This window comes from Neorhizobium sp. SHOUNA12A (assembly GCF_023006505.1).
Taxonomy (GTDB): domain Bacteria; phylum Pseudomonadota; class Alphaproteobacteria; order Rhizobiales; family Rhizobiaceae; genus Neorhizobium.
In genome coordinates this window covers 1-54,832 of sequence record NZ_JALBGV010000025.1, presented here as the reverse complement: position 1 = coordinate 54,832, position 54,832 = coordinate 1, and the positions used below count along the sequence as shown (strand labels likewise).

Sequence of the window (54,832 nt, the reverse complement as noted above, 5' to 3'; positions counted from 1 at the left end):
GGCGTTCCTCGGTGCCGCGCAGCAGCAGCGTCGGGCATTTGAGGCTGTGGCCGAAACAGACCGAGGAGCGCATGACGAATTCCTGCTGGTCGTTTTCGTCGAAACGGACTTCGCGCTCGAAGCGGCCGAAATAACGCCAGGAATTGACGCCGGCAGAGATCGGCGCCGAGGCGCGGAATTTTCGGGTCATCGAGGCGAGCAGCGCCAGCGTGCCGCCATTCGAATGGCCGGCGAGGAAGAAGCGGTTCTTGTCGATCCCCGGCAGGTCCTCCAGGTAGCTTGCGGCAGCGAGCGCATCCGATGTCTCGTCGTAGAAGCCCGAATAATTGCCGGCCTGGCCGTTTTCGCCGCGGAACGAGGGCAGCATGACGACGTAACCGGCTTCCCAATAGGCCTTCATCAGTTCCCAATGGCCGTCACCGGTGGCGTTGCCGCCGTGCAGGAAAAGAACCGCGGGCTTCAGCTTCGCGGAAGGCTCATAGGGCGAGATCCAGGCGATCAGTTCGATCGAACCGTCGGGGCCGCCGCGATACATCACCCTCCTGGCGCCTGCGGGCGTGCCGAGCGGGGCAGACTGTTCAGGAGAAGGCCCCTTCCTCAAGAGATTGGTATGGAACCGCTTGCGGGCTTCGCCATAGTCTTCCTTCTCAAGCGGAGGAACGTCCGGAATGGGGAATTCCGCGCGCGCCCCGGCCGGCAACATGGCAGCGGCCGAAACGCCGGCGGCGGCCGCCAAAAGCGTCCGGCGTGTGACGCCGTCGCGTATCGAGCGGGAATTCGGGGCAATGATGCGGTCTGATGCCATGTCTTTTGATGCCATGTCTGCGGAATCCATTTCTTCCGTTGCGCGCGATTCTGATTTCATCACTCGCCAAAGGCGCTGTCCATTCAACGATTCGGGAACGGCACCGCCTAATTCGCCTTGGCGTCCACCATTGCCGTCAGCGTCGACAGCCGGTCGGCGTCGCGCGGCAGCTTGTCCTGGCGCAGGCGGGCGATGCGTGGAAAGCGCATGGCGACGCCCGACTTGTGGCGGGTCGAGCGGTTGATGCCCTCAAAGGCGACTTCCAGCACGAAGCCGAAATCCGGGTCCGCGCGCACCGCCCGCACCGGCCCGAAGCGGTCGACCGTGTTGTCGCGCACGAACTTGTCGAGCACTTCGAGCTCCGCATCGGTAAAGCCGAAATAGGCCTTGCCGACCGGCACCAGCGCCTCGCCATCCGGCGTCTCGGCCCAGACGCCGAAGGTGAAGTCGGAATAATAGCTCGACCGCTTGCCGTGACCGCGCTGGGCATAAAGCATCACCGCGTCGATATTGTAGGGGTCGCGCTTCCACTTGAACCATGGCCCCTTGAGGCGGCCGGCCTGATAAGGGCTGTCCTTGCGCTTGATCATCACCCCTTCGATGACCGGATCAGGCGGCGCGACGCGGATGCGGTCGAGTTCGTCCCAGGTGGTGAACGGCACGAGTTCGGAAAGATCGAAACGGTCGTGCGGCGCCCGTTCGATCACGTCGGCGAGCCGCCTGCGACGTTCGAAAAATGTCTCGGCGCGGATATCGAGGTCGCTTTCGAACAGCAGGTCGTAGGCACGCACGAAGGCGGGGTAGTCGTCGAGCATCTTGGCTGTCACCGTCTTGCGGTTCAGCCGCTGCTGCAGATCGGAGAAGGTGCGCGTCGGACTGTTGGAGCGGGCGGTACCGCCGACCAGCAGTTCGCCGTCGATGACGCCCTCGAAATTGATCGACCCGACGACATCCGGAAAGGCGCCGGTGATGTCGTCGCCGGAGCGGGAATAGAGCTTCTTCGTGCCGCCGTAGCTCGACATCTGCACCCGAATGCCGTCCCATTTCCACTCGGCGGCGTAATCGGCGGGGTCCAGCTTTTCGAGATCGCCCGTCTCGACCGGATTGGCGAGCATGACCGAATGGAAGATCGCCGGCGTCGCCAGAACCGGTTTGTCAGCCCTGCCCTCCAGCCAGGCGAACAGCGGTTCATAAGGCGGGGTCAGCCCGTGCCAGAGGGTTTCGATTTCCGTGACGTCTTTTCCGCTCATATCCGACAGCGCCTGCTTGGCGAGGCGGGCGGAAACGCCGATGCGTAGCGCACCGGTGACGAGCTTCAGGAAGGCGAAGCGGCTCGACGTATCGAGCTTGTCGAGCAGGTCGCGGACGGCGGGGCGCACCTCGGTGCGGCCGAGCGAGTTCATTCTGGTGACGACCTCGCCGAGGCGCGGCTGGTGCTCGTCGTCGATTTCGTCCTTGCGGGTGCCGTCCCAGACCAGCGAGATGGTCTCGGCGAGATCGCCGACATAATCGTAGGAATACTGGAAGAGGACCGGATCCATTCGTTCCAACACGAGATCGCGCAGCATGGCCGGCTTGACGCTTTTCAGATCCAGGCCGCCTGCAAGTGCGGCGAGGCCGTAACCGCGGTCGGGATCGGGCGTATCGCGAAAATAGTCGGCGAGAAGGGTGAGCTTGCCGTTGCGGGACGGGGTGAGGACGAGGCGGTCGAGGAGGGTGGCGAAGGGTTTCACTTTTGCCCCCTCTTTGAGGGCGCGGCGTGTAGCTTACCCCCCTCTGCCTTGCCAGGCATCTCCCCCTCAAGGGGGGAGATCGAATCGCGGCAATGTTTAGCCACCAGCAAACGTCGAAGACTGGGCGACGCAGGCGCGTCTTGCCGATCTCCCCCCTTGAGGGGGAGATGCCCGGCAGGGCAGAGGGGGGTGTCGGCGGCACGAGCGGAAAAGTCCATCCCCATCAATCCCCCTCATCCTCATAGCCCACCAAATGCAGCGGCCGGGCGGGGATGTTCTTCAGCTCGCACCAGCGCACCAGCGCCTCCTCGCGGCCGTGTGTCACCCAGACTTCAGATGGGTCGATCTCCTCGATGGTCGACAGCAGTTCCGGCCAGTCGCAGTGATCGGAGATGACCAGCGGCAGTTCGACGCCGCCCTGTTTGGCGCGCTGGCGCACCATCATCCAGCCGGAGGCAAAGGCGATCAGCGGTTCGTTGAAGCGGCGCGCCCAGCGATCCTGAAAGGCCGAGGGCGGGCCGACGATGACCGCGCCCTTGAAGGCGTCGGGGCTGCTCTTCTCGACGGTCGCAGGCCTTATATCGCCGAGGTCGATGCCCTGGCCGACATAATAATCGCAGAGTCTTGCGAGCGCGCCATGGATGAAGATCGGCTCGTGATACCCGCAATCGCGGATCAGCCGGATGACCCGCTGCGCCTTGCCGAGCGCATAGGCGCCGACGAGATGGCTGCGTTCGGGAAACTGTTTCAGCGAGGTCAGCAGCTTGTCGATCTCGTCTTTCGGATCCGGGTGGTGAAAGACCGGCAGGCCGAAGGTCGCCTCGGTGATGAAGACGTCGCAGGCGACCGGCACGAAAGGTGCGCAGGTGGGATCGACGCCGCGCTTGTAGTCGCCCGAAACAACGATGCGCAGACCTTGCCTCTCGATGGCGATCTGGGCAGAACCGAGCACATGGCCGGCGGGGTGAAAACTCACCCGCACGCCTTCGACATCGATCTCCTCACCGAAGGCGGCCGCCTGCTCCTCGCCGCAGAAATCCTCGCCGTAACGAAGCCGCATGATGTCGAGCGTCTGGCGCGTCGCCAGAACCTTGGCGTGGCCGGCGCGGGCGTGGTCGGAATGGCCGTGGGTGATCAGTGCCCGCTCGACGGGACGGACCGGATCGACATGGAAACGGCCGATCGGGCAGAACAGCCCGGCCGGGGTGGGATGAAGCAGCGCCTCTGGTTTCATGCCCTTGAAGATAGGGCAAAAACGGTCGGACGCCAGATCACTCCGAGGCGGTGGCCGGCTTCTTATCGGCGATCACCGCCTGCGGCAGGCGGACCGGTTTCAGCATCAGGGCGGCGATGAGGCCGATCAGCGCCATGGCGCTGCCGGCCATGAACACCGGCATGAAGGCCTCCGTATAAAGCGTGTGGACCGCGATCTGCGACGGTTCGGGCAATGCGAGCATCATCAGCGGCGTCAGCGAGCCGATATCCTCGACGCCCGGAATGCTGGTGCCGACACCCCGGATGCCGGCGGCGACGATCGCGCCATAGACCGAGATGGCGATCGAGGCGCCGGCCATGCGCATCAGCGTCACCGCGCCGGTGGCAGCGCCGACATCCTCGCGGGGGGCTGAATTCTGTACGCCGATGACCGGCGCCTGCTGGCCGAAGCCGATCGCCAGGCCCTGCATCAGCATGAAGCCGAGGATGACATAGATCGGGGTTCCGACCGGAAGCTGCGAGAAGATGAGGAGGGCAACGATATTCAGCGACAGGCCGATCAGCGTGAACGGCTTATAGCGGCCGGTGATCGAGATCAGCCGGCCCGTCGACAGAGAGCCGATGACGATGCCGAGGGTCGTGGCGACAAAACAGAGGCTTGCGGTCGTCGGCGACAGACCGGTGGTCGTCTGCAGGAAGAGCGCGAAATAATTGGCCATGCCGATCGCCACCGCGCCGGTACAGAAGGAGACGATCAGGAACAGGGAAAAGGTCGAATCGCGGAACAGTTTCAGCGGCACGATCGGCTCCGGCACCTTCCCTTCGACGAAGACCCACAGCACGGCGCAGAGCGCGCCCGCCGCCACGACCACCATCGACTGCCAGGCGACCAGCGAACCGAACAGCGTGACGCTGTCGGCCCAGACGACGACGCTCGCGACGGTTCCCGCCAGCAGGACCGCGCCGAGATAATCGATCTTCGGCTTGCGGATCGGGCGGCGATAGGGAAGCAGAAGCGAAATGCCGGTGACGGCTATGATGCCGATCGGCAGGTTGATCAGGAAGATCGACCGCCAGCCGAACAGTTCGCTCATCGTGCCGCCGAGCAGAGGGCCGAGGCTGCCGGAGGCCATGATCACCAGGCTCGAATAGCTCTGGTATTTCGCCCGCTCGCGCGGCTCGAACAGGTCGGCATTGATCGAGAAGATCGACACCATGATGCCGCCGCCGCCGAACCCCTGCAGCACGCGTGAGGCGATCAGCGAATCCATCGACCAGGCAAGCCCGCAGGTGAGCGAACCGACGGTGAAGATGACGATCGCCGCCAGCATCACGTATTTGCGGCCGAACAGATCGCCGAGCTTGCCGTAGATCGGCATCGACGTGCTGCTGGCGAGGAGATAGGCCGAACCGATCCAGCCGAAACGCTCCAGTTCGCCGAACTCGCCGACAATCGTCGGCAGCGCCGTCGAGACGATCTGGTTGTCCAGCGTCGCCATGAACAGCGCCGTCAGCAAAAAGCAGAAGATCACCAACCGCTGGCGGTGGTTGGCGACGAGCGGCACATGGGCCGGACGGGTCATATCCATGGGTCAATCCAAAGTGTCAGAAATTTATGTGCCTTCAGCATATAATTGTCAACGGCACTTTGATGCGCAGGGCAAAGACCGGTTGGAAAGCCTCATCGGCTTTGATATGTTCGGCAACATGACGAGCAAGAGCCTTTTGAACCGGAAATCCGCTGCCGCCTCACCCTCCCCCGAGGACGTGGCCCGCGTGAGCGAAATGCTCGGGCGGATGCGAATTCTGATCGGCCGGCGGATCATCGGCCGCACCGCAATCGCCAATATCGCGCCAGGCCTGGAAATCTCGCATCTAGACGTGCTGGACGTGATGCGCCGCATCGAAGGCGAGGTGACGGTGGGCGCGATTGCCGAGGCGATGCGTATCGACCCCTCGCGCGGCAGCCGGCTGGTGGCCGATCTCGTCGCCCGCGGCATCCTGCGCCGCGACGCCTCCCAGGCGGACGGCCGCCGTTCGCTGGTCGTGCGCACCGAACTGGGCGACGGCCTGCTGGCCGAGATCCGTTCCGTCAAACGCTCCCTGCTGGCACGCGTCCTGGAGGACTGGCCGGAGGACGAACTTCACACGTTCTCGCTGCTGTTCGAAAAATTCGTGTCGAGCTACGAGGAGGTGTTCGTGACGCCGGAAAAATCCCCGGACGACGCGCTCTCCGAAGCGTCTCCGCCAATGGCGTAGATTGCGCATAAGTTTTACTCCAGTATAATTTTGGGTAGAAACTGGAGGCACGCGCATGAATGTTTCGATTGGTCCCCGCTGGGAAAAATTCATCGAGGAAGCTGTGCAGGACGGGCGCTACGGTTCGGCCAGCGACGTGGTGCGCGAAGGCCTGCGACTGGTGCAGGAGCGCGAGGCGAAGCTTTCGGCACTGAGGGAAACCCTGCGGCGGTCAATCGAGGCCGGCGGAGACGTCAGCGAGGAGGAACTCGATGTTTTTCTGGAAGCCGAATTCGAAAAGCTTGCCAAGGAAGGCTTTTGATTGCGCCAGCTTCGCCATCTCTGCAGCGCTCGCTTAGATTTCGCACAGATCCAAGCCTATATTACGCGAGAAAACGGCAACCCAGCCACGGGACGTGGCTTTGCGAGGCAAGTATGACGTTCCGCAAGCCCAGCCTCATCGAAATGATCGTCCAAGCATTTCTTTGTGCTTTCCTCCTGATGCTCATCGTCGACTACTTCGTAGCCTCGAAGGCGTCTGCATGCTGGCCAAACCCCGATAATACGCAGGGGTGCTATCCTTGGGGAGCGGAGGGTGACCTTTCCTGGGTCTATGCGAACAAGGAAATCTACCTGGGATCATTGTTGGTCTGGGGTGGTATCGCCGCAATGGCTATTTTGTCGCCCTTCGCTATGCCGGGTATTTGGACCGGACTGTTTGCCATCGCGATTATTCTTGCCGCAGGATTCTACAGCGCAGAATGGGTTACAGGGTTCTTGCTATAGCCACTCCTGGAAGATCAGAGCCGCACTCTTGAATGTCCGACACGGGGCCGTTTTTGGGCTTACGTTCTAAATGCCGAGGCCGTCGCCCGGCACATGCGAGACCCGCAGGCGGTCTCGGCCCAGATCCTTGGCTTCGTACATGGCGCGGTCGGCGCGGGCGAGCAGTTCTTCCGGCGTATCGCCATCCTGCGGGAAGAAGGCGACGCCCATGCTGCAGGTGGCGGTGACGCTCTGGTCGTCGATGACGATCGGCTTCGAGATCGCGGTTCGCAATTCCTGAAGTCGGCGCATCAATCCGAGTTCGTCGTGACTGACATTGCTGAAGACGATCGCGAACTCGTCGCCGCCAAGGCGAACCAGAAGATCGGTGACGCGGACGCAGTTGACCATGCGCCACGACAGCGTTTTCAACACCTCGTCGCCGGCCGCGTGACCCAGCGTATCGTTGATCTGCTTGAAATTGTCGAGGTCGAGATAGGCGACCGTGACCTTGCGTTTCTCGCGGCGGGCCTCATGCAGGGCGCGGCTGAACTGCGCCCAGAACAGCGTCCGGTTCGGCAGGCCGGTCAGCGGATCGTGATGGGCCATGTGGTGGATGCGCTCCTCCGAGCGGGCGCGCTCGATGGCGATGCCGGCAATATCAGTCGCCATCGCGGTCAGCTCGAGTTCGAGCTCGGTCGGTTCGCGCGGCGCATCGGAATAGAGCCCGAACGTGCCAAGCACCCGCCCGTCAGCGCCCATGATCGGCGTCGACCAGCAGGAGCGAAAGCCGAATCTCAGCGCCAGTTCGCGATAATTGTCCCAGAGCGGATCGGTCAGCACGTCCTTGACGAAGACAGGTTCGCGTCGCCAGGCGGCGGTGCCGCAGGAGCCGACCTTCGGGCCGATCTCGATGCCATCGATCAGTTTCACATAGGCCGGCGGAAGGCTGGACGCCGAGCCGTGACGCAGCCGGTCCGTACCTTCTTCGAGAAACAGGACCGAGGCCGTGACGTCGTCCAGCTCATCCTCCACCGTCTTGACCAGCGCATCTAGAACCGCCGTCAAAGGCTGGCCGCGAGCGATCATCTCGAGAAGACGCGCATGGCCGTGCCGGCGGTCGTCCTGGCGCTTGCGCTCGGTAATGTTGCGGGAAATGCCAACCAGGCCGACGATCTGGCCGTGAACATCACGCAGCGGCATTTTGGAGGTAGTAAGCCAGAGCACACGGCCGTCGCCCAGCTTGACGCGCTCCTCGCGACCGTCGATCGCCACGCCGGTCGACATGATCTCCTGTTCGACAAGAAACAATTCGCGCGCGGTTTCAGGATCGAGAATGTCGAAATCCGTCTTGCCGATCAGGTCGTTGCCTTCATGCAGCTTGCTGCTGCGGCCGGCTGCGGCATTGGCAAAGACGAAGCGGCCGCGACGGTCCTTTACGTAAATGAAGTCCGGGAGCTGATCGAGAAGGGTACGGGTTTCCAGTTCGAGCGTGACCAGGGCAACGTCGAGGTCGATATCGCTGTCGGTGGAAACGCGCAGGAGACGGCTGCAGAGCTCGTCGAGCGGATCGGGGGCAAACGTCAAGGGCATGCTATGCGACATGGGTCCCGCCATCCGAGTGCCTCCTTTTCATTTTCAACAGAAAATACGCGGGAACTCGCGCCAATTGCCCTATAGCATGACGGAGAATTCCTTATCGTTGCTTAAAATCATCGTGAAATTGCCATGATTGAAGCTTGGGCAGAAGTCTTTTTACTGAGCTGTCCAAGACTTTTAGCGTAATAACAATATAAAGGACTGGCATAGAAAATGCTTTATTGACGCCAGGAGGAGGCGCTGGATGATTTCGAGACGGGCGGCGTTGACGATGATCGCGGGTGCGGCGGCTGCCGGAACCTTGCCTCCCCGCGTTTTCTCCGCCCCACAAGGCTTTCCGTCGGTCGATCTGCGCGGCTCGATCGATGCCGGTGCGCATGGCGTCACCCCTGACGGTGGAGACAAGCAGAACCGCAAACTCGCAGAGATTATCGCCAAGGCGGCGCGCCAGAACATGCCGGTCTTCCTGCCGCCCGGAAACTACCCGGTGTCCAATCTCGACCTGCCCGAAGGTACGCGCATCACCGGCGTACCGGGCGCGTCGCGGCTCGTCTATTCCGGTGACCGACGGATGCTTACGGCCGACGGGGTGCGCCGCATCGAGCTTTCCAACATCGTCATCGACGGAGCGAACCGCCGGCTCGACGACCAGAGCCCGGCGCTCGTCCATATGCGTGGCATCGGTGAGATCGTCATCGACAATTGCGAGATCATCGGTGCCCGCAAGACCGCCGTGCAATTCGAGCGCTGTGGCGGGCGGATCGAGCGGAGCCGGATTTCCGGAGCCGCCGAATATGGCCTCTATGCGGTCGAGAGCAGCGGACTTTCGGTCACCGGCAATACGGTCTCCGACTGCGGCAATGGCGGCATCCTGATCTATCGGTGGACCAAGGGCGCCGACGGCACGATCGTTTCCGGCAATCGTATCTCCCGGATCGGCGCCACCAACGGCGGCACCGGCCAGTATGGGAACGCGATCAACCTGTTCCGGGCCGACAACGTGATGGTGACCGGCAACCAAATCTCGCAATCGGCCTTTTCGGCGATCCGCGCCAACAGCGCCTCGAATGCCCAGATCGCCAACAATACCTGCCTTGCCTCCGGCGAGACGGCGATCTACGTGGAATTTGCCTTCGAGGGTGCGATGGTCTCAGGCAATATCGTCGACGGAGCCGCGAACGGCATATCGGTCGTCAATTTCAACGAAGGCGGAAGGCTTGCGACCGTCGCCAACAATATCGTCCGCAACCTGAAGCCCACCGGCCCCTATGTGATGGACGGAGCGATCTTCGGGGTCGGCATCAGCGTGGAGGCGGATACCGCGGTGACCGGCAATGTCATCGAGAACGTGCCGCTCTGGGGCTTGGCGCTCGGTTTCGGGCCCTATCTGCGCAACGTGCTCGCCAGCAACAATATCGTCCGGCAGGCGACGGTTGGCTGTGCGGTCACCGTGGTCGAAGGGGCCGGCAGCGCGCTGATTGCCGGCAACCTGTTCGAGGCGGTGAAGGACGGGGCGGTGATCGGCTATCGCTGGAAGGCGCCGTCCACGGCCGAGCTGGTGCGCGGCGACGGGCAGGCCCAAGGGTTCAAGCATCTGACGATCGAGAACAACCGGGTCGCTTGACCGCTTGATTCATCGAAAACTTTCATCATCGTCCAACGCGGATTGGTCTTCCGTTTTGCCCGCGCTGCCCGTAGCTTGCGCTCGCATTTTCTGGAGGGACTTTAATGCTGAAAATCTATGGCGTTTATCGCTCGCGCGCCACGCGCCCGCTCTGGCTCGTCGAAGAACTGGGTATTCCTTTCGAACAGGTACCGATCATCCAGGGCTACCGCCTGCCCGAACCGATGGCGGCTGGCGCGCCGATCAACACGCTGTCGCCGGAATTCCTGGCGATCAACCCGATGGGCTCGATCCCGTCGATGGATGACGACGGTTTCGTGCTGCACGAATCGCTCGCCATCACGCTCTATCTCGCCCGCAAATACGGCGGCGAGCTCGGCCCGAAGGATATCGCAGAAGAAGGCCAGATGGTGCAGTGGTCGCTGTTCGGCGCAACCAGCGTCGAGACCCCTGCCCTGAAGATCTCCGCCACGATCGCCGGCGGCCGGGCAGAAACGGAAGAGGGCAAGGCCGATATCGAGGTTGCCGCCCGCACCCTGAAGCGTCCGTTCGACGTGCTCGAAAAGCACCTTTCCAGGACTAGCCACATGGTCGGCGGCCGCTTCACCGTTGCCGACATCAACGTCGCGGAAGTCGTGCGTTATGCTCAAGGGTACGCGCCGCTGTTCGACAGCCGCCCGGCATTGAAAGCCTGGATCGAGGCCGCCCAGGCCCGCCCGGGCTTCAAGGCAATGTGGGACAAGCGGACCGCCGAACCGGCGTAACGCTTTATTTCCGGCTCTCCGAGAGCGGCGGCAGTTCCGTCTTCAGCCAATCCCGGAAAGCCTTCACCTTCGCCGGCAATCGTGCGCCGGCGCGGGTGACGAGATAATGCCCCATGCCGGTATGCGCCCGGATCGAAAACGGCTCGATCAGCCGCCCCTGTTCCAGCGCGTAGGTGGCGAGCGTATGCCAGGCGAGCATCACGCCCTGGCCCGCGATCGTTGCGTCGAGGCAGAGCGAGGCGTCGTTGAAGACGTGGCGGGTCGCCATGCCGGCGCCGGACAATCCCGCCTCGTTCAGCCAGATCTCCCAGGAAAACATCGAGGGACCGTCAATGATCGCCGGCAGTTTCAGGATGTCCTTCGGCTCGTTCAGTTTTTCTGCAAGCGCCGGCGAGCAGACCGGAAACACCGTCTGCTCGATCAGCAGTTCGGCATCGACGCCCGGCCAGGTGCCCGGCCCGACGCGGATGCCGAGATCGATATCGTCGACGCCGAGATCGGCAAGCCTGGTCGTCGCATCGATCCGCAGCCGAATTTCCGGATGCAGGCTTGAGAACCGGTCGAGCCGGTGGACGAGGAAGCGCGCCGCAAACACCGGTGCGACGGAAATGGTCAGCAGCGCATCGTCCTGCTGGCGGCCGATCACCACCGCTTCAGACAGCGCATGAAATCCTTCGGTCAGCCGCGCCAGCATCGGCCGCGCCGAGTCGGCCGGCATCATGCCCTTCGGCAGGCGCTGAAAGACCGGCTGGCCGAGCTGGGCTTCCGCCTTGATGACTTGCTGACTGACGGCGCCGACTGACACGCCGAGCTCGTCCGCCGCCGCCTGCAGCGAGCCGAGGCGGCCGACCGCCTCCAGCGCCCGCAAGCCGTTGAGATGCACGAGGTTGAGATTGCCCATATAGATTTTCTATAATCTTCTTCTCAAGAACTCAATTGAAAATGGGAGCAACAGAGCCGATATTGCCTTTGCAAATGGTAACAATTTGCGAGGTGACGGTCATGGGACCGCTGAAGATTTTCTTGAACCTGAAAACCTGGTTGGAAACGCCCGAAACATTGACGGACCTGCAGTCGAACGACCCGTTCCGTCATCCCGACATCCGCGCGATGGACCTGCGGCAGCTTGCCGACCTGCCCTTCCCGCGCCCGCTTCACGCTGAGACGAACCGCAACAAAGCGCCTCTCGCGAAATGCGCCTGACGGCCTTATGATCCGCGTCCCGAAAGGGTGGATCATATGCCTGACGTCAAAAATTCGATATTCGAGCGGCTGAAACTGCTCGCGGCCCAAGCAGGGCTGCCCGAGGTCGAGCAATCGACCCATTACGGCACACCGTCATTGAAGGTGGGCGGCAAGGCTTTCGTCTCGATCAAGAATAACGAGACCATCGTGCTCGCCATTCCGGTCGACGAAAAGGAGCGGCTGATCGAGATGGCGCCGGAGATCTATTTCCAGAGCGACCATTATCGCGGCTGGCCGTCGCTGCCGGTCAGGATCGAGGAGATCGGCGACGAGGAACTCAAAGTACGGCTGGTGGCGGCATGGCGCTTTCGGGCGCCGAAAAAGCTTGCCGCCACCTACCGGGGTTAGCACACTAGAGGGATCAGGCCGCGGTCGCGGCAGCCTGCTCGGCCAGGGCACGCTGAACGGCCGGACGCTGTCTCATCCGCTCGTAATGCGCATTGACCTTCGGGAAGTCCGCACGTTCGAGCTTCATGTTGGCGAGCCAGTCGGTCATCAGGTAGAGATAGGGGTCGGCGACCGAATAGGTTTCGCCGAGCACATAGGGGCCTTCGAGCAACGAGTCCTCGATCACCTGAAAGCAGTCATGAAAGACCTTTGGCGCCTTGGCGACCATGTCGTCGAAGGAGGACTGGTTGTCCGCCCAGCGATAACCGCGGCGCCAATGAGCATAGGCGACATGCACCGTCGAGGCTATATAGGCGTTGAACGCCTGCATCTTGCCGAACAGGAACGGGTCGTCGAGCGGCGCAAGCTTCGCATCGGGTGCCGCCTGGGCGATGAAGGCGAGGATCGCAACGGACTCGGTGATGACGCCCCGATCGGTCGCGAGTGCCGGAACACGGCCTTTCGGATTGATCTTCAGAAAAGCTTCCGACTGCTGTTCCTTGTCGGCGAATTTCACCCACTTGATCTCGTAGGGAAGACCGGATTCGGCAAGCGCGATATGGCTGGCCAGCGAACAGGCATTGGGCGAAAAGAACAGCGTATACATGAAAATCCTCCGTTGAGCGGCGATGTTCTAACACGGTTTTTCGAAGCCGAAAGCCTCAAACCGGCGATCAATTGACGCCGGTCAACTGACTCCTGGCACATCCTCCAGCCGACGCCAGACCGGAATGCCGCGCTCATTGGCAATCCTGACGTCGTTGTCAGCGCCCTTGGAGGCACCCGGCAGACGCAACACGCCTTCGCAGAGCTGCAGCAGGCGTCCGGCGACCGGGTGAAAGATCTCCTCGTAGAGATCGTCGCCGACATGCTTTCCGCCGGCCGCGTGCCAGACCGGCAGCGCCACCCATTCGCCGATCATCGGCACGTGACCGGCCTCGAACAGCGCGTGGGACGGCGCTTCGAGCCGTTTCAGGTTCTCGGCCATCTTCTGAGGGTCGTCATTGGTGCCCGAGCGGTAAGGGCCTGCAATCAAGATCAACATCTTCGCTTCTCCAACTTGTCCGCATCCATCGCGGAACTGCACGAATTAGCCTGAAATGCTTTACATCAGCGGCAATATCAGGCATAAATGCGCTTATTCATGCAATTTCGTGCAGAGTCAAGACCATGCTGACAAGCCAACGCAAGAGCCTCATCCTCGATATGCTGCGCCAGGAGGGACAGGTCGTCGCCAAACGGGCGGCGGAAGAGTTTTCGCTATCTGAGGATACGATCCGGCGGGATCTTCGGGAGATGGCGGCGGAAGGACTGCTGCGGCGCGTGCATGGCGGGGCGATGCCGGCCTCTCCCGACCTGCCGGATTTTTCCGCCCGCAGGGTGGTGTCATCGGATGTGAAGCAGCGGCTTGGCAAGGCCGCAGCAGACATGGTGAAACCTGGCCAGACGATCTTTCTCGACGGCGGCACATCGACGGCGGAAATCGCCCGCGCGCTACCCCGCGATTTCCGCTTCACCGTCGTCACCCACAGCCCGACGATCGCGGCGGACCTCGAGCATCATCCGACGGCGGAGGTGATCCTGATCGGCGGAAAACTCTACAAACATTCAATGGTGGCGACCGGCGCCGCGGCGATGGCGCAGATCGCGCTGATGCGGCCGGACATCTTCTTCCTCGGCATCACCGCCGCCCATCCAGTGCGCGGGCTCTCGACCGGCGATTTCGAGGAGGCGGCGATCAAGCGCCATATCGCAGCATGTTCGATGGAGACGATCACGCTCGTCACGGCGGAAAAGCTGGATGCGGTCTCGCCGCACGTGATCATGCCGGTTTCGGGATTGTCGGGCATGATCGTGCAGGAGGGGATCGAGGAGGAGCGGCTGGCACCCTATCGGGCGGTGGGGGTTCATGTGGCCGAGAGTTAGGGCGGCGCTTTGCCGCCGCAAGTGACGCCTGCTCGCCACTCTATGGCACGCCCTATCCTCGTGGTCGTCATCCTCGGGCTTGACCCGAGGATCCACCGCCGCGTCTGCGGCGAAGGGACTTTTTTTTCATGCGAAGGACTTCGCGTGGATGGATCCTCGGGTCAAGCCCGAGGATGACGGCGTATATGGGAGCCGGCTGCCCCAAAGCCTTGTCCGGTGGATTGTATTCCGACCGAAGCAGTCTCGCCAACCTCACGCAAACAGCGCGTCGGTCACCCTGACATCGCCCACATGGATGCCGTTCCAGTTCTTCATCGGCTTGTTGGCCATCGCCATCAGCTTGCCATGCACATCGCCGCCCTTTTCGAAATAGCGGGCGATCAGGGCGAAGATCATGGCTTCGGCGGCGCGCGTCGTGCCGTCCTCGCATTTCACCGCCATGGCGATGCCCTGGTCGGGAAGTGCTGCAATGAAGACGCCTTCGGCGCCGGTCTTGGCGAAGATCTTGCCGGGCGCGACTTCCATCAGCCTGGTGCAGGCGCGGTTGGTGCCGGCGACATAAAAGGGTTCGGCCATGCAGGCATCCATCAACCGGCGCGAGGCCTTGGCGCGCTCAGCGGACAGGGTGTTGCCGGTCGCCATTTTTGCAAAACCGTGGGCAAGGCCCTTCAGCGGCACCGCATAAGTCGGGATCGAGCAGCCGTCGGTGCCGCAATTCTGGTGGCCGATGATGGCGCCGGTCAAGGTTTCCATCGTGCCGCGGATTTCGGCCTGCAGCGGATGGTCGTAATCGACGTAGCCTTCCAGGTTCATTCCCGTGTGGACGCAGGTGCAGACGAAGCCGGAATGTTTGCCGGAGCAGTTGTTGTGAAGTGCCGTCGGCGCTTCGATGGTGCGGGCCTGATGGATCAGCACCGCCTGTTCCGAGGACCAATGGGCGCCGCATTCGAGCGCGCTGTCGTCGCGGCCGGCCTTGCTCAGCATCGAGGCGGCCATCGCCACATGCGCGTCCTCGCCGGAATGGGAGGCGCAGGCAAAGGCGAGTTCCTTGTTGCCGAAGCCATAGGCATCCGCCGCACCGCTTTCGATGAGCGGCAGCGCCTGCATAGCCTTGCTGGCGGAACGGGGGAAAACATGCGCTTCCGCCTCCCCGAACGAAAACAGCACCTTGCCGTCACCATCGACGACGGCACCGAGCCCGCGATGGCGGCTTTCGACCAGGTTGCCTCTAGTGACTTCGACGGTAACGGGGTTTTGCATGGTCTGTCCTGAAATTGCCGGTTTCAATGTGCCTATCGTCTGGCGATATCACAGGCTCTTAAACGAGTCCGGCGGGATTTTCATGGGGGGCCGTATGAAATCGGTTAAGCGGTTGTTTCTGGTCATCTTCATCGTTTACCTGGTTCCGACCTTCGCGTCGGCAGGGTTGTGGGCGATCAGGGACCGGCCGTCGGGCTGGCGCGATGCGCGCTGGTCGTCGGCGGGCATCCTGCCGAAACCTGAGACAAGCAACGAAGCGGCAATCTACGTCTTCTTGGCGACGACGGGAGGCCTGAAGGGCGCGGTCGCGAGCCATGCCTGGATCGTCTTCAAGGAAAAGGGCGCGAAAACCTATACGCGTTACGACAAGGTCGGCTGGGGTTCGCCGATCCGCCGTAACGGCTATTCGCCTGACGCCTACTGGTATTCCAACACGCCGCAGCTCGTCACCTCGGTGACCGGCCCGAAGGCGGAACTGCTGATCCCCAAGATCGAGGGCGCGATCGCCGCCTACCCCTATGCCAAGCCGGGCGGTTACACGATCTGGCCGGGACCGAACTCCAACACCTTCGTCGCCCATGTGCTGCGGACCGTGCCGGAACTCGACGCCGTGCTGCCGCCGCACGCAGTTGGGCGCGACTATCTGCCGGACGGCGAATTCATCCACGTGGACGACGACTGGCGCGACATACATCTGACCGTGCGCGGCCTCATCGGCCTATCGGCCGGCCTGCGCAGCGGGTTTGAGGTGCACTTCCTCGGCCTGGTCGCAGGCCTCGATTTCGCCAATCCCGGCATCAAGGTGCCGGCACTCGGGCGGATCGGGATTTAAGATGGCAGCTATGCATGAAATGCAAAACGCCCGCGGATGCGGGCGTTCGACATAAATAGAGGTCAGATGGCGATCAGAAGCCGACGGCCTGACGCGCAACCCGGCGGATATCGCCCTGGGCGATGCCGAGATCGTTGAGTTCGCGCGGTGTCATACGGCCCAGTTCGGCAACCGTCTGACGATACTTGCGCCAATTGTTGAGAGTGCGTGCGACGTTCATGATGGTTCCCCTTTCCTGGGATTTTCGAAGCTTGAGCGCCAGTCCTTGGCGCTCTCGTTTGCTTCGATGACGCTTATATAAGCTCATCAAACGTGCACTGAAAGCGCCCACTTGGCAGGCCACCTATGCGAGGGGCGCATAGGTGTTCTCATATTAGAAATAATGAAAAATGAAGAGCCGCCAGCCAGTAAAGCGGCTTTGAATGAAGGGCCATAAAATGGAAAAGGGCCGCTCGAGGCGACCCTTCCATGAGTTTGGTCCGGTTGAACGAACCCGGGGCGCTTCGTGAGCTCCCCGAAGGAAGATGAGGTTCAGGCCGAGGGTTGCCCCGTCAAGACCGCCACCTTTCCATTGCCCGTTACACAGACCGAAATCTCACTAGACATTGGATCACCTTCCTTTCACTACGTTGACGATGATTAAAAGGTAGGGGCCAAAGCCTGAGTCTGCAAGCCACGTTATATAAACGATCGCGAATTTAATTGAGTTGCGGAAGCGACCATCCGCCCCTAGAATTCGCCAGCTTTGATCGAGGCAGATTCTCCCCTTCAGCTCAACGTCACAACGATCTTGCCGATTTCCATCAGCTTGTGGGATCGGAGATCAGGCTGCGTCCGCGATATCCAGCCGGACGGAAAGCCCAACTTTCCCAGCCAATTCAACGAGTGCGTCCAGACTGAAATTTGCGATCCTGCCCCGCAGCAAGTCGTTCAGGCGCGGCTGGGTGATGCCGAGGCGAGCCGCAGCATCCTTCTGGGTCACATTCCAGTTCCGGACCTTCTGCTCGATCGCAATCAGCAGAGCGGAACGCATAGACATATTGGCCGCTTCCGCCGGGGTGTTTTCCAGCGCGTCCCAGACATTTGAAAAGCTCTGACGTTCCATAGGTCCAATCCAATCAGATCTGCCGCAGACGCGCGGTGGCGATATCCAGATCCCGCTTTGCCGTCTGCTGCGTCTTCTTTTGAAACGCATGCAGGACGTAGACGGCATCTTCTATTCTGGTCACGTAGATGATGCGAAAAGCGCCCGCTTCGTCGCGGATGCGGATTTCCCGCACACCCGCTCCGATCGTCGTCATCGGCTTCCAGTCGCTCGGCTCAAGGCCGAGTTGAATTTTGTGCAACTGGACGCCCATTTCCTTACGGGCGACCTCCGGAAAATCCCGCAGGCGATCCAACGCATCTCCGAGAAATTCCAGCCGCTTCATATCGGTCCACGATTTATATCAAAACAAGTATAGCTCTACAAGACGACTATGCAAGCGTCACCACGATCTTGCCGATGTGGCTGCTGGTTTCCATCAGTTTGTGGGCCTCAACGACCTCTGCGAACGGCAAGACGGAGTGGATGACCGGCGCGACCGTTCCGTCTTCCAGGAGCGGCCAGACCTCAGCCAGGAGATCGTCGCGGATAGCGCGTTTTTCGTCCGCGGTGCGCGGGCGCATGGTCGAGCCGGTGACCGTCAGGCGCTTGACCATGATCGGCGACAGGTTGACCTTTTCAGCGACGTTGCCGCCGAGGAAAGCGATGATCGCCAGGCAGCCGTCCTTGGCGAGAACCGAGAGGTTCTTTTCAAGATAGGCCGCGCCGATCATGTCGAGCACGACATCGACGCCCCGGCCGCCGGTTTCCGCCTTGATGACCTCGGCAAAGTCCTCGGTCCTGTAGTCGATGCCTTTGACCGCGCCGAGCTTTTCGCAGGCCTCGCATTTTTCCGTGGAGCCGGCCGTCGCGTAGACCGTCGCGCCGAACGCTTTGGCGAGTTGGATGGCAGTGGTGCCGATGCCGCTGGTGCCGCCGTGGATGAGCACGCTTTCGCCTTCGGTCAGGCCCGCCATCTGGAACAGATTGGCCCAAACGGTGAAGAAGGTTTCCGGCAGCGCCGCGGCCTTCACTGCGTCAAAACCCTTCGGCCAGGGCAGCGCCTGGCCCGCCGGCACGACGCAATATTCCGCATAACCGCCACCGTTTGCGAGCCCGCAGACCTTGTCGCCGAGCTTGAATTCGCTAACGCCCTCGCCAAGCGCTACCACTTCGCCGGATATTTCCAGGCCGAGGATCGGGCTTGCATCCTTCGGCGGCGGATAGGCGCCCTTGCGCTGCTGCACATCGGGACGGTTGATGCCCGCCGCCTCGACCCTGACCAGGATTTCGCCCGGTCGCACCGCCGGCAGCGGACCGTTCGCGATGGTCATCACCTCCGGCTCTCCGAAGGACGGCAGATCGACGAAACGCATTTCGGTGGGAAGCGGCATGGAAGGACTCCTCTCAGAACCAGCCATCGACTTACGGCCGGCGTCGGGCACTGACTTAGGACAGTCCCCGGCTGATAGGAAGGCGGCGTTCCGCCGCCTAGGTCATTTTGTCTCGCCGAAACTCGCGAAAAACAGACCGGCTTCGTTTTCCTTGGCCTGCGCCTTGACGGTGGCGATTTCCGCACCAATGCGGCCGACATCGTCAAGCAACAGGCCCTGGGGCAGTTCAAGCACGCCGATCGAGCAGCGCAGCAACGGGAAATCCCGCTCCGTGCCGGAGCGGTCGTGACCGCGGATCTTGCCGGCAGCACGCTCTTCCGGGGAATAGAGTTGGACGACGTCGTCGTGGAAATCGGAGAGCAAGCGCCCGAGGATTTCATTGAGTTCCTCACGGGTCCAGTCGCAAACACCGATGAAGAAGTCGTCGCCGCCGACATGACCGAGGAAGTCGCCATCGGAGAAGAAATAACGCTTCACCAGGGCGGCAAACAGCGAGATCGCATGGTCGCCCATCTGGAAGCCGTAATGATCGTTGAACGGCTTGAAGTTGTCGAAGTCGCAATAACAGAAGAAGCGGGTCTCGTCGTCGTCGCGGCCGGTCTCCTGCATGAAATCGCGGATGGCGCGGTTGCCCGGCAGGCCGGTCAGCGGGTTCTGGTCCTGGGCGATCTTCAACTGCTTTTCGTTGATGACCTTGATCAGCGAGGCGGCCGAGACGACCCCCGCATACCGCATGTTTTCGGTGAGGATGACGCAGGCGCTGTTTTCCATATTGGCAAATAGGGTCATCAGTTCCTCGGCTTCCGCATCCAGCCCGACGATCGGGGCGCGGTCGACGAAATGCGAGATCGAGCGTTCGTAGACCTTGTTCTTCAGGAGATCGCGGCCGAAGGGCTGATAGATATATTCCTTGAGATGGTATTCGTTGATGACGCCGCGCGGCTCGCCATTGGCATTCAGCACCGGGAAAAAGGCCTGGCGCGGATTGCGGCGGAACAGGTCGAAGACGCTGTCGATGCTCTGGTTCTCATAGACGGTCGGCAGGTGTTCGATCTGCTTGCGGATGAGGATTTCGTCGAGCGACTGACTGGAGCGACGGGTACGGCCGATATCGGCGAGATAGGGGAAGGACGGCTGCAGTTCGGACACGAAGGTCGTCGGCCGGGCAATGAACCAGCCCTGGACGAGATCGACGCCGTATTCGCGGCAGACGAGAAATTCCGCTTCCGTCTCGATGCCCTCGGCAATGACGCGGATGCCGAGCACGTGGGCGATGCTGACGATGTTCTTGACGAGGTGGCGCTTGCGCGGGTTCTTGTCGATGCCGGCGACGAAATGGCGGTCGATCTTCAGATAATCGACCGGATAGTCGCAGAGCAGTTTCATTTCACCATGGCCGACGCCGAAGTCGTCGATCGCCAGCTTGAAGCCTTCCTTCCGCATCTGAGTGACCAGATCGGCGAATTCCGGCACGCTGGTATTGTCGAAACGCTCGGAGAACTCGAAGCAGACGGAGGACGGGGCGATATTCGCCTTGCGCAGGTGCTGCACGACCTTTTCGAGGAAATGTTTGCCATGGCGGATCAGCCGGACGTCGAGATTGAGGAACAGCGTCTGGGACGAGAAATCCGGCAGGCTGGCAAATTTCGCCAGCGCCCGGGTTGCCATCATCTGTTCGAGTGCCAGAAGCTGGCTGGTCTCCTGGGCCTCATCGAGCAGTTCGAGCGGTGAGGAGAAACCGATCCGTTCCTGGCCGCGCAGCAGCGATTCATAACCGAAGACGGAACCGGTGCCGACTTCGACGATCGGCTGGAAGGCATTTTCCAGAACCAATTTTGCCAGGGTGACAAGCTGATCGCTCGCATACCGGCGGAAAACGCCCGGTTCCAAGATGGCCGCAGACGACATTACTCATTACTCCACTGCGCAATGGCCTAAAACATGCCTAAAACACGAATGTCAGGTTCCCGGAAATTGGTCAAAAATACCTTTCCCGAACATGAAGCTTGGATGAAAGTTTTGTGACGATAAAAGGCATTTTTATGCAATATTTGAAAGGCTTAACCGCAACCTCAACGTGCTTCAGGCCTTGGCCGCAAGCGCCAGCGCAATCAGTGCCCAGCCCTGTATCGTGAGATCGATCGCCAAGAACAGGCCGAGGATCCAAAGGCTGTTGACCGGCCAGCCGAAGGCGATGACGAGACCCGCAAGCCCTGTTATGACGCCGCCGAAAATGAACCATCCGGAACCTCGCATCGGCCGCATCTTGAGCCCGATCCAGAGGCGAAAAATGCCCGCGACGATCAGCGCCATCGCTATGAAGAAGGTAACGATGGCGGCGGTCAGCGCCGGATTCCAGAAGGCGAGCAGACCGGCAATGGTATAGAGGATGCCGCTTGCCGCCCAGAACAGGATATGATCCCAGCCTTTCACCTGGAAAGCATGGACGAGATAGGCGATGCCACCCGTCAGCATCATCATGCCAATGTAAAAGACCGACGCGACGGTCGCCACCAAGAGATTGGCGAGGGCGAGAAAACCGAGGATCAGCAACAGAATGCCGAGGGCCAGAAACCAGCCCCACTTATCACGGACCGTCGCGACCGACGGCGTATCCAGACCAAACGTCATGGCCAACCCCCTTTTGCAAGAACCTCACCCGAACATTAAGGGATAAGATGTGGAGTAGGCTTGATCCGGGTCAACGGCGCGCTTTTGCGACAGGAAGGTTCGCAATCGCTTCTTGATTGGCGAGAGGATCAAAAATAACTCATTTCACTGAGGGAATCTAAGGCACGATCGAAATGGTGACAGCCAAGAGACGAAGCGTAACGAGCACCCTCCCCGAAGGCGGCATTGCAGGTGATGACGTATCGCGGCCCATCCGCAGCAGAGCGCGCGGCTGGATCCTCGGGTCAAGCCCGAGGATGACGACAGAGAGGCCCAAGATGACGACGGAGAGGCCCCGGGATGACTACGGAGAGGGAAGTGCGACAGATGCCCAAAGAGACCTCTGAGCGAATTGCAACGTTTCCTATTTCGCCGATCGATCCCATACGCTCCGTCATCCTCGGGCTTGACCCGAGAATCCACGCCCCACCAAGCGGCATGCTATGCGTGACAATCCGCGCCTTGGGCGCCCACGTCGACTTTTGAGGACAGCATGACCAAACCCAATATCCTCATCGTCATGGTCGACCAGCTGAACGGGACGCTGTTTCCCGATGGGCCGGCTTCGTTCCTGCATGCGCCGAACCTCAAGGCGCTTGCCGCGCGCGGCGCCCGGTTTGTCAACAATTACACGTCCTCGCCGCTCTGTGCGCCGGCGCGTGCCTCGTTCATGGCAGGACAGCTGCCGAGCCGGACGCGGGTCTACGACAATGCCGCCGAATATGTCTCGTCGATCCCGACCTTCGCGCATCACCTGCGCCGCGCCGGTTATTACACGGCGTTGTCGGGAAAAATGCATTTCGTCGGGCCTGACCAGTTGCACGGGTTCGAGGACCGGCTGACGACCGATATCTATCCGGCCGATTTCGGCTGGACGCCGGATTATCGCAAGCCGGGTGAGCGGATCGACTGGTGGTATCATAATCTCGGTTCGGTGACCGGCGCGGGCGTCGCCGAAATCACCAACCAGATGGAATATGACGACGAAGTCGCCTTTCTCGCCAACCAGAAGCTCTATCACCTCGCCCGCGAGCGGGACGATGCGAAGCGGCGCCCCTGGGCACTGACCGTCTCCTTCACCCATCCGCACGACCCCTATGTGGCGCGGAAGAAGTTCTGGGATCTCTACGAGGATTGCGAGCACCTACTGCCGGACGTCGGGCCGATCCCGCTCGAAGACCAGGACCCGCATTCGAAGCGGATCATCTTTTCCTGCGACTACAAGAATTTCAACGTGACGGAGGAGAATGTCCGCCGCTCGCGAAGAGCCTATTTCGCCAACATCTCCTATATCGACGAGAAGGTCGGCGAACTGGTCGACACGCTGACGCGGACACGGATGCTGGACGACACGATCATCCTGTTCTGCTCCGACCATGGCGACATGCTCGGCGAGCGCGGGCTGTGGTTCAAGATGAACTTCTTCGAAGGTTCGGCCCGCGTGCCGCTGATGATCGCCGGTCCCGGCGTGCCCCCTGCCCAGCATCTGGCACCGGTTTCCAACCTCGACGTGACGCCGACGCTCTGCGACCTCGCCGGCATTTCGATGGACGAGATCAAGCCCTGGACGGACGGCGAGAGCCTGAAGCCGATGATGGAGGGTGTTCCGCGCACGAGCCCGGTGCTGATGGAATATGCCGCCGAAGGCTCTTATGCGCCGCTCGTCGCCATCCGGGAGGGCAAATGGAAATATATCCATTGTTTGCTCGATCCGGACCAATTGTTCGATTTGGAAACCGATCCCAAAGAGCTCAATAACCTTGCCGACGATCCGGACTTTGCCGAGATCGTTGCCCTGTTCCGGCGCAAGCGGGAGGATCGGTGGGACATGGGTGCCTTCGACGCGGCGGTGCGCGAAAGCCAGGCGCGGCGCTGGGTGGTCTACGAGGCGCTGCGCAACGGCGCCTATTACCCCTGGGACCACCAGCCCTTGCAGAAAGCATCGGAGCGCTACATGCGCAACCACATGAACCTCGACAATCTCGAAGAGTCCAAACGCTACCCGCGCGGAGAATGAGATGAAAGCCCAGCCGATCGCCAGCCATTTCATCGACGGCGAATATGTCGAGGATACCGACGGCACCGTCATCGAAAGCCTCTATCCGGCGACCGGAGAGGTGATCGCACGCCTGCATGCGGCGACGCCGTCGATCGTCGAGAGGGCGATTGCCGCCGCCAAGCGTGCCCAGCCTGAATGGGCGGCGATGAGCCCGACCGCCCGCGGCCGCATCCTCAAGCGCGCCGCCGACATCATGCGGGAGCGCAACCGCGAGCTTTCCGAACTGGAGACGCTCGATACAGGCAAGCCGATCCAGGAAACCATCGTCGCCGACCCGACTTCGGGCGCCGACAGCTTCGAATTTTTCGGGGGTATCGCAGCGGCAGGACTCAACGGCAGCTACATTCCGCTGGGGCAGGACTTTGCTTATACGAAACGGGTGCCTCTGGGCGTCTGCGTCGGCATCGGTGCCTGGAACTATCCGCAGCAGATCGCCTGCTGGAAAGGCGCCCCGGCGCTGATCTGCGGCAATGCCATGGTGTTCAAGCCCTCGGAAAACACGCCGCTCGGGGCGCTGAAGATTGCTGAAATTCTCATGGAAGCCGGGTTGCCGAAGGGGCTCTACAACGTCATTCAGGGCGACCGGACGACCGGACCGCTGCTCACCAACCATCGCGATGTCGCCAAGGTATCGCTGACCGGCTCGGTGCCGACCGGCCGCAAGGTGGCGGCAGCGGCAGCCGGGAGCCTCAAGCATGTGACGATGGAACTCGGCGGCAAGTCGCCGCTGATCGTCTTCGACGACGCCGATATCGACAGTGCGATCGGCGGAGCGATGCTCGGCAATTTCTATTCGACCGGCCAGGTCTGCTCCAACGGCACCCGCGTCTTCGTGCAGCGGAGCATCAAGGAGACATTCCTGTCGCGCCTCAAGGCACGCACGGAAAACATGGTGATCGGCGATCCTATGGACGAGACGACCCAGATCGGCCCGATGGTCTCCTTCGACCAGCGCCAGAAGGTGATGAGCTATATCGAAAAGGGCAAGGCTGAGGGTGCAACGCTCATCACCGGCGGCGGCATTCCCAACCACGTCACCGGCGAAGGTTACTACGTGCAGCCGACTGTGTTCGCCGACGTCACCGACGAGATGACGATCGCCCGCGAGGAGATTTTCGGGCCTGTCATGTGCGTGCTCGATTTCGACGACGAGGCCGAAGTGATCGCCCGCGCCAACGGCACCGAATTTGGCCTTTCGGGCGGGGTGTTCACCAGCGATCTCACGCGTGGACATCGGGTTGCGGATCAGTTGGAGGCCGGGACGTTGTGGATCAACACCTACAATCTCTGCCCGGTGGAGATCCCCTTCGGCGGCTCCAAGCAATCCGGCTTCGGACGGGAGAATTCGCTGGCGGCGCTGGAGCATTATTCCGAGCTGAAGACGGTCTATGTGGGCATGGGCAAGGTCGAGGCGCCGTATTGATGTTCACCACGGCTGTCGTCGCGCAAGTCCGCCCCCCTCTGGCCTGCCGGCCATCTCCCCCACGAGTGGGGAGATTGGCTGGGGGCGCAGGCTTCCCCAAACAACAGGCGCAGCGACTCGGCCCGTGGTCAATTTGGCGGGAAGGTCGGGCCAGTTGTGATCTCCCCACCCGTGGGGGAGATGGCCGGCAGGCCAGAGGGGGGCTGGCACGTCACGACCTCAAAAAGATGTCTGGAGAATACTGACATGCTTCAGGCAGATTTCGTCATCATCGGTTCCGGTTCGGCAGGCTCGGCCATGGCCTACCGCCTGTCGGAGGACGGCAAAAATTCGGTGATCGTCATCGAGGCCGGCGGATCCGATTTCGGGCCGTTCATCCAGATGCCGGGCGCTCTGGCCTGGCCGATGAGCATGAAGCGCTACAACTGGGGTTATCTTTCCGAGCCCGAACCGAACCTCAACAACCGCCGCATCACCGCACCGCGCGGGAAGGTGATCGGCGGGTCGTCGTCGATCAACGGGCTTGTCTATGTCCGGGGGCACGCCGAAGACTATAACCGCTGGGAAGAGCTTGGGGCGACCGGCTGGGCCTATGCTGACGTGCTGCCCTATTTCAAGCGCATGGAGCATAGCCATGGCGGCGAGGAAGGCTGGCGCGGCACGGACGGGCCACTGCATGTAAAGCGTGGGCCGGTGACCAATCCGCTCTTCCATGCCTTCATCCAGGCGGGCTCCCAGGCCGGTTTCGAGATGACGCAGGACTATAACGGCTCGAAGCAGGAAGGTTTCGGGCTGATGGAACAGACGATCCATAACGGCCGGCGCTGGTCCGCCGCCAACGCCTATCTGCGGCCGGCGCTGAAGCGCAAGAATGTCGAATTGATCTATGGGCTGGCGCAGAAGATCGTCATCGAGAACGGCCGCGCCGTCGGCGTCGAGATTTTTCGCCGCGGGATCAGCGAGGTGATCCGCGCCAACCGCGAGGTGATCGTCTCGGCCTCCTCCTTCAACTCGCCGAAACTGCTGATGCTCTCCGGCATCGGGCCGGCGGACCATCTGAAGGAGATGGGCATAGAAGTCACGGCCGACCGGCCGGGCGTCGGCGCCAACCTGCAGGACCATATGGAATTCTATTTCCAGCAGGTTTCGACCAAACCGGTATCGCTCTATTCCTGGCTGCCCTGGTTCTGGCAGGGCGTGGTCGGCGCACAATGGCTGCTGTCGAAGGGCGGCCTCGGCGCCTCCAACCAGTTCGAGGCCTGCGCCTTCCTACGCTCAAGCGCCGGGCTCACGCAGCCTGATATCCAATACCATTTTCTGCCGGTAGCAATCTCCTACGACGGCCGCGCGGCGGCGAAAAGCCACGGATTCCAGGTGCATGTTGGCTATAATCTGTCGAAATCGCGCGGAAGCGTGACGTTGCGATCGCCCGATCCCAAGACCGATCCGGTGATCCGCTTCAACTATATGAGCCATGCGGAAGACTGGGAGAAGTTCCGCTATTGCGTGCGGCTGACCCGAGAGATCTTTTCCCAGAAGGCATTCGACCAGTATCGCGGGCCGGAAATCCAGCCGGGCGAACAGGTCGAGACGGACGACCAGATCGACGCCTTCCTGCGCGAGCACCTGGAAAGCGCCTATCACCCTTGCGGCACCTGCCGCATGGGCCGCGCCGACGATCCGCTTGCCGTGGTCGACCCGGAATGCCGGGTGATCGGCATCGAGGGCTTAAGGGTCGCGGACTCGTCGATCTTCCCGCATGTGACCTATGGCAATCTCAACGGCCCCTCGATCATGACCGGAGAGAAGGCAGCCGATCATATCCTCGGCAGGACGCCCCTGCCCCGCAGCAATCAGGAACCCTGGGTCAATCCGCGGGCGATGGTGAGTGATCGGTGATCAGTGGCGCAGAACGTAAGGTACGCGAATTCCCGGCAGATTTGCAGGAAAGTCCTTCGTGTTCCTTGTGACGAGCAGCATTGAATGAATATCCGCGCTCGCCCAGATGATCGCATCGGGTAGCTTCATCTTATGCCTCTGGCGAAGAGCCACAGCCCGCTCGGCAACCGCATCGTCGAGCGCGATGATATTCAGAGCATTCAGGAATTCTCGGGTTGCCGCAGCAAGATGTGGAGGCACGCCGACGAGCACCTCCATCCACGTCACAATGCTGATGCATGGATTTCCGTATCGTTCAAATTCCTCACGCCCTTCGGGTACGGAGTTCAGATAATCGACAATAATATTCGTATCGAGAAGGGCGCTATCGCTCACCATTCACCGCGGACTTTTCGTTGAAAATCCAAGCCGTCCACGGCGCGATCACCCCACAGGCCAAAAGCTTCAGCTCTCTTTTGCTTGTCACTTTTTTGCAGAAAATCGCGCACAGCACGCTCGATCAGAACAGACCGAGATATGTTTTCCTTCTGCGCCAGACGGTCCAGTGCCTCGACTTCAGCTTCTGGCAACTCAACAACGGTCTGCAAGTCAGCCTCCACAGCCATGATTGATCGATAATACTAAAAATGATGCGACGAAACCAGCCTACAAGAACCGGATCCACCTGCCGCCAGCTACCACCGTCTCTTGAACGTCAGCCCCGCGATCGAACGTCAGTTGACGGCCATCAGCGCCACGGCCCTGTCGACGATCAGGCGGTTGAGGGCGCGGTAGTCGCCGTCGAAATGGTGGCCTCCTTCGCGGGCGAGCACCTGGGCGCCTTGGATTTCCCTGACGGCAGGGCAGCCGCTGTCCTTTTCCTTCAGCCCATAGATGCACTGGATCTTGGAGGGCTCGACCTTGCGCAGGTCGTCGACAGGATCACCGTGGCCGGTGCCGCGCATACCGAGCCAGCCGCCCACGTCGATCTCGAAATCCGCGTGATGCGACAGCGCCAGAAGCGAAACAAGCGTAATCACCCGCTTGTCGGCCTCCGGCAGAAGCCGATAGGTGGCCGGCAGGACATTGGCACCGAAGGAATATCCGATCAGCAGGACATTATCGACGTTCCACCGCTTTCGGTAGGAGGTCATGATCCGCGAAAGATCGGCGGCGGTCTGTTCCGGCGTCCGCTCGCTCCAGAAATAACGCAGCGCATCGACGCCGACGACCGGGATGCCCTCTTCCTTCAGATAGGCGCCGAGCTGCTGGTCGATATCGCGCCAGCCGCCGTCGCCGGAATAGATGATCGCCATCGTGTTGTGCTTCGGCGTCGCGTGGATCGGCACGATCGGCAGATTGAGCGGCGAAGCGGAATGGGCGAGCCTCCGGGCGATGGCCGATATATTCTCCAGCAAGGCGACATCCGCGCCCTCAGCCGTTTCGCGGAACTCGATCGCGGGATGGATCTCCTTTAGTTCTTCGGCATGGATGCGACCTGCCGCGTCGGCTGACGGACTGAAGACGACACGGATCGGATTGGGGAGGTCGCCTTCCGTCAGGCCGTAGACCGTGCCGCCGGGAACGGGCGTCTTGGGGGCCGGCGTGCAGAGAATGGTCGATAGCGGGATGGTGGTCTGGGGATCGATGGCGAGGGTCTCGGCGATCGTCGAATCCGGTGTCTGGGCGGCGATCGCGAGCGCCAGCGTCGCGCCGGCACCGATCCCCGCCACGACCGGCGGGTGATAGTTGGCAATGTCGGCCGAACGGTGCAGCTGATGCGACAGGGTCTCGATATCGGAGACCAGGTACAGGCAGTCGTCCCGCTCTTCTTCGAGCGCCGCATAATATCTGCGAATATCCACGCCGACCACCAGCGCACCATGCGCGGTCAGCACCTCGGAAACCTGCTCTTCGCGATCCGTCCAGCCCTCGCCATCCGAAAGCAGCACCACGACGCCGGTCGCCTTGCCTTCGGGGAAGGAGATCCGGTCCGTCGGAAGGCTCTTGGTCTTCAGGGCCGGCTCGGAGACGATATTGAAGATGGCAGCGGCCAGCGTGATACCGGCAAAAACAATCGGCAGAAGCCTCATTTGCGAAGGATGCCCTTCAGCCCGCCACCGATCAACATGGTAATGTCGAGCATCGAAACGACCGGCATGCCGCGGCCGGAGACGACCAGATACCGCGGCTGCCATTCCGGATCGAACTTGGCCTTGAATGCCAGCACGCCCTGAAAATTATAGAAACGCTCGCCGCTCCTGAATATCCGTTCGCCCACATGGTTCCAGAGCGGCGCCTTGTTGTGGGTCGAGAGACCGGCAAGCGGCGCCATGCCGAGATTGAGCGTACGGAACCCTTGCGCCTTCATGTGCTCCATGATGCGCACGAAGAGCAGGTCCATCATGCCGCGATGGGTATCGGGAATATGCCGCATCAGGTCGATGAAGGCGTCGCCGTCGGACGCGACCGAAAGGATATTGGCGAAGGCGACGATGCGGCCTTCGAGGCGGATGACCGCGACCGGCCCGGCCGCAACATATCGCGGCTGGAACGTGCCGAGCGAAAATCCTTTTTCGGCAGCGTTCTGGGCTTCGAGCCAGGTACTGGAAACGGCAAGCAACTCATCGAGGACAGCCGGCACCTCCTGCGGCTGCAGCATGGAGAATTGCAGGCCGTCGCGTTCGGCACGGTTGATGGACCGGCGCAGCTTCAGCCAGGCGCCGCCCTTGAGATCGAATTTCGTCAGATCGACGACCGCCTGTTCGCCGAGTTTGTAGGGCCTCAACCCGGCTTCGACGGTGACCGGCAGGAAATCCGGGGAGACCTGGTAGAAAACAGCGCGGCAGCCCGCCTGGCGGGCATGTTCCATGAATTTCAGCGTCAGGCCGGACCAGGCCTTGCGACAGCCGACAGGATCGAACAAGGCCACCCAGGAACGGCCCTGCTGGGCGTACATGATGAAAGCCTTGCCGCACTCGGAAAACAGGATCTTCTTGTCGCCGAGGCGCACCAGGCCGGCACTGGCATTCGGCTGGGTGGCGAGGATTTCGATGGCGCGGTCCATATCGTCGTTCGCCGGCGGCTTGCGGCAGCGTCGCGGGCGCCGCAGCCGGTTGGTGGCGAATGTGCCGATCAGCAGCGTCAGCGCCAGACCGGTCGGCGCATGAATATCGCTGTTCGACAGAAGCAGGCTCCAGCCGAGCCTCGCCAGGCTTTCCTCCAGGAAAAGATTGACGCCCAGCGAAACCACAAGCAGGGCCAGACCGAATGCCAGGAGAACGCCGGTATCTGGGGTAAGGCGGTCAATCAGTACCCTTCCCATCGACACGGCAGTTTGAGCAGAATGCTTTGCCGGCGAACCGGAAACCGGCTCGGAGGTGTCGTCGAGTTGGGCAAAATCTGCCATAGGTTACCCGTCACAGAAAGAACTTTACGCCAGCGTTCGTCAGGGCCTGCGCCCGTGAGGTTCATACCCGTTCATTGCAAATCAAAAATTGACGCATATCAATTTTGAAAAACTTTTCGTGATTAAGGTAAAAACGTCACGCAATAAATGCAATCCCGACGGTGTTTAGTTGAAAGATTACATCGTATTCGGTGTAACGGGTTTGAAATTATCGCCGCCAAAGCGAATAAGCGAATGCGAATATAGGTCTTCCCTCCATGACTACCCCCAATCGAAGGTCCAGGATGTTCCGCCGCTCCCGCGTCATGCGCGGCTCCTGGCGCGTCTGGAAGCCCCGGATCGTTTTCTGGATCGGCGCGATCGCGATCGGTGTCGTCAGCGTCGGCTTCGCCCGGGCCGCGGACGAAGCCCATCGGCTTTTCGATATCCTGACCGGAACCGGGACCTACGGTTTGCTGCTGCCAATTGTTCTGACACCCGCCGGCTTTACCCTCTGCGCCTGGCTGGCGATCCGCGTGTTTCCGAACTCTCAGGGAAGCGGTATCCCGCAGGCAATCGCCGCGCGGCATCTCCATGACGATGCGGACAGGCTCGGACTGCTATCGCTGAAGCTTGGCGTCGGCAAGATCGTGCTGACCGTCGTTGGGCTGTTGTCCGGTGCTTCGATAGGGCGCGAAGGGCCGACGGTTCAGGTGGGTGCCTCGATCATGCTCGCTGCCGCCCGTTTCGGCGGAATGGCGCAGGCCCCGGGGCCTTATTCTCGCCGGTTCGGCCGCCGGTATCGCCGCGGCCTTCAACACGCCGCTCGCTGGCATCGTCTTTGCGATCGAGGAGATGAGCCGCACCTATGAATCGCGCTCGAACGGCCTGGTCCTGACCGCAGTTATCGTATCGGGCCTTGCGGCGCTCGGACTGGTCGGCAGTTATACCTATTTTGGTGAGACCTCCGTCATGGCGGCGTCGCGCCTCGATTGGGCGATGGTAATCGTCTGCGGCGTCTGCGGTGGAGCGCTCGGGGCCGGCTTCAGCGCCGCTGCGATCCGTGCGTCGCGCCGCATCCGCCGCTGGGCGCACCCCGATCCGTTAAAGCGGCTTGTCGGCCTCGCCGCCGCGTGCGGGCTGGCCGTCGCCGCGATCGGTCTTGTCTCCGGCGGGCAGACTTTCGGAACCGGCTACGATCAGGCAAAATCGATGCTGGAAGGCCAGACGATCTCGCCGGTGTTTTTCATCGAGAAGCTCGCGGCGACCTTCCTATCGATGATTTCAGGCATTCCGGGCGGTATTTTCGCGCCATCGTTATCGGTCGGAGTCGGGTTGGGCGCAACACTCGGAACGCTCCTCGGGGCCAGTGTCGCCCTTTCGGCCCTGCTCGGCATGGCGGGTTACTTCGCCGGCGTTGTGCAGGCGCCGATGACGGCCTTCGTGATCATCATCGAGATGACCGGCAACCATCAGGCCGTCATCCCGATCATGGCGGCGTCGATGCTCGGCTACATCACCTCGCGCATGCTTTCGCCGGAACCACTTTATCACGGCCTGTCGCGCGCCTTCATCGCCGCCAGCATCCGCGCGAGACGCGCGGAGGAGCGCACGGCAAGCTAGACCTTAGACCTTATTTGCGGAAAACCTTCCAACGGGTCGGGCGGAAACGCGTTTCGCTGCCGAGTTCGATCGGCGCATGCAGCGGCACTTCGACCTCGACGTGATAAGGCGCGTGGCCGTCATTGGCGATGTCGATTTCGGCGATGCGGGTGCCGGCAAGGCGGCGACAGGCGGTGACCTTGCCGAACAGCGCGTCCGGCGCGTCGACGAGCGTCACGTCCTCCGGCCGGAAGAACAGTTCCCCTGCCCCGCTGCCGGTTTCCGCAATGCCGATCGGCTGGCCCTGGAAAAGCATGGTGCCATCCCTGACCTCGACCGGGAGCTGCGAGGACTCGCCGATGAAGGAGAAGACGAAGGGCGAGCCGGGCCGGTCATAAACGTCGTCGGCCGAGCCGACCTGCTCGATCTTGCCCTGGCTCATGACCACGACGCGGTCGGCGAGTTCCAGCGCCTCTTCCTGGTCATGGGTGACGAAGACGGTGGTGTGGCCGGTGCGGTCGTGGAATTCCCGCAGCCAGCGGCGGAGTTCCTTCCTGACTTTGGCGTCGAGCGCGCCAAACGGTTCGTCGAGCAGCAGGATGCGGGGCTCGATCGCCATGGCGCGGGCAAGTGCGACGCGCTGGCGCTGGCCGCCGGACAGCTGGTTCGGATACCGCTTCTCGAGCCCGCCGAGCTGGACCATGTCCAGGAGTTCGGAGACCCGGCGGCGGATTTCCGTCTTCGGCGGGCGGCTGGCAGCCGGGCGGACCTTGAGGCCGAAGCCGATATTCTCGGCGACGGTCATATGCCGGAACAGCGCATAATGCTGAAAGACGAAACCGACATTGCGCTCCTGCACCGAATGGTGCGAGGCGTCCTGATCACCGAAGAAGATCTTGCCCGATGTCGGGAAATCGAGGCCGGCGATCAGCCGCAGCAGCGTCGTCTTGCCGGAACCCGACGGACCGAGCAGCGCGATCAGTTCGCCGGAGGCGATCTTCAGCGACACGTCGTTCAGCGCCGGGAAACGTTCGAATTCCTTGCGGATATTGTTGATGGTGACTTCCATCTAGCCTCAGACCTTTCAATGCCTGCCGCCGGCAGCGCCGGCACCGAACCGAAGTTCGAGAAGGGTTTTCAATGCAAGGGTGACGAGCGCCAGCAATGCCAGCAGCGACGCCACCGCGAAGGCCGCGACGAAGTTATACTCATTATAGAGTATCTCCACATGCAGCGGCATGGTGTTGGTGAGACCGCGGATATGGCCCGAAACCACCGAGACGGCGCCGAACTCACCCATGGCGCGGGCGTTGCAGAGGAGCACGCCGTAAAGCAGGCCCCACTTGATGTTCGGCAGCGTCACGTACCAGAAGGTCTGCCAGCCGGACGCGCCGAGCGACAGAGCCGCCTCCTCGTCGCCGGTGCCCTGGTCTTCCATCAGCGGGATCAGTTCGCGCGCGACGAACGGAAAGGTGACGAAGACGGTGGCAAGCACGATGCCCGGCACGGCAAACAGGATGGTGATGCCGTGGCTCTTGAGGATCGGGCCGAGCAGACTGTTGGAGCCGAAGAGCAGCACGTAGACCAGGCCGGAGATGACCGGCGAGATCGAGAACGGCAGATCGATCAGGGTGATCAGGAAGGATTTGCCCTTGAACTCGAACTTGGCGATCGCCCAGGCGGCGCAGAGCCCGAAGACGAGATTGAGCGGAACGGAAATCACAGCCACCAGAAGCGTCAGGCGGATCGCCGCGGCGGCATCGGGCTCTATCAGGGCCTCGTAATATTCCACCCAACCCTTGCGGAAGGCTTCGACGAAAACGGATACCAGCGGCAGGAGCAGGAAGAAGGCGAGGAAAACCAGCGCCAGCCCGATCAGCAGGAACTTTGCGAGCGGCCGCTCGTCGGCGGGGCTCCGGAATCGCGGCGGGTTGCCGAGCACTGCGCGGGAGACTTCAGACATTGCCGTATCTCCTGCGGTTCCAGGCCTGGATGAGGTTGATAACGAAGAGCATCACGAAGGAGATGGTCAGCATGATGGTGGCGATCGCTGTCGCACCCGCATAGTTGAACTCCTCCAGCCTGATGACGATCAGCAGCGGCGCGATCTCCGAGACGTAAGGGATGTTGCCGGCAATGAAGATGACCGAACCATATTCGCCGACGCCTCTGGCGAAGGCGAGCGCAAAACCGGTCAGGATCGCCGGCGTCAGCCCCGGCAGGATCACCTTCGAAATCGTCTGGAAGCGATTGGCGCCGAGGGTGGCTGCGGCTTCCTCCACCTCGCGGTCCAGCTCTTCCATGACCGGCTGCACTGTGCGCACCACGAAGGGAAGCCCGATGAAGACCAGTGCCACGATGATGCCGAGCGGCGTGAAAGCGATGCGGAACGGCATGAACAGCGATCCCACCCAGCCGTTCGGTGCATAGAGCGCCGCGAGCGCAATACCGGCGACCGCCGTCGGCAGTGCGAACGGCAGGTCGACGATCGCATCGATCAGCCGGCGACCGGGGAAATTGTAACGGGTCAGCACCCAGGCGACGACGGTGCCGAAGACGACGTTGAGCAGCGCGGCCACGAAGGCCGTGCCGAAGGATATATAAAGTGCGTCCAGCGTGCGCCGGTCGGTCAGAACAGCGAAAAACCCGCTCCAGCCAAGCCCGGCGGTACGCCAGAGCAGGCCAGCAACGGGGATGAGAATGATCAGCGACAGGTAGGCGAGCGAAAAGCCGAGCGTCAACCCGAAACCCGGGATGATGCTCGGCCGTTTCAGTCGCCACTTTGCCGGTGAGGCAGTGGCGTTATGGATCATGGAATATTCCGACTTACTTACCGGGCTTGTAGATCTGGTCGAAAATGCCGCCGTCACCGAAATGTTCGGGCTGCGCCTTCTTCCAACCGCCGAAGATCGGATCGTCGATGGTGACGAGCTTGATGTTCGGCAGCGCCTTCAACAATTCCGGCTTTACCACATCAGGCTTCGAAGGACGATAGAAGTGCTTCGCCGCGATGTTCTGGCCCTCGTCGGAGTAGAGATACTGCAGATAGGCCTCCGCCTGCTTGCGAGTACCCTTGGAATCGACCGTGGCGTCGACAACCGCGACCGGTGGCTCTGCGAGGATCGAGATCGGCGGAACGACGATCTCGAAGGCATCCTTGCCGAATTCCTCGCCGGCGAGATACGCCTCGTTTTCCCAGGCAAGCAGCACGTCGCCAATCTGGCGTTGCGCGAAGGTGACCGTCGAGCCGCGGGCGCCGGTGTCGAGAACCGGAGCGCGCTTGTAAAGCTCGCCGACGTAAGCCTTGATCTTGGCCTGATCGCCTTTGTATTCCTCGTTGGCCCAGGCCCAGGCGGCGAGATAGTTCCAGCGGGCGCCGCCCGAGGTCTTCGGGTTGGGCGTGACGATCGAAACGTCGCCCTTCACCAGATCGCCCCAGTTCTTGATCCCCTTCGGATTGCCCTTGCGGACGAGGAAGACGATCGTCGACGTGTAGGGCGATGCATGGTTCGGCAGACGGTCCCGCCAGCCGGCCTTGATCTTGCCGGACTTTTCGATTGCGTTGATGTCGCTTTCGAGCGCCAGCGTCACGACGTCGGCCTCAAGGCCGTCGATGACGGAACGGGCCTGCGCGCCGGAACCGCCGTGCGACTGGCGGATTGTCACATCCTCGCCGCCTTGAGCCCTCCAGTATTTGGCGAAGGCGACGTTGAAATCCTTGTAGAGCTCGCGGGTCGGATCGTAGGAGACGTTGAGAAGCTGGCTGTCGGCAAAAGCCGGTGCCACGATGCCGGCCGTCAAGGACAGACCGAGAGCGACGGCGCCCAAACGCGCACCTAGCCGCCAGCCCAATCCCGGGGCAAATTTGAACATGAGGTCCCTCCTGTGGTTCTGCCAAAACTCTATCGGTTGGGTCGTCTTAGTCAATCGAGGCCGGGAAGAAGGCAAAACTGTTTCCCTTTGGGGGGCCGCGACGACAAAGAAACCATTAACCCTCACTACATGGACAGAATGCCAACGTCGGCAAACGGGGGGTTTGCAAAATCACAATCCGGCCATAATCGGGATTTTGGGGCGTGGGAGGAGAATTTTACGGGCGATTTGCGAGATACTAGAGGTGTCGGCTGACGTCCATCTTCTGATGGAGGATGCGGATAATATCGATCGCGCTTTCGGAAAACCGATAGAAAACACAATGCGCACCGACGGAATATTTGAAATACCCTTGCCGAATATCAACCGGCCGACCGAGTTTCCGCCCTGCCGCCAATCCTTCCAGAGTTGAGATCAGTTCATCGTGGTAGCGCTCGGCCTGTTCCCAAGACCACGTTTCGACCGTGTAACCCCAAATATCCTCAAGATCCTCTTCCGCGAGCGGTGAAAGCTTATAGTCCCGGCCCTTAGCGGCCATGACGCGCTCGCATCCGCTTCAGAAATGCCTGATTATCAAAGGGTTGTGGCGGGCCAGACTCTTCACCGGCAATCAGAGCGTCCTGTAAAGCTTTGACCCGGGCCTCATGTTCTTCAAGCAGGCGCAGGCCTGCCCTGACGACATCGCTTGCCGAACCATAACGGCCGCTTTCGACCTGCGTGTCGATGAAGCTGGCGAAATGATCGCCAAGTGAGATGGATGTATTTCGAGCCATGCTGCCTCCTGCCTCGCCATTATACCAAATTTTGGTACATCGCCAAGCCGGAAGCAATTCTCAAGCCGTCAGCAGTTCCCTGACCGGCGGCTTGGCGTCGCCGGCGCCTTCGACGGCATCGGCGATCGTGGTGTTGAACAGCACGTCGCGGGTCGCATCGGCGACGCGGGCGAAGACGTGGCGGATTTCGCAGAGGTGTTCGCCGTCGCAATCCTCGCATTTGCGGTAGGCGGTCTGCGACAGGCAGGGGAGCGGCGCGATCGGGCCATCGACCAGGCGCAGGACCTCGCCGAAGGTGATGGCGTCAGCAGGTTTCAGGAGAAGATAACCGCCCTGCTTGCCGCGGCGGGAAACGACGATGCCGGAGCGTTTCAGGTCGAGCAGGATCTGTTCCAGGAATTTCTTCGGAATGCTCTGCTGGAGGGCAATCTCGGAAATCAGCATCGGCTCTTCGGGATCGGCCTGGGCCAGGGCGGCCAGGGCCCGCAGAGCGTATTTCGCTTTCTGGGATATCATCACGCAACCATCGACAATAGCGCCGCCGCAAGGTAAATAGTCCTTACGGCGCCGCTCAGTTCAGCTTCGTTCGGGGCATCCACGGGGGCGCCGGAAGGGCGCTCAGGGGCTGCATATCCGCCAGGGGAAACAAAGCCCCGGAGACATGTTCCCGCAATAGCTCAAATCACGAGAAAATACAAACCAATGCAGGGGTTTCCGGGATAAATTCGGTCACTTTTGGTTAAGGCGGCAGGTTTTCTGTGTGAGCGTCGCTTTGGAGAGATATTTGCTCCGCATCACCATGGGAAGAAACGGGTTTTCCTGTCTTTACGCGCGTGGAATCTGGATAATCCAGCAATTGCTCACGGAAGAAGACCCATGACACTGCACGACGCCGCCGGCCAGGATCGCTTAGGATTGGCCGCCACCCTCGACGCAAAGCTTGAAAGCCTCGACCTTGTCGGCCGCCTGGCGCTTGCCGCCGAGCTCGGCCGCGCCGTGTTCACCACCTCGCTCGGCATCGAGGATCAGGTGATCACAGCAGCGATCGGCACGCACTGCCTGCCGGTCGAGGTCTCGACGCTCGAAACCGGGCGGCTGTTCAAGGAAACCGTCGACCTGATCGGCGAGACCGAAGAACGCTACGGCATCGAGATCCACCGTTTTCGGCCGGAACAGGACGACGTCGACGAATACGCCGCGAAATATGGTCTCAACGGCTTCTACGACAGCGTCGAAGCCCGCCACGCCTGCTGTCATGTGCGCAAGCTGAAGCCTCTGGCCAAGGCCTTAGCCGGCGCCGACGTCTGGATCACCGGCCTTCGCCGCGGCCAGTCGGGCAATCGCGCCACGACGCCGTTTGCGGAATACGATGCCGAGCGCAACCTGATCAAGATCAACCCGCTGGCCGACTGGGACATCGAGACGATCAACGCCCATGTGGCGTCGGAGGCGATCCCGGTCAATCCACTCCACAAGCGCGGTTATCCTTCGATCGGCTGCGAACCCTGTACCCGCGCCATCAAGCCCGGCGAGCCCGAGCGCGCCGGCCGCTGGTGGTGGGAAAACGACGAGAAGCGCGAGTGCGGCCTGCATGTGCCGGAAAACGCCGCTCAACCGATCGCAGAGCCTGGCCCCCAAGCGAACTGAAGCTCTTTCTTGTTTGTTTCTAGAGACTACCCGGAGACCGAAATGCCCTTGTCAGTACAGGAAACGGAAGTGAAGAACCCGCCCGTTTCCAGACCGCCGCTCGATCCGCATCTGAAGGCCCTCGAAAACGAAGCGATCCACATCTTTCGCGAAGTGGCGGCGGAATTCGAAAAACCCGTCATGCTCTATTCGATCGGCAAGGACTCCTCCGTCCTGCTCCATCTCGCCCGCAAGGCCTTTTATCCCGGCCGCGTCCCCTTCCCGCTCTTGCACGTGGACACGACGTGGAAGTTCAAGGAGATGATCGAGTTCCGCGACCAGATCGCCGAGAAATACGATCTCGACCTCGTGGTCCACACCAATCCGCGCGGCGCCGAGGAAGGCATCACGCCGTTCAGCCACGGTTCGGCGCTCTACACCGACATCATGAAGACCGAGGCCCTGCGCCAGGCCCTCGATGCCGGCGGCTATGACGCGGCCTTCGGTGGCGCCCGACGCGACGAGGAAGCCTCCCGCGCCAAGGAACGCATCTATTCGTTCCGCACCCCGGACCACAAATGGGACCCGCGCAACCAGCGCCCGGAACTGTGGAACGTCTATAACGGCATGGTTCGGAAAGGGGAAAGCGTGCGCGCCTTCCCGCTCTCCAACTGGACCGAGGTCGACATCTGGCGTTACATCCAGGCGGAGGACATCCCACTCGTGCCGCTCTATTACGCCGCCGAACGCCCCTATGTGGAGCGCGACGGGATGATGATCCTTGCCGAGGATCCGCGGCTTGAACTGCTGCCCGGCGAAACCGTGCAGCAGGGCATGATCCGTTTCCGCACGCTCGGCTGCTTCCCGCTGACCGGCGCCATCCGCTCGACAGCCTCCAACCTCGAAGAGGTGATCGCCGAGCTCGAAATCGCCACCGTTTCCGAACGCCAGGGCCGCGCGATCGACCGCGACCAGTCCGGCTCGATGGAAAAGAAGAAGCGCGAAGGATATTTCTGAGATGACCGCTCCCGCCCAAAACGCCTCGGCGACCATCCTGCCCTTCGCAGAACCCCTGAAGGCGGTGCGCGACACGCGTCCGCTGCGCCTCATCACCTGCGGCTCCGTCGACGACGGCAAGTCGACGCTGATCGGCCGGCTGCTCTGGGACACCAAGGCGGTCAAGGAAGACCAGGCCGCGACGCTTGCCCGCGACTCGGGCGGCCAGAACGACCTCGGCCTGCCGGACTTCGCCCTGCTGCTCGACGGCCTGCAGGCCGAACGCGAACAGGGTATCACGATCGACGTTGCCTATCGTTATTTCTCGACCGACCGGCGCTCGTTCATCGTCGCCGATACGCCCGGCCATGAGCAATATACCCGCAACATGGCGACTGGCGCCTCGACCGCCGATCTCGCCATCCTGCTTGCCGACGCCCGCGCCGGCCTTCTCGAACAGACCCGCCGGCACGCGACGATCGCCGCCCTGATGGGCATCCGCCAGTTCGTGCTCGCGGTCAACAAGATCGACCTCGTCAACTACGACAAGGCAATCTTCGACAGGATCTCGCACGAATTCCGCGAATTTGCCCTGTCGCTCGGTGTGCGCCAGATCACCGCCATCCCGATGTCGGCGCTGAAGGGCGAAAACGTCGTTTATCCGGCCGATGCCTCGATGCCCTGGTATGACGGTCCGACCCTGGTCGAGACGCTGGAGCTGGCGACCGTGCGTTCCACCCAGGCCGGCGGTTTCCGCCTGCCGGTGCAGCGTGTCGTCCGTCCCGGCGAGAGTTTTCGCGGGTATCAGGGAACTGTCGCGGGCGGCTCGGTGAAGCCGGGCGACTCCGTCGTCATCCTGCCTTCCGGCACGGTCGCCAATGTCAGCCGGATCGTCACCTTCGACCTGGTGCGCAACGCGGCGGTCGCTGGCGATGCCATCACGCTGGTTCTCGACCGGCAGGTGGACGTGGCGCGCGGCGACGTGATCGTTTCGCTCGACGGCCAGCCGATGACCGGCCACCATTTCGACGCCCAGCTCGTGTCGCTGCAGCCGGGCGGCATCGAGCCCGGCAAACGCTACTGGTTGAAGAGCGGTTCGCGCCGCCAGCGCGTCGCGGTCGAACCGATCAGCCAGCTTGAGCTTGCGACCGGCAAGTGGCAGCCGCATGCCTCGACGCTCGCCATGAACGCGATCGGCAAGGTGCGCCTCTCCTTCGAGGAACTGGCGGTCTTCGACGCTTACGAGCAGAACCGCTCGACCGGCGCCTTCATCCTGATCGATCCGGATACGCTGAACACGGTGGCCGGCGGCATGATCACCGCCAAGCGCGGCGAGGTCGGCGGCATCCATCGTGGCCAAGGGGGCGAAGGCCAGCGCGTCGTGCTGTCGCTGCCGGCCGACCTTGCCGAGCAGCTGATGGCAAGCGAACTCTTCGCCAACCGCCGCGACGAGACCGAGGTCAAGCGGATGACCGCCAAGCAGGCGGCGGAACTGTTCTCCAACGCCGGTGGAGATATTTGATCGTTTCGATCGGCGGGAAATGGAAAAGGGGCCGGAAGGTCCCTTTTTTGTTGTCAGTCCCCGTCACGCGAGCGGCCGCGTCGAGCCCCGTTGGATGAGATCGAACGGCAGCTGGACGACGCGGCTCGGCAGGCATTCGTCGTTGATGGCGCGAATGATGAGATCCGTGGCGCGATAGCCCATCTGGAAACGCGGCACACGGATGGTCGTCAGCCTCGGTTCGGCGCAGAGCGCAAAATCCAGGTCGTTATAACCGCAGATCCCGAAATCATCCGGCACGCGCAGTCCCGCCCGTTGCGCTTCGAACAGCGCGCCGAGCGCAAGATCGTCGTTCTGGCAGAATACCGCGTCGACATCGGGCGCCGTTTCCAGCAGCCGCTTGAAGAGGTCGCAGCCGAGCTGCATGCTCGTTTGCTTGTGCTCGGTCATGACGAGGCCCGGATCGTAGAGCCCCGCTTCCTGCATCGCCAGCGCATAGCCATCATGCCGTCGCTGGGCGCGAAGGTCGCGGCTGCCGCCGATCAGGCCGATGCGGCGATATCCGCAGGCAAGCAGATGGCGCGTCGCCGTCTCCGCCGCCCCGCGATGATTGATGCCGACCGCGATACCCGAGGGCAGCAGGTTGAGATCGACGATCTGAACCACCGGGCATGGCGCGCGCTCAAGCAGATCGCTGACCCGCTGGTCCTGCAATCCCGTCAGCAGGATGCCGGCCGGATGCTGCGACAGGAAAAGCTTGACCTGACGGTATTCCTGGTCCGCATCGTGGTTGGTATTGGCATACTGGATGCGGAAATCCGTATCGCGCACCGGTTCCTCGATGCCGCTCATGATGCCGAGATAGGCATGATTGGTCAGCGCCGGCGCCAGAACCCCGATAATGCCGTTGTGGCGGCTTGCGAGCGCCCGGGCGGCAAGATCGGGCACGTAACCCATCTGCTCCACCTGGCGGAGGATCTTCTGCCGAAGCGGTTCGGACACCTTTTCCGGCTCTCGCAGGGCGCGGGACACGGTGATCGAGCTGATTCCGAGAACATTGGCGACATCGAGCAGGGTCACCCGTTCCGATCTGGCGCGTCTAGGCGGCATGCGCTTTACGGCCCTCTCCCCTGCCAGGTGCAGGCACTACCGCCGAAGCGGTTCCTGAGCCGGAAGGTCTTTCAACAAGTTACACGTTCCCGCCGCCATGATGCATTAGCGGGATGGCGATCCCTAGTATAATCTCGCCCTGCTAAAGTGCGGGTTGTGGATAAGACCGATCCAGCGGCCGGGTAGCTAAACGCTTCCTTGAGGGCTGCCGGCTCCGGTCTTATTTCGGAAACGACCACAGGACAGGAAGTGTCGCCTCGGTGACTTCCGACACCAGATGATGGTCTGGCTTCACCGAGAACTGCGTCGCAATCTTATTCGGAAAAATCTTCTGGAATAGCTCGACTGTGAGGTCCCCATGGACTTTCAAGACAAACCGAGCGGTGTCTTCCACCCATTTCCCGTAGCTCTTGAGGAGATCGCCCATCTCCTCACCGTTCTTACTTCCTTGGGAAAGCCTTCCGAGGAGTACTTGCTCGCCAATGAGGTAGTTAGCGTTCCCTTGCTGTTCTGCCAGGTAGATAACGTGGTCCTCTGCGATGTCGGCCTTCATCATCAGATCGGTAATAGGGCTGACGAGATAATGTGACGAGGCATTGTTCCGATACCATTGAGCAAGCTCGTAGGCATCGCCCACGCGATATATGCTTTCGGCTTCATCCAGGGTCGCCTTCACCAAGGGAAGCATGATGGTGTCGTTCGCCTTTTTACATCTGGTGTGATAGGCCCCGAGCATGTTGAGGTACTCATAGATTTTGGCTCCGAGGCCACGCTCGATCATCTGAAGCTGGGAGAACACGAACTCCGTCATCGCGTCATCTGCATTCGCAGAAAGCTTTGACTTGCTGTTTAACGCCATCAGCAGCAATCTCAAGGACAGTGATATATCGTTGATCGCCAAGCACGACGTGACAAGAAAACCGGAATGGAGCTTGGGCACCTGCCTGAGTTCAGTGGTGGTGAAATCAATCCGGTAGAGGCGTTCTGATTTCATCGGATACTTTTCCCACTGGGTAACAAGAACTACTTCTTCCCGGAACTGTAGCCAGCCTTGAATTCATCGACAGCATCCGACAGGGGCTTGGTGGCGCTGTCCCACCAGCTTCCGACCTCACCTACGACCTTACCCGCCACGGCACCGACGTCCTTCACGGTTGTCGTCTCCTTCGGTTCGATGCGCTTCAGGATCAGCGCGAAGCGGTGCTCGCAGGCGCTGGATACCTCACGGGCATTTGCTACGTTGGGAGTCCACGTTTCCAAATCGCGCCGTGCGACCGCCCATCCCGCAATGACGTCGTCCCGGGTGTAGCCTCCCGACTTCTTCGTGACCCTGTTGACCCGTCCCGCGCAGTCAATATCGGCTAGCCGTTCGAACGGTAGCGATCCAACGGGATCGATTGCTTGGTAGCCCAGTGCCACATGTTCAATGGCCCGTTGTCGGATAGGATGATCGGGGTATCGTTCATTAACGATGTCCAGCGCGCCCCAGTCCATAAATGCTGCATCGATAATCTGCTTGCTCTTCTGCGCTGGAGTGGCCGAGGACTTCTCTGCGGCGTCCAGCCTGGCCAAAACCGTATTCCGGAAGGTATCGACCTTCGCCTCCTCCTGGCGCTGTTTGTAGAGGTTCCAGGCGAACATAAAGCCGAACCAAAGAACGACAATTACAGTCCAGAACTTCGCCTTGCCGCTCATATCAACCCCTCCGCGCAGCGAGAACATTGCACCAGTAGAAGCGGTATTCGCAAGCCGCCTGCTGGCGAAATTTGCGCCTATCATTTCCAAGTCAAACTATCTCACGAGCGCCCGTTCCGAGTGCTGGGAGAAACTACATGAGATCTTTGCCCTACTGTCCATCCTCTTTATTGAGCTTAGGCTGACCCATCACATCGACTGGCACTGGGTTGGGGCCTCGCGCTGGTATTGGTGCGCTCACGGTCGTGTTCCTCGCCGGATCGTGTCGGACTTGGCGTCGGCTTGATCAAGGGGGTCCGAGCCCGGTTCGGCTATGATTGAGCCGAACGCCTCTTCGGAGGGCTTTTTACGTTGGCAGCCTAATGCGTACCAAAATCGTATCGTTAGGGATAACGTTAGATGTAAATGCTCGGGCAACATTAGTAACCCTGCTTTTTTGGCAATGAATACCAAGGGCTACAGCTGGTCGGAGTGGAGTGATTCGAACACTCGACCCCCACGTCCCGAACGTGGTGCGCTACCAGACTGCGCTACACTCCGTGACCAGCGGCGCCTCTATAGACCAGCATTTTTCATTGCACAAGCGCCGCTCATGAAAAATATGCGACAGCTTCGCGATCGCGCACGCCCTCGCTCCGGAAAGGCGGAAAACTGGGGCGTTGCAAAAAAGCGGCGCAGGAGAAATTTGATGTCGAGAGGCGTTCATCGCCTCGCGAAGCCTAACAAAAATCTGTTACGTGCAGTCTCGAAAGACTTGCCTCAAAAAGCCTCAAAAGCCTTGCCTCCCGGGCACAACAGAAGACATGAAGGATTTTTCACGATCATGAGCCGCCGCGTCCTCGCATCGACCGCCCTTTTCGCGCTCGCCCTTTCGGCCTGCACCACCGTCAGCGTTGCCAGCAATCCGATCGAGAGCCGCTGGGTGGGCCACTCGGCCGGCGAGTTCTTCGCGAAGTTCAGCCCGCCGATCAGCGACACCAGCGACGGTTCCACGACCGTCTATACCTGGCGTGGCGGCTATAATCGCATCAAGCAGCAGGGCGGCCGCAGCGCCAGCGTCAGCTGCACGGCGAAGATCACCGTCTCCTCCAGCTACGTGATCCGCGACATCACCATCATTTCCGATCGTCCGGGCGCCAACGGCCCGAGCTACTGCACGGAACTGCTGGCCGCCAGCTGAGGCGAGCGAGCCCGCGATAGCGGATCCACGTCATGAAAGCCACCGGCCGTCGCCCAACGGGGTGACGGCCGGTGGCTATTTTTGAATGCGCCGCAGCAAAAGCGGTGCTAGACCTCTCCAGCGCCTTGAACGGCGCAATCGATGCGATCCGAGTGGCGCAAACCGGCAACGCCGTTGTGGCCATCGTCGATATCGCATCAGGCGCGGAGGCCCGGCATGGCGGAAGACGTTACCTTCGATATGGAATTCACTCCTTCCTACGGTGTGCCGGTCAGCGTGGCCGAAGGCGTGCAGCGGCTGACCGTCAACAATCCCTCGCCCTTCACCTTTCACGGCACCAATAGCTATATCGTCGGCGGCTCGTCGGTGGCGGTCATCGATCCGGGCCCGGAAAACGAGGCGCATTTCGAAGCGCTGATGGCAGCACTGAAAGGCCGCGAGGTCACCCATATCTTCATCAGCCACACGCACCGCGACCATTCCCCGCTTGCCCGTCGGCTGAGCCAGGAGACCGGGGCGCCGACCGTTGCCGAAGGCCCGCACCGGGCCTCGCGGCCGCTGCATGCGGGCGAAGTCAACCCGTTCGCCGAAAGCGCCGACACCGGCTTCGTGCCCGATATCATAGTCGCGGATGGCCAGGTGATCGAAGGCGACGGCTGGGCGCTGTCGGCCGTGCATACGCCGGGCCACACAGCCAACCATTCCGCCTTCGCATTGGAAGGAACCGGCGTCCTGTTTTCCGCCGACCACGTGATGGCCTGGGCTACAACAATCGTCGCGCCGCCGGACGGTTCGATGGCGGATTTCATGGCCTCGATCGAAAAGCTGCTGCCGCGCGAGGACCGGATCTTCTTTCCGGGCCATGGCGGGCCGGTGAAGGAACCGGGATCGTTCCTGCGCGGGCTTCGCACCCATCGGCGCATGCGCGAACGCGCCGTGCTGGAGCGCATCAAGGCCGGTGACCGGCTGATCCCCGACATGGTCAAGGTGATCTATGCCAGCACCGATCCGCGCCTGCATGGAGCGGCGGCCCTTTCGGTGCTTGCGCATCTGGAAGACCTGGTCGAGAAAGGCCGCGTGCTGACCGAAGGCCCGCCGTCGCTTGCGGGTACTTACTGGCCGGCTTGAAGCGTGCCGCAATCCTTCGGATTTAGCATGACCCGCTTCAAATCCTTAGTTTCTCCGCATGTCGTTATCGCAAAACCGCTGCACACTTTTGCCCGACATGCTTTAGTTCCCGGCGATTCCCAGAAGTTCGGTATCGAGCCGGTCAAGAAAATCCTCGGCGATCGCCTGGCTCATTCCCAGATCGTGCGGGCCGTAGCGCGAGGCGACCCGGATATCGACCGAGGTCGTCTCGGCCTCTTCCCGCAGCCGGATGACGAGGTCGAAACGCAGGCCGAGGATCAGGGTGCGGGCCTCGCCCTGCAGCAGGACATCGCCGGAATTGACGAAAACCGGTGCGAGCGAGGGTTCCGGGCGCGGCAGCGGGATCGGCGCCACGTCCGGCACCGGCGCCTGTTCGTCCTGCGGCGCGGGACGCTGGGAGATATCCGGCGCGATCAGCTCGACGCCTTCCTTCTTCGTGATCGCGATGCGGGCGGAAAGCACCGCCTTCTGCACACCCTGGTAGACGCGGTCGAGCGCGCCCTCGTAACGCCTGCCGGTGAGGCCGGGATAGGCGGCGAACTGGACCCGCCGATCGGCAGGCGTGATCACCGTCGCGCGCGGCAGCCATTTCTGGCTAGCCTTCGGCTCAGCGACCCATGGCGGCGGGTCGGCAATATCGGTGGAAATGTCGTAGAGCGGCGGCAGGGTGAAATAATAGAAGGCGCCGGTCGCCACCACCGCGAGCGGAACCACCGCATAGATCAGCCCTTTCGTCGCCGCAACGCCGCCGCTTGCGCCGACCTGCCAGAGCCGCATCAGGCCGATCAGCGACAGAGGCACGGAAACGGCGGCGATCGCGGCTGAAAGAAAGAGCAGAGCCAGGAAATCCGGAGTCGCCAGGGGACCGAAACGATGTGCCAGCGCGGCGATCACGAACAGCGCCAGAGCCGAGAAGGCCAGCCTGCGGGCCGTATAGGCCGAATGGGAAACGGGCCGGACAAAACGGACGGGCATGGGATCGGCAAAGGCTCCATGGCAAAAGCGCTCGCTCCTGTGTAAAACAGCTTCGCCCGGAATGGAATCCCAAGGTTGCAGCCCGGCCGAATGAAAAGGAGTTCATCTCATGCGCCCTCACCGCCTTCTCCTCATCGCCTCGCTTATTGCCCCGCTGGGCGCCCTGCTGGCCGGCTGCCAGACGATGACGCCGGAGGAACGCCGTGCGGCGGACGAGACCACCTGCGCCAGCTACGGCTTCAGGCGCGGCACGGACGCGATGGCGCGCTGCATGCTCGATATCGAACTCGACCGCCGCGCCGAAGGGCGCTCGATGCAGTCCCGCGCCGATGCGATGATGTGGCGGCCGATGGTGGTCGAACGCCGGGTGATCGTGGAGCGGCGCTAGGCGAAAAAGCGTAGAAGTTTTGCGGGCGATCGCCGAAACGCAGGCGCGATCGCCCGCCGGGAACTTCTTCTGCTGTCGAATTGTTTGGGTCTCCCAATAAGTCGACGGCTTGAAGGACGTTTCCCATGGCCCATTCGCCCACCCATTATTCCACGACCTCCCATTCCCCCCATTCGACGGCCCGCATTGCCCGACATCCGATCCATCCGATGCTGGTGCCCTTCCCGATCGCGTGTTTCGTCGGCACGCTTCTGACCGATATCGCCTATTGGCGAAGTGCGGAGATGATGTGGGCGAATTTTTCCGCCTGGCTGATCAGCGCCGGCGTTATTCTCGGCTTGATCGCGGCGATCGCCGGGCTTGTCGATTTCATCGGCGACCGGGCGATCCGCAGCCAACGCCCCGCCTGGCCGCATGTGATCGGCAACCTGATCGTGCTCGTCATCGCCACGATCAACATGTTCATCCACACACGCGATGCCTGGACCTCGGTCGTGCCCTGGGGGCTGACGCTCTCGGCGGTCACGGTCGTGATCCTGATCGTCACCGGCTGGCTCGGCTGGTCGATGGTCTATCGCCATGGCGTAGGAGTAACCGAATGATGTCCATGATTTCCTCCAGAGGCGCCGGACGCGCCGCCGCTGTCGCGCTTCTTTTCTCCTCGACCTTCCTCGTGGCGGCACAGGCCGCCGACGACTTCGATCCGATGAGCCAGGTCGGCCCCAACCCCGTGCTTCCAGAACCGCAGCAATATCTGTTTCCGCCGATGCACCTCGCCAAGGTGGTTGGCTGGAAGCCCGGCGAAACGCCGACAGTAGCGGCCGGGCTGAAGATCGAAGCGATGGCGACCGGGCTTCAGCATCCGCGCTCGCTCTATACGCTGCCGAACGGGGATATCCTGGTGGTGGAATCGAAGGCGCCCGGGCTCGAACCTGTCAAACGGCCGAAGGACCTTGTGATGGGCTGGATCGAGTCGATCACGACGGGCGGCGGCGGTGAAGGCGGCGAAAGCAACCGCATCACCCTGCTGCGCGATGCCAATGGCGACGGCAAGCCGGAAACCAAGAGTGTGTTTCTCGATCACCTCAGTTCGCCATTCGGCGTGGCGCTGGTCGGCAGCGACCTCTATGTCGCCAATACCGACGCGATCATGCGCTATCATTACAATACCGGCGACACCAGGATCACCGATCCCGGCACGCGGCTGACCGAGCTTCCGGGCGGCCCGATCGACCACCACTGGACCAAGAGCCTGGTGGCAAGCCCAGATGGCTCGATGCTTTATGCCGGCGTCGGCTCGAACAGCAACATTGCCGAGAACGGCATGCAGGCGGAGAAGGACCGGGCGGCGATCTGGGAGGTGGACCGGGCGAGCGGCCGTTCGCGGATCTTCGCGACCGGCCTTCGCAATCCGAACGGGCTGACGTTCGAGCCGGCCACCCATGCGCTCTGGGCCGTCATCAACGAACGTGACGAGCTCGGGCCGGATCTGGTGCCGGACTACATGACCTCGGTGAAGGACGGTGCCTTTTACGGCTGGCCCTACAGCTATTACGGCCAGCATGTCGACCCGCGGGTGCAGCCGCAGCGGCCGGACCTGGTCGCCAAGGCGATCCCGCCGGATTATGCGCTGAGCTCGCACGTGGCGCCGCTGGGCATGACTTTCTACACCGCCGATGCTCTGCCGGCCAAATACAAGGGCGGTGCGTTTGTCGGCGAACACGGCAGCTGGGACCGCGACAAGTTCAACGGCTACAAGGTCGTGTTCGTGCCCTTCAAGGACGGCAAACCGAACGGCAAGGCGGAAGACGTGGTCACCGGCTTCCTCAACAAGGACGAGGCGGCCCGCGGCCGGCCGGTCGGCGTCGCGGTCGACAAGGCTGGCGCGCTGCTGGTTGCCGACGACGCCGGCAATACGGTCTGGCGCGTCACCGGTGCGCAGCAGACGGCAGCGGTGAAATGACGATCACCGGCGGTATTGCAGCTCGATCTTCAGGCCTTCCGGACCATAGACGAAGATCTGGCCGATATCGGTATCGGGTATGGCGTCGTGTTCAAAGCGGTAACCGGTCGCCGTGATCCGCTCGACGGCGGCGTCATGATCGTAAAAGCCGAAAGCCACATGGTTGAACATGCCGGGCGGAAAATCGTCGTCACGGGTGACGATGCTCAGATGAATGAAGGGATGGCCGTCGAGATAAAGCCAGCGGCCCGGGTCGGAAAAGGGCGGCCGATAGCCTTCCTCGGCCCCGAGCACCTTGCCCAGGAACGCGACCATCGCATCGGCGTCGCGCGTATGAATGTTGACGTGGTCCAAGCGCGGCATGTTTCCTCCCTGTCGCTCCCGGCGGATAAGCTAACACGGGAAGGTCGTCGTCCTAAACCCCCACGGGCAGAAACGGAAAACGGCGGACCTCAGAAATTCTTCATGTCGTAATGGGGAATGCCGACGTCGAAGAATTCTTCGCCATAGGCCTTGAAGCCGAAACGTTCGTACATGGAGATCTTGTCGCTCTGGGCCGCCAGATGAAAGCGGTTGCCGCGGGCTTCTCCATGCGCTTCCATGGCAGCGCGGATCATGGCACTGGCGACGCCCTTGCCGCGCCACGGGCTGGTGACGGCGACCCGGCCGATCTTGGCATGATCTTCCGCATAGATGACCCGCAGCGTGCCGCAGACCTCGCCCGAAACAACGGCGACGAAGTGGAAGGCGGTCAGATCGTCGGCATCGAACTCCATGTCAGCGGGCACGTTCTGCTCGACGATGAAGACCTCCCGGCGGAGGCGGAAACCCTCGTTGCAGAGCGTGCTGAAGACGGGCACGGCGAGAACGGTGACTTGGTTCATGATGGTCTCCTCGGCTGCATTTCCGAACGCCTATTTGTTTTTTCGGCGACGGCCGGCATGACATAAACATCCCCAATCGGCTTTTAAAAGCCGATTCGATCTGCCATGATCCTTCCATGAGCGAACCGCAGAAGCCAATCTCGATTGAAGATGCTATTTCGCCGGCGCCGACGGAGGCAGCCGACGACCTGCACGCGTGGCAGGTCAAAAAACTGGCAGAGCGAAAAAAGTCGGCTGATGACGGACGATTTGCTTCCGCCGAGACGGTGCGCGCGGTGATCCGCAAATTCATCCCCAATGGATGAACTCGTCTGGCTGGACGAGGCGCTGCAAGATCTCGATGAGATCGGCTCTTATATCGCACTCGACAATCCACAGGCTGCCGAAAACGTGGTTCGCCGCATCGTGGAAGCTGTTTCCATGCTGGCGTGGCACCCGAAAGTCGGCCGACTGACTTCGGATGGAGATACACGGCGCCTCACCATTGCCGGCACCCCCTATATCGCGTTTTATCGTCTTCGCGAACGAGCGGAGATACTGGCCATATTTCACGCGTCTCGAAAATGGCCGGACCATCTGAAATAGGGGATGAACCCTTGGCTCATCCCTTCCTCCTTTCGATCGCCGCCTGAGCCGCCGCAAGGCGGGCGATCGGCACGCGGAAGGGCGAGCAGGAGACGTAGTCGAGGTCGGCATTCTCGCAGAAGCGGATCGAGGCGGGATCGCCGCCGTGTTCGCCGCAGATGCCGAGCTTCAGGTCGTTGCGGGTCCGGCGGCCGCGTTCGGCGGCCATCTGGATGAGTTCGCCGACGCCGTCGAAATCGAGCGAGATGAACGGGTCGTGCTCGATGATGCCCTTCCTCTGATAAGTGGGGATGAAAGCCGCCGCATCGTCGCGTGACATGCCGAAGGTCGTCTGGGTCAGGTCGTTGGTGCCGAAGGAGAAGAACTCGGCCGTTTCGGCGATCACGTGGGCGCGGATGGCGGCGCGCGGCAGCTCGATCATCGTGCCGGCGAGATAGGCGATCGGAACGCCGGTTTCCTTGGCGACATCCTCGGCAACGCGGTCGATGACGCCCTTCACGTAATCCAGTTCCTTGCGCAGGCTGACGAGCGGCACCATGATTTCCAGCTCGACCGGTTCGCCGGTCGACTTGCCGGCCTCGACCGCCGCCTCGAAGATGGCGCGCGCCTGCATTTCGGCAATTTCAGGATAGGAGATCGCCAGCCGGCAGCCGCGATGGCCGAGCATCGGGTTGAACTCGTGGATGGCGTCGATGCGGCGGGCGAGGAAGGCTGGCGGCATCGCCATCGCTTTGGCGACTTCGGCGATCTCTGCTTCCGTCTTCGGCAGGAATTCGTGCAGCGGCGGATCGAGCAGGCGGATCGTCACCGGCAGGCCGTGCATGATCGAGAACAGCTCGATGAAATCCGAGCGCTGCATCGGCAGGAGTTTTCCGAGCGCCTCGCGGCGGCCCTTCTCGTCTTCGGCAAGGATCATCTCACGCATCACATGAATGCGGTCGCCTTCGAAGAACATGTGCTCGGTGCGGCAGAGGCCAATGCCTTCGGCCCCGAAGGAACGGGCGGCGCGGGCGTCCTGTGGGGTGTCGGCATTGGTGCGCACGGTCATGCGGCGGGTCTTGTCGGCCCAGGCCATAAGCTTGCCGAAATCGCCCGACAGCGCCGGCTGGATCATCGGCACCGCACCCTTCAGCACCTGGCCGGACGAACCGTCTATCGTCACCGTGTCGCCGCGCTTCAGCGTCATCCCGCCGCTTCCGATCAGGAGTTCGTTGCGCATGTCGACGCGCATCGAGCCGGCACCGACGACGCAGGGAATACCCATGCCGCGGGCGACGACTGCCGCATGGCTGGTCATGCCGCCGCGGGTGGTCAAAATGCCTTCGGCGGCGTGCATGCCGTGGATGTCTTCCGGGCTCGTTTCGATGCGCACCAGGATGACCTTGCGGCCTTCGTGCTCCGCCTCGACCGCCTCCTCGGCGGTAAAGACGATCTCGCCGGTCGCAGCGCCGGGGGAAGCCGGCAGGCCGGACCCGACCACGTGGCGCTCGACGCGCGGATCGATGGTCGGGTGGAGAAGCTGGTCGAGCGAGGGCGGCTCGATGCGGCAGACGGCCTCTTCCTCGGTGATGACGCCTTCCTCCACCATGTCGACGGCGATCTTCATCGCCGCGCGGGTGGTGCGCTTGCCGGAGCGTGTCTGCAACATCCACAGCTTGCCGCGCTCGATGGTGAATTCGAGGTCCTGCATGTCGCGGTAGTGGATTTCCAGCCGGTCGCAGATCGCCTTGAATGCGGCAAACGCCTCCGGCATCAGCTTTTCCATCGACGGCTTTTCCGAGCCGGAGGCGATACGCCCCTCTTCGGTGATCGATTGCGGCGTGCGGATGCCGGCGACGACATCCTCGCCTTGGGCATTGACCAGAAATTCGCCGTAGAGCTCCCGTTCGCCGGTCGAGGGGTTGCGGGTGAAGGCGACGCCGGTCGCAGACGACGAGCCGAGATTGCCGAACACCATGGTCTGGACGTTGACCGCCGTGCCCCATTCTTCCGGAATGCGGTGGAGCATGCGGTAGGTCACGGCGCGCGGGTTCATCCAGCTCGAAAAGACGGCACGGATGGCGCCCCAGAGCTGCACATGCGGATCCTGCGGAAAGCTGGTGTCCAGCTCGTCCTCGATCATCCTCTTGTAGAGGCTGACGATATGCTGCCACTCGACCGCCGAAAGATCGGTGTCGTAGTCGTGGCCGAGGCGGGCTTTTTCGTCTTCCAGGATCTCCTCGAAGATCTCGTGGTCGAGGCCCATGACCACATCCGCATACATCTGGATGAAGCGGCGGTAACTGTCCCAGGCAAAGCGCGCATCGCCGGCATCGTGCCCGAGCGCCTGCACGGTCTCGTCGTTGAGGCCGAGGTTGAGGACGGTGTCCATCATGCCCGGCATCGAGGCGCGGGCGCCGGAGCGCACCGACAGCAGCAGAGGCTTGACCTTGCCGCCGAAGACGCGTCCGGTCTGGCCTTCGATGACGGTTATCCCTTCGAGGACCTGCGTCTTCAGGTCATCGGGAATGGTTCTGTTGTTGTTGAAATAGAAAACGCAGGCATCGGCGACGATGGTCAGTCCCGGAGGAACAGGCAGGCCGAGGCTTGCCATCTCGGCGAGATTGGCGCCCTTGCCGCCCAGCCGCTCGACATCCGCGGCGCGGCCCTCCGCCTCGCCGCCGCCGAAGCGATAGACCCATTTCGACATTGCTGCTCTCCACCCGTCGCAGTCTTTTACGCATAACTACAAGTTTTATGACGGTTTGGAAACGGATATGGGCAGGATTATGTTGCGCCGCAACAAAAGCGGTCGAATGCGGTTCCGAAACGGGCTTGGGAGCGCTTAAAAACAAAGCTTTGCGGGGCCGGATCACAGGCGGCCCCGCAAAGCTTTCCGCCCGGGACAGGAAACCCGGACGGGGGGTGGGAACTTTCAAGTCGGACTGCGAAGCGTATGGACGCTCAGGCGCGTTCCACTTCCACAGTCAACAAAACAACAATAATCCGAAAATTACATCCCCCATATGGGTGATTCTACGTAGATGCAGGTAAATTTATACCGGAGACATAAAGTTGAAAATTGATCCTCGTCAATGACTGGCAAAAATCATGTGCGACGGAACGGTCAACCCGCCTCAACCGGACCCGCTCAGCTCGCCTCGCGCAGCAGTTCCGCGGTCTGCAGATCGACGGAAACGAGCTGAGAAACGCCCTGTTCAGCCATTGTCACGCCGAAAAGGCGGTTCATGCGGGCCATGGTGATGGGATTGTGGGTAATGATGATGAAGCGAGTTTCGGTGGAGGCCGCCATCTCGTCCATGAGATTGCAATAGCGTTCCACATTGTGGTCGTCCAGCGGTGCATCCACCTCGTCCAGCACGCAGATCGGCGCCGGATTGGTGAGGAAGACGGCGAAGATCAGCGCCATCGCCGTCAGCGCCTGCTCGCCGCCAGACAATAGCGTCATGGTCTGCGGCTTCTTGCCGGGCGGGCGGGCGAGGATTTCAAGGCCCGCCTCGAGCGGATCGTCCGATTCGATCAGCTGCAGCTCCGCCGTGCCGCCGCCGAAGAGATGGGTGAAAAGCCGCTGGAACTGCTCGTTGACCACGTCGAAGGCGGCCAGCAGCCGTTCGCGGCCTTCGCGGTTGAGGCTCTGGATTGCGCCGCGCAGCTTGCGGATGGCGTCGATCACGTCGGCGCGCTCGCGCATCAGGTTGTCGAGCTTGTCGGAAAGCTCCTTCTGCTCTTCGTCGGCGCGCAGGTTGACGGCCCCAAGCCGTTCCCGCTCCATGCGCAGGCGATCGACCTCGCGCTCGATCTCGCGGACGTCGGGCAGCGTCGAGTCGGGCTTCAGGCCCGCCAGCCGCAGGACCTCGTGCGGCGGGACATTGAGCGTTTCGCGGATACGGACCTCGCTCTCGTGGCGTTTTTCCGCCGCCGACACCAGGCGCTCCTCGGCACGGCCGCGTTTCTCCCGCGATTCGGCGAGTTCGGACAGGGCAACGACGGCGATCCGGTCGGCTTCGCGCTGATAGGTTTCCGCCTCGGCCAGCCGATCGGCAGCGGCGCGGCGGGCCTCCTCCGCCTTCTGGAGTTCGGTCAACAGCGCACGGCGCTTGTCGTCGAATTCCTCGGGCGCGGCTTCGAGATCGGCGATCTCTTCGCGGGCCTCTTCCTCACGTTCTCTGAGGCTCTCGATATGATCGGCGGCGCTCGCCGCCCGAGCCGTCCAGGAGGCGCGCTCCTGCGCGATCGCGGCAAG

55 protein-coding genes, 1 tRNA gene and 2 pseudogenes (1 of these 58 cut by a window edge) are annotated in these 54,832 nt (G+C 61.7%); 23 read left to right on the top strand and 35 right to left on the bottom strand.

Annotated elements, in window-relative coordinates; all coding sequences use genetic code 11:
- From MOV63_RS13755 to MOV63_RS13740, 4 genes are all read right to left on the bottom strand, one after another.
- Window positions 1-805: the 5' portion of a S9 family peptidase gene (locus MOV63_RS13755; RefSeq protein ID WP_038548885.1), read on the bottom strand. 149 nt of this gene lie to the left of the window's left edge; the window shows 805 of its 954 coding nt (coding positions 1-805); its start codon is at window positions 803-805; the stop codon falls past the left edge of the window.
- Between the two features lie 107 nt (window positions 806-912).
- Window positions 913-2,538: a cisplatin damage response ATP-dependent DNA ligase gene (locus MOV63_RS13750; protein ID WP_247034248.1), complete on the bottom strand. Its 1,626-nt coding sequence runs from the start codon at window positions 2,536-2,538 to the stop codon at window positions 913-915.
- 223 nt (window positions 2,539-2,761) lie between these two features.
- Complete coding sequence (locus MOV63_RS13745) at window positions 2,762-3,772, bottom strand: ligase-associated DNA damage response exonuclease (RefSeq protein WP_247034247.1); 1,011 nt, start codon at window positions 3,770-3,772, stop codon at window positions 2,762-2,764.
- A 37-nt stretch (window positions 3,773-3,809) separates the two neighbouring features.
- Window positions 3,810-5,342 (bottom strand): MDR family MFS transporter, encoded by a 1,533-nt coding sequence (locus MOV63_RS13740; protein ID WP_247034245.1) that lies wholly within the window; start codon window positions 5,340-5,342, stop codon window positions 3,810-3,812.
- Between the two features lie 118 nt (window positions 5,343-5,460).
- Here MOV63_RS13740 and MOV63_RS13735 point away from each other — a divergent pair, with 118 nt between their 5' ends.
- The 3 genes from MOV63_RS13735 to MOV63_RS13725 all read left to right on the top strand — a co-directional run bounded on the left by MOV63_RS13735 (window position 5,461) and on the right by MOV63_RS13725 (window position 6,777).
- Window positions 5,461-6,012: a MarR family winged helix-turn-helix transcriptional regulator gene (locus MOV63_RS13735; RefSeq protein WP_247034279.1), complete on the top strand. Its 552-nt coding sequence runs from the start codon at window positions 5,461-5,463 to the stop codon at window positions 6,010-6,012.
- A gap of 55 nt (window positions 6,013-6,067) precedes the next feature.
- Window positions 6,068-6,313, top strand: coding sequence for a type II toxin-antitoxin system ParD family antitoxin (locus MOV63_RS13730; RefSeq protein WP_247034243.1), 246 nt, complete (start codon window positions 6,068-6,070; stop codon window positions 6,311-6,313).
- A gap of 113 nt (window positions 6,314-6,426) precedes the next feature.
- Entirely contained in the window at window positions 6,427-6,777 is a 351-nt protein-coding gene (locus MOV63_RS13725; RefSeq protein WP_247034241.1) for a hypothetical protein, read from the top strand.
- A gap of 66 nt (window positions 6,778-6,843) precedes the next feature.
- Here the strand turns inward: MOV63_RS13725 and MOV63_RS13720 are convergent, their stop codons facing one another.
- The gene (locus MOV63_RS13720; RefSeq protein WP_247034240.1) at window positions 6,844-8,373 is read right to left on the bottom strand and encodes a diguanylate cyclase domain-containing protein; all 1,530 of its coding nucleotides are present in this window, start codon (window positions 8,371-8,373) and stop codon (window positions 6,844-6,846) included.
- A 226-nt stretch (window positions 8,374-8,599) separates the two neighbouring features.
- On the opposite strand from MOV63_RS13720, the gene MOV63_RS13715 reads away from it, so the two are divergent.
- Both MOV63_RS13715 and MOV63_RS13710 read left to right on the top strand, forming a co-directional pair.
- Window positions 8,600-9,979: a TIGR03808 family TAT-translocated repetitive protein gene (locus MOV63_RS13715; protein WP_247034238.1), complete on the top strand. Its 1,380-nt coding sequence runs from the start codon at window positions 8,600-8,602 to the stop codon at window positions 9,977-9,979.
- A 104-nt stretch (window positions 9,980-10,083) separates the two neighbouring features.
- A complete protein-coding gene (locus MOV63_RS13710; RefSeq protein ID WP_247034236.1) occupies window positions 10,084-10,743 on the top strand; it encodes a glutathione S-transferase family protein in 660 nt (219 codons plus the stop codon).
- A gap of 4 nt (window positions 10,744-10,747) precedes the next feature.
- Here MOV63_RS13710 and MOV63_RS13705 read toward each other — a convergent pair whose 3' ends face one another.
- Entirely contained in the window at window positions 10,748-11,644 is an 897-nt protein-coding gene (locus MOV63_RS13705; RefSeq protein ID WP_247034234.1) for a LysR substrate-binding domain-containing protein, read from the bottom strand.
- 122 nt (window positions 11,645-11,766) lie between these two features.
- Here MOV63_RS13705 and MOV63_RS13700 point away from each other — a divergent pair, with 122 nt between their 5' ends.
- Window positions 11,767-11,946 (top strand): hypothetical protein, encoded by a 180-nt coding sequence (locus MOV63_RS13700; protein WP_247034232.1) that lies wholly within the window; start codon window positions 11,767-11,769, stop codon window positions 11,944-11,946.
- 36 nt (window positions 11,947-11,982) lie between these two features.
- A complete protein-coding gene (locus MOV63_RS13695; RefSeq protein WP_247034230.1) occupies window positions 11,983-12,336 on the top strand; it encodes an MmcQ/YjbR family DNA-binding protein in 354 nt (117 codons plus the stop codon).
- A 13-nt stretch (window positions 12,337-12,349) separates the two neighbouring features.
- Here MOV63_RS13695 and MOV63_RS13690 read toward each other — a convergent pair whose 3' ends face one another.
- Together MOV63_RS13690 and MOV63_RS13685 are read right to left on the bottom strand one after the other, a co-directional pair.
- Window positions 12,350-12,982, bottom strand: coding sequence for a glutathione S-transferase family protein (locus MOV63_RS13690; RefSeq protein WP_247034229.1), 633 nt, complete (start codon window positions 12,980-12,982; stop codon window positions 12,350-12,352).
- Window positions 12,983-13,063: 81 nt separating this feature from the next.
- Entirely contained in the window at window positions 13,064-13,420 is a 357-nt protein-coding gene (locus tag MOV63_RS13685) for a DUF4406 domain-containing protein (protein ID WP_247034228.1), read from the bottom strand.
- Between the two features lie 125 nt (window positions 13,421-13,545).
- Between MOV63_RS13685 and MOV63_RS13680 the strand changes: the two genes are divergently transcribed.
- Window positions 13,546-14,301: a DeoR/GlpR family DNA-binding transcription regulator gene (locus MOV63_RS13680; RefSeq protein ID WP_247034227.1), complete on the top strand. Its 756-nt coding sequence runs from the start codon at window positions 13,546-13,548 to the stop codon at window positions 14,299-14,301.
- 252 nt (window positions 14,302-14,553) lie between these two features.
- On the opposite strand, the gene MOV63_RS13675 is transcribed toward MOV63_RS13680, so the two are convergent.
- Complete coding sequence (locus MOV63_RS13675) at window positions 14,554-15,561, bottom strand: asparaginase (protein ID WP_247034226.1); 1,008 nt, start codon at window positions 15,559-15,561, stop codon at window positions 14,554-14,556.
- Between the two features lie 94 nt (window positions 15,562-15,655).
- On the opposite strand from MOV63_RS13675, the gene MOV63_RS13670 reads away from it, so the two are divergent.
- The gene (locus tag MOV63_RS13670) at window positions 15,656-16,393 is read left to right on the top strand and encodes a DUF3750 domain-containing protein (protein ID WP_247034225.1); all 738 of its coding nucleotides are present in this window, start codon (window positions 15,656-15,658) and stop codon (window positions 16,391-16,393) included.
- A gap of 73 nt (window positions 16,394-16,466) precedes the next feature.
- On the opposite strand, the gene MOV63_RS13665 is transcribed toward MOV63_RS13670, so the two are convergent.
- The 6 genes from MOV63_RS13665 to MOV63_RS13640 form a co-directional block, all read right to left on the bottom strand.
- Window positions 16,467-16,613, bottom strand: coding sequence for a DUF1127 domain-containing protein (locus tag MOV63_RS13665; RefSeq protein ID WP_007751079.1), 147 nt, complete (start codon window positions 16,611-16,613; stop codon window positions 16,467-16,469).
- 603 nt (window positions 16,614-17,216) lie between these two features.
- Window positions 17,217-17,498 carry a helix-turn-helix domain-containing protein gene (locus MOV63_RS13660; RefSeq protein ID WP_038584608.1) on the bottom strand — a complete coding sequence of 94 codons (282 nt, stop codon included), beginning with the start codon at window positions 17,496-17,498 and terminating at the stop codon, window positions 17,217-17,219.
- A gap of 13 nt (window positions 17,499-17,511) precedes the next feature.
- Entirely contained in the window at window positions 17,512-17,823 is a 312-nt protein-coding gene (locus tag MOV63_RS13655; RefSeq protein ID WP_247034224.1) for a type II toxin-antitoxin system RelE/ParE family toxin, read from the bottom strand.
- Between the two features lie 46 nt (window positions 17,824-17,869).
- A complete protein-coding gene (locus tag MOV63_RS13650; RefSeq protein WP_247034222.1) occupies window positions 17,870-18,871 on the bottom strand; it encodes an NAD(P)H-quinone oxidoreductase in 1,002 nt (333 codons plus the stop codon).
- A gap of 102 nt (window positions 18,872-18,973) precedes the next feature.
- Window positions 18,974-20,779, bottom strand: coding sequence for a bifunctional diguanylate cyclase/phosphodiesterase (locus tag MOV63_RS13645; RefSeq protein ID WP_247034220.1), 1,806 nt, complete (start codon window positions 20,777-20,779; stop codon window positions 18,974-18,976).
- Between the two features lie 174 nt (window positions 20,780-20,953).
- A complete protein-coding gene (locus MOV63_RS13640; protein WP_247034219.1) occupies window positions 20,954-21,502 on the bottom strand; it encodes an HdeD family acid-resistance protein in 549 nt (182 codons plus the stop codon).
- Window positions 21,503-22,034: 532 nt separating this feature from the next.
- On the opposite strand from MOV63_RS13640, the gene betC reads away from it, so the two are divergent.
- From betC to betA, 3 genes are all read left to right on the top strand, one after another.
- On the top strand, window positions 22,035-23,558 hold the full coding sequence (gene betC / locus MOV63_RS13635; RefSeq protein ID WP_247034218.1) for a choline-sulfatase: 1,524 nt from the start codon (window positions 22,035-22,037) through the stop codon (window positions 23,556-23,558).
- 1 nt (window position 23,559) lies between these two features.
- Window positions 23,560-25,023: a betaine-aldehyde dehydrogenase gene (betB, locus tag MOV63_RS13630; RefSeq protein ID WP_247034217.1), complete on the top strand. Its 1,464-nt coding sequence runs from the start codon at window positions 23,560-23,562 to the stop codon at window positions 25,021-25,023.
- Between the two features lie 246 nt (window positions 25,024-25,269).
- A complete protein-coding gene (gene betA / locus MOV63_RS13625) occupies window positions 25,270-26,922 on the top strand; it encodes a choline dehydrogenase (RefSeq protein ID WP_247034216.1) in 1,653 nt (550 codons plus the stop codon).
- Here the strand turns inward: betA and MOV63_RS13620 are convergent, their stop codons facing one another.
- The 4 genes from MOV63_RS13620 to MOV63_RS13605 form a co-directional block, all read right to left on the bottom strand.
- The gene (locus MOV63_RS13620) at window positions 26,923-27,300 is read right to left on the bottom strand and encodes a type II toxin-antitoxin system VapC family toxin (RefSeq protein WP_247034215.1); all 378 of its coding nucleotides are present in this window, start codon (window positions 27,298-27,300) and stop codon (window positions 26,923-26,925) included.
- Window positions 27,294-27,509, bottom strand: coding sequence for a ribbon-helix-helix protein, CopG family (locus tag MOV63_RS13615; protein ID WP_080719124.1), 216 nt, complete (start codon window positions 27,507-27,509; stop codon window positions 27,294-27,296). The genes MOV63_RS13620 and MOV63_RS13615 overlap by 7 nt, the downstream gene beginning before the upstream one ends.
- Window positions 27,510-27,635: 126 nt before the next feature.
- Window positions 27,636-28,994, bottom strand: coding sequence for an AcvB/VirJ family lysyl-phosphatidylglycerol hydrolase (locus tag MOV63_RS13610; RefSeq protein WP_247034214.1), 1,359 nt, complete (start codon window positions 28,992-28,994; stop codon window positions 27,636-27,638).
- Window positions 28,991-30,310, bottom strand: coding sequence for a phosphatidylglycerol lysyltransferase domain-containing protein (locus tag MOV63_RS13605; protein ID WP_038540803.1), 1,320 nt, complete (start codon window positions 30,308-30,310; stop codon window positions 28,991-28,993). The genes MOV63_RS13610 and MOV63_RS13605 overlap by 4 nt, the downstream gene beginning before the upstream one ends.
- 257 nt (window positions 30,311-30,567) lie before the next feature.
- On the opposite strand from MOV63_RS13605, the pseudogene MOV63_RS13600 reads away from it, so the two are divergent.
- Window positions 30,568-31,912, top strand: a pseudogene (locus MOV63_RS13600) (chloride channel protein).
- A gap of 10 nt (window positions 31,913-31,922) precedes the next feature.
- Here the strand turns inward: MOV63_RS13600 and MOV63_RS13595 are convergent.
- From MOV63_RS13595 to MOV63_RS13565, 7 genes are all read right to left on the bottom strand, one after another.
- Complete coding sequence (locus MOV63_RS13595; RefSeq protein ID WP_247034211.1) at window positions 31,923-32,960, bottom strand: sulfate/molybdate ABC transporter ATP-binding protein; 1,038 nt, start codon at window positions 32,958-32,960, stop codon at window positions 31,923-31,925.
- Window positions 32,961-32,975: 15 nt separating this feature from the next.
- Window positions 32,976-33,854: a sulfate ABC transporter permease subunit CysW gene (gene cysW, locus MOV63_RS13590; RefSeq protein WP_247034210.1), complete on the bottom strand. Its 879-nt coding sequence runs from the start codon at window positions 33,852-33,854 to the stop codon at window positions 32,976-32,978.
- Entirely contained in the window at window positions 33,847-34,704 is an 858-nt protein-coding gene (gene cysT, locus MOV63_RS13585) for a sulfate ABC transporter permease subunit CysT (protein ID WP_038540790.1), read from the bottom strand. Before cysT ends, cysW begins: the two co-directional genes overlap by 8 nt.
- Before the next feature lie 13 nt (window positions 34,705-34,717).
- Window positions 34,718-35,764 (bottom strand): sulfate ABC transporter substrate-binding protein, encoded by a 1,047-nt coding sequence (locus MOV63_RS13580; protein WP_247034209.1) that lies wholly within the window; start codon window positions 35,762-35,764, stop codon window positions 34,718-34,720.
- A 238-nt stretch (window positions 35,765-36,002) separates the two neighbouring features.
- Window positions 36,003-36,302 (bottom strand): type II toxin-antitoxin system RelE/ParE family toxin, encoded by a 300-nt coding sequence (locus MOV63_RS13575; RefSeq protein ID WP_038540785.1) that lies wholly within the window; start codon window positions 36,300-36,302, stop codon window positions 36,003-36,005.
- Complete coding sequence (locus MOV63_RS13570) at window positions 36,292-36,537, bottom strand: type II toxin-antitoxin system ParD family antitoxin (protein WP_038540781.1); 246 nt, start codon at window positions 36,535-36,537, stop codon at window positions 36,292-36,294. The genes MOV63_RS13575 and MOV63_RS13570 overlap by 11 nt, the downstream gene beginning before the upstream one ends.
- Window positions 36,538-36,597: 60 nt before the next feature.
- Entirely contained in the window at window positions 36,598-37,053 is a 456-nt protein-coding gene (locus MOV63_RS13565; RefSeq protein WP_046664487.1) for an Rrf2 family transcriptional regulator, read from the bottom strand.
- Between the two features lie 360 nt (window positions 37,054-37,413).
- On the opposite strand from MOV63_RS13565, the gene MOV63_RS13560 reads away from it, so the two are divergent.
- Genes MOV63_RS13560 through cysN form a run of 3 tightly spaced genes read left to right on the top strand, consistent with a single transcriptional unit; the run spans window position 37,414 to window position 40,681 of the window.
- The gene (locus MOV63_RS13560) at window positions 37,414-38,184 is read left to right on the top strand and encodes a phosphoadenylyl-sulfate reductase (RefSeq protein ID WP_247034208.1); all 771 of its coding nucleotides are present in this window, start codon (window positions 37,414-37,416) and stop codon (window positions 38,182-38,184) included.
- 42 nt (window positions 38,185-38,226) lie between these two features.
- The gene (cysD, locus tag MOV63_RS13555) at window positions 38,227-39,180 is read left to right on the top strand and encodes a sulfate adenylyltransferase subunit CysD (RefSeq protein ID WP_038540771.1); all 954 of its coding nucleotides are present in this window, start codon (window positions 38,227-38,229) and stop codon (window positions 39,178-39,180) included.
- A gap of 1 nt (window position 39,181) precedes the next feature.
- On the top strand, window positions 39,182-40,681 hold the full coding sequence (gene cysN, locus MOV63_RS13550) for a sulfate adenylyltransferase subunit CysN (protein ID WP_247034207.1): 1,500 nt from the start codon (window positions 39,182-39,184) through the stop codon (window positions 40,679-40,681).
- Between the two features lie 63 nt (window positions 40,682-40,744).
- Here cysN and MOV63_RS13545 read toward each other — a convergent pair whose 3' ends face one another.
- From MOV63_RS13545 to MOV63_RS13530, 4 genes are all read right to left on the bottom strand, one after another.
- A complete protein-coding gene (locus MOV63_RS13545; protein ID WP_247034206.1) occupies window positions 40,745-41,770 on the bottom strand; it encodes a LacI family DNA-binding transcriptional regulator in 1,026 nt (341 codons plus the stop codon).
- A 220-nt stretch (window positions 41,771-41,990) separates the two neighbouring features.
- Window positions 41,991-42,764, bottom strand: coding sequence for a hypothetical protein (locus tag MOV63_RS13540; RefSeq protein ID WP_247034205.1), 774 nt, complete (start codon window positions 42,762-42,764; stop codon window positions 41,991-41,993).
- Window positions 42,765-42,793: 29 nt separating this feature from the next.
- Entirely contained in the window at window positions 42,794-43,465 is a 672-nt protein-coding gene (locus MOV63_RS13535; RefSeq protein WP_247034204.1) for a hypothetical protein, read from the bottom strand.
- A gap of 463 nt (window positions 43,466-43,928) precedes the next feature.
- Window positions 43,929-44,005 (bottom strand) — tRNA-Pro (locus tag MOV63_RS13530).
- Window positions 44,006-44,288: 283 nt separating this feature from the next.
- Here MOV63_RS13530 and MOV63_RS13525 point away from each other — a divergent pair.
- Both MOV63_RS13525 and MOV63_RS13520 read left to right on the top strand, forming a co-directional pair.
- Window positions 44,289-44,645, top strand: a complete 357-nt coding sequence (locus MOV63_RS13525; protein WP_247034203.1) for a hypothetical protein — start codon at window positions 44,289-44,291, stop codon at window positions 44,643-44,645.
- 216 nt (window positions 44,646-44,861) lie between these two features.
- Window positions 44,862-45,773 carry an MBL fold metallo-hydrolase gene (locus MOV63_RS13520; protein WP_247034201.1) on the top strand — a complete coding sequence of 304 codons (912 nt, stop codon included), beginning with the start codon at window positions 44,862-44,864 and terminating at the stop codon, window positions 45,771-45,773.
- Window positions 45,774-45,875: 102 nt separating this feature from the next.
- On the opposite strand, the gene MOV63_RS13515 is transcribed toward MOV63_RS13520, so the two are convergent.
- Complete coding sequence (locus MOV63_RS13515; RefSeq protein ID WP_247034200.1) at window positions 45,876-46,769, bottom strand: DUF1499 domain-containing protein; 894 nt, start codon at window positions 46,767-46,769, stop codon at window positions 45,876-45,878.
- Window positions 46,770-46,878: 109 nt separating this feature from the next.
- Here MOV63_RS13515 and MOV63_RS13510 point away from each other — a divergent pair, with 109 nt between their 5' ends.
- From MOV63_RS13510 to MOV63_RS13500, 3 genes are all read left to right on the top strand, one after another.
- The gene (locus MOV63_RS13510) at window positions 46,879-47,157 is read left to right on the top strand and encodes a hypothetical protein (RefSeq protein ID WP_247034199.1); all 279 of its coding nucleotides are present in this window, start codon (window positions 46,879-46,881) and stop codon (window positions 47,155-47,157) included.
- Between the two features lie 125 nt (window positions 47,158-47,282).
- A complete protein-coding gene (locus MOV63_RS13505) occupies window positions 47,283-47,759 on the top strand; it encodes a DUF2231 domain-containing protein (RefSeq protein ID WP_247034198.1) in 477 nt (158 codons plus the stop codon).
- Window positions 47,756-49,120 (top strand): PQQ-dependent sugar dehydrogenase, encoded by a 1,365-nt coding sequence (locus tag MOV63_RS13500; RefSeq protein ID WP_405029332.1) that lies wholly within the window; start codon window positions 47,756-47,758, stop codon window positions 49,118-49,120. The genes MOV63_RS13505 and MOV63_RS13500 overlap by 4 nt, the downstream gene beginning before the upstream one ends.
- A gap of 3 nt (window positions 49,121-49,123) precedes the next feature.
- Here the strand turns inward: MOV63_RS13500 and MOV63_RS13495 are convergent, their stop codons facing one another.
- Together MOV63_RS13495 and MOV63_RS13490 are read right to left on the bottom strand one after the other, a co-directional pair.
- Window positions 49,124-49,483, bottom strand: coding sequence for a VOC family protein (locus MOV63_RS13495; protein WP_247034197.1), 360 nt, complete (start codon window positions 49,481-49,483; stop codon window positions 49,124-49,126).
- An 89-nt stretch (window positions 49,484-49,572) separates the two neighbouring features.
- Window positions 49,573-50,004 (bottom strand): GNAT family N-acetyltransferase, encoded by a 432-nt coding sequence (locus MOV63_RS13490; RefSeq protein ID WP_258719190.1) that lies wholly within the window; start codon window positions 50,002-50,004, stop codon window positions 49,573-49,575.
- Window positions 50,005-50,120: 116 nt separating this feature from the next.
- Here MOV63_RS13490 and MOV63_RS13485 point away from each other — a divergent pair, with 116 nt between their 5' ends.
- Entirely contained in the window at window positions 50,121-50,309 is a 189-nt protein-coding gene (locus MOV63_RS13485; RefSeq protein ID WP_038584365.1) for a hypothetical protein, read from the top strand.
- Complete coding sequence (locus MOV63_RS13480; protein ID WP_247034196.1) at window positions 50,302-50,589, top strand: type II toxin-antitoxin system RelE/ParE family toxin; 288 nt, start codon at window positions 50,302-50,304, stop codon at window positions 50,587-50,589. The genes MOV63_RS13485 and MOV63_RS13480 overlap by 8 nt, the downstream gene beginning before the upstream one ends.
- 16 nt (window positions 50,590-50,605) lie before the next feature.
- On the opposite strand, the gene ppdK is transcribed toward MOV63_RS13480, so the two are convergent.
- Window positions 50,606-53,278, bottom strand: a complete 2,673-nt coding sequence (gene ppdK, locus MOV63_RS13475; RefSeq protein ID WP_247034195.1) for a pyruvate, phosphate dikinase — start codon at window positions 53,276-53,278, stop codon at window positions 50,606-50,608.
- 441 nt (window positions 53,279-53,719) lie between these two features.
- Window positions 53,720-54,832: pseudogene (locus tag MOV63_RS13470) on the bottom strand (chromosome segregation protein SMC); the annotation flags it as partial.

Excerpts from the sequence above, each read along its gene's own strand:
- MOV63_RS13565 (WP_046664487.1), bottom strand. The coding sequence starts at position 37,053 with ATGATATCCCAGAAAGCGAAATACGCTCTGCGGGCCCTGGCCGCCCTG.
- MOV63_RS13495 (WP_247034197.1), bottom strand. The coding sequence starts at position 49,483 with ATGCCGCGCTTGGACCACGTCAACATTCATACGCGCGACGCCGATGCG.
- MOV63_RS13545 (WP_247034206.1), bottom strand. The coding sequence starts at position 41,770 with ATGCCGCCTAGACGCGCCAGATCGGAACGGGTGACCCTGCTCGATGTC.
- MOV63_RS13715 (WP_247034238.1), top strand. The coding sequence starts at position 8,600 with ATGATTTCGAGACGGGCGGCGTTGACGATGATCGCGGGTGCGGCGGCT.
- MOV63_RS13595 (WP_247034211.1), bottom strand. The coding sequence starts at position 32,960 with ATGGAAGTCACCATCAACAATATCCGCAAGGAATTCGAACGTTTCCCG.
- MOV63_RS13695 (WP_247034230.1), top strand. The coding sequence starts at position 11,983 with ATGCCTGACGTCAAAAATTCGATATTCGAGCGGCTGAAACTGCTCGCG.
- MOV63_RS13685 (WP_247034228.1), bottom strand. The coding sequence starts at position 13,420 with ATGTTGATCTTGATTGCAGGCCCTTACCGCTCGGGCACCAATGACGAC.
- MOV63_RS13665 (WP_007751079.1), bottom strand. The coding sequence starts at position 16,613 with ATGAACGTCGCACGCACTCTCAACAATTGGCGCAAGTATCGTCAGACG.
- MOV63_RS13650 (WP_247034222.1), bottom strand. The coding sequence starts at position 18,871 with ATGCCGCTTCCCACCGAAATGCGTTTCGTCGATCTGCCGTCCTTCGGA.
- MOV63_RS13620 (WP_247034215.1), bottom strand. The coding sequence starts at position 27,300 with ATGGTGAGCGATAGCGCCCTTCTCGATACGAATATTATTGTCGATTAT.
- MOV63_RS13575 (WP_038540785.1), bottom strand. The coding sequence starts at position 36,302 with ATGGCCGCTAAGGGCCGGGACTATAAGCTTTCACCGCTCGCGGAAGAG.
- MOV63_RS13570 (WP_038540781.1), bottom strand. The coding sequence starts at position 36,537 with ATGGCTCGAAATACATCCATCTCACTTGGCGATCATTTCGCCAGCTTC.
- MOV63_RS13520 (WP_247034201.1), top strand. The coding sequence starts at position 44,862 with ATGGCGGAAGACGTTACCTTCGATATGGAATTCACTCCTTCCTACGGT.
- betA (WP_247034216.1), top strand. The coding sequence starts at position 25,270 with ATGCTTCAGGCAGATTTCGTCATCATCGGTTCCGGTTCGGCAGGCTCG.
- MOV63_RS13560 (WP_247034208.1), top strand. The coding sequence starts at position 37,414 with ATGACACTGCACGACGCCGCCGGCCAGGATCGCTTAGGATTGGCCGCC.
- MOV63_RS13510 (WP_247034199.1), top strand. The coding sequence starts at position 46,879 with ATGCGCCCTCACCGCCTTCTCCTCATCGCCTCGCTTATTGCCCCGCTG.
- cysT (WP_038540790.1), bottom strand. The coding sequence starts at position 34,704 with ATGATCCATAACGCCACTGCCTCACCGGCAAAGTGGCGACTGAAACGG.
- cysN (WP_247034207.1), top strand. The coding sequence starts at position 39,182 with ATGACCGCTCCCGCCCAAAACGCCTCGGCGACCATCCTGCCCTTCGCA.
- ppdK (WP_247034195.1), bottom strand. The coding sequence starts at position 53,278 with ATGTCGAAATGGGTCTATCGCTTCGGCGGCGGCGAGGCGGAGGGCCGC.
- betB (WP_247034217.1), top strand. The coding sequence starts at position 23,560 with ATGAAAGCCCAGCCGATCGCCAGCCATTTCATCGACGGCGAATATGTC.
- MOV63_RS13610 (WP_247034214.1), bottom strand. The coding sequence starts at position 28,994 with ATGAGGCTTCTGCCGATTGTTTTTGCCGGTATCACGCTGGCCGCTGCC.
- MOV63_RS13515 (WP_247034200.1), bottom strand. The coding sequence starts at position 46,769 with ATGCCCGTCCGTTTTGTCCGGCCCGTTTCCCATTCGGCCTATACGGCC.
- betC (WP_247034218.1), top strand. The coding sequence starts at position 22,035 with ATGACCAAACCCAATATCCTCATCGTCATGGTCGACCAGCTGAACGGG.
- MOV63_RS13740 (WP_247034245.1), bottom strand. The coding sequence starts at position 5,342 with ATGGATATGACCCGTCCGGCCCATGTGCCGCTCGTCGCCAACCACCGC.
- MOV63_RS13670 (WP_247034225.1), top strand. The coding sequence starts at position 15,656 with ATGAAATCGGTTAAGCGGTTGTTTCTGGTCATCTTCATCGTTTACCTG.
- MOV63_RS13580 (WP_247034209.1), bottom strand. The coding sequence starts at position 35,764 with ATGTTCAAATTTGCCCCGGGATTGGGCTGGCGGCTAGGTGCGCGTTTG.
- MOV63_RS13690 (WP_247034229.1), bottom strand. The coding sequence starts at position 12,982 with ATGTATACGCTGTTCTTTTCGCCCAATGCCTGTTCGCTGGCCAGCCAT.
- MOV63_RS13490 (WP_258719190.1), bottom strand. The coding sequence starts at position 50,004 with ATGAACCAAGTCACCGTTCTCGCCGTGCCCGTCTTCAGCACGCTCTGC.
- MOV63_RS13640 (WP_247034219.1), bottom strand. The coding sequence starts at position 21,502 with ATGACGTTTGGTCTGGATACGCCGTCGGTCGCGACGGTCCGTGATAAG.
- cysD (WP_038540771.1), top strand. The coding sequence starts at position 38,227 with ATGCCCTTGTCAGTACAGGAAACGGAAGTGAAGAACCCGCCCGTTTCC.
- MOV63_RS13605 (WP_038540803.1), bottom strand. The coding sequence starts at position 30,310 with ATGGCAGATTTTGCCCAACTCGACGACACCTCCGAGCCGGTTTCCGGT.
- MOV63_RS13505 (WP_247034198.1), top strand. The coding sequence starts at position 47,283 with ATGGCCCATTCGCCCACCCATTATTCCACGACCTCCCATTCCCCCCAT.
- cysW (WP_247034210.1), bottom strand. The coding sequence starts at position 33,854 with ATGTCTGAAGTCTCCCGCGCAGTGCTCGGCAACCCGCCGCGATTCCGG.
- MOV63_RS13655 (WP_247034224.1), bottom strand. The coding sequence starts at position 17,823 with ATGAAGCGGCTGGAATTTCTCGGAGATGCGTTGGATCGCCTGCGGGAT.
- MOV63_RS13525 (WP_247034203.1), top strand. The coding sequence starts at position 44,289 with ATGAGCCGCCGCGTCCTCGCATCGACCGCCCTTTTCGCGCTCGCCCTT.
- MOV63_RS13500 (WP_405029332.1), top strand. The coding sequence starts at position 47,756 with ATGATGTCCATGATTTCCTCCAGAGGCGCCGGACGCGCCGCCGCTGTC.
- MOV63_RS13480 (WP_247034196.1), top strand. The coding sequence starts at position 50,302 with ATGGATGAACTCGTCTGGCTGGACGAGGCGCTGCAAGATCTCGATGAG.
- MOV63_RS13735 (WP_247034279.1), top strand. The coding sequence starts at position 5,461 with ATGACGAGCAAGAGCCTTTTGAACCGGAAATCCGCTGCCGCCTCACCC.
- MOV63_RS13680 (WP_247034227.1), top strand. The coding sequence starts at position 13,546 with ATGCTGACAAGCCAACGCAAGAGCCTCATCCTCGATATGCTGCGCCAG.
- MOV63_RS13730 (WP_247034243.1), top strand. The coding sequence starts at position 6,068 with ATGAATGTTTCGATTGGTCCCCGCTGGGAAAAATTCATCGAGGAAGCT.
- MOV63_RS13720 (WP_247034240.1), bottom strand. The coding sequence starts at position 8,373 with ATGGCGGGACCCATGTCGCATAGCATGCCCTTGACGTTTGCCCCCGAT.
- MOV63_RS13535 (WP_247034204.1), bottom strand. The coding sequence starts at position 43,465 with ATGAGCGGCAAGGCGAAGTTCTGGACTGTAATTGTCGTTCTTTGGTTC.
- MOV63_RS13660 (WP_038584608.1), bottom strand. The coding sequence starts at position 17,498 with ATGGAACGTCAGAGCTTTTCAAATGTCTGGGACGCGCTGGAAAACACC.
- MOV63_RS13705 (WP_247034234.1), bottom strand. The coding sequence starts at position 11,644 with ATGGGCAATCTCAACCTCGTGCATCTCAACGGCTTGCGGGCGCTGGAG.
- MOV63_RS13710 (WP_247034236.1), top strand. The coding sequence starts at position 10,084 with ATGCTGAAAATCTATGGCGTTTATCGCTCGCGCGCCACGCGCCCGCTC.
- MOV63_RS13675 (WP_247034226.1), bottom strand. The coding sequence starts at position 15,561 with ATGCAAAACCCCGTTACCGTCGAAGTCACTAGAGGCAACCTGGTCGAA.
- MOV63_RS13645 (WP_247034220.1), bottom strand. The coding sequence starts at position 20,779 with ATGTCGTCTGCGGCCATCTTGGAACCGGGCGTTTTCCGCCGGTATGCG.
- MOV63_RS13725 (WP_247034241.1), top strand. The coding sequence starts at position 6,427 with ATGACGTTCCGCAAGCCCAGCCTCATCGAAATGATCGTCCAAGCATTT.
- MOV63_RS13745 (WP_247034247.1), bottom strand. The coding sequence starts at position 3,772 with ATGAAACCAGAGGCGCTGCTTCATCCCACCCCGGCCGGGCTGTTCTGC.
- MOV63_RS13485 (WP_038584365.1), top strand. The coding sequence starts at position 50,121 with ATGAGCGAACCGCAGAAGCCAATCTCGATTGAAGATGCTATTTCGCCG.
- MOV63_RS13540 (WP_247034205.1), bottom strand. The coding sequence starts at position 42,764 with ATGAAATCAGAACGCCTCTACCGGATTGATTTCACCACCACTGAACTC.